At 64.1% G+C, this 46,567-nt stretch carries 43 protein-coding genes; 26 read left to right on the plus strand and 17 right to left on the minus strand.

Annotated features, from left to right (window positions below):
• Nucleotides 1-210 precede the first annotated feature (210 nt).
• The 5 genes from B7G52_RS17055 to B7G52_RS17075 all read right to left on the minus strand — a co-directional run bounded on the left by B7G52_RS17055 (nt 211) and on the right by B7G52_RS17075 (nt 7,243).
• Entirely contained in the window at nt 211-1,392 is a 1,182-nt protein-coding gene (locus tag B7G52_RS17055) for an FAD-dependent monooxygenase (protein ID WP_096698743.1), read from the minus strand.
• A 70-nt stretch (nt 1,393-1,462) separates the two neighbouring features.
• Entirely contained in the window at nt 1,463-4,336 is a 2,874-nt protein-coding gene (locus tag B7G52_RS17060) for an aconitate hydratase (RefSeq protein ID WP_096698780.1), read from the minus strand.
• A 69-nt stretch (nt 4,337-4,405) separates the two neighbouring features.
• On the minus strand, nt 4,406-5,644 hold the full coding sequence (locus B7G52_RS17065) for a phosphoglycerate dehydrogenase (protein ID WP_096698744.1): 1,239 nt from the start codon (nt 5,642-5,644) through the stop codon (nt 4,406-4,408).
• On the minus strand, nt 5,637-6,719 hold the full coding sequence (gene serC / locus B7G52_RS17070) for a 3-phosphoserine/phosphohydroxythreonine transaminase (RefSeq protein WP_096698745.1): 1,083 nt from the start codon (nt 6,717-6,719) through the stop codon (nt 5,637-5,639). Before serC ends, B7G52_RS17065 begins: the two co-directional genes overlap by 8 nt.
• Before the next feature lie 98 nt (nt 6,720-6,817).
• Nucleotides 6,818-7,243 carry a hypothetical protein gene (locus B7G52_RS17075; RefSeq protein WP_096698746.1) on the minus strand — a complete coding sequence of 142 codons (426 nt, stop codon included), beginning with the start codon at nt 7,241-7,243 and terminating at the stop codon, nt 6,818-6,820.
• Between the two features lie 181 nt (nt 7,244-7,424).
• Here B7G52_RS17075 and B7G52_RS17080 point away from each other — a divergent pair, with 181 nt between their 5' ends.
• Together B7G52_RS17080 and B7G52_RS17085 are read left to right on the plus strand one after the other, a co-directional pair.
• Nucleotides 7,425-8,258: a helix-turn-helix domain-containing protein gene (locus tag B7G52_RS17080; RefSeq protein WP_096698781.1), complete on the plus strand. Its 834-nt coding sequence runs from the start codon at nt 7,425-7,427 to the stop codon at nt 8,256-8,258.
• 46 nt (nt 8,259-8,304) lie between these two features.
• Nucleotides 8,305-10,521, plus strand: a complete 2,217-nt coding sequence (locus B7G52_RS17085) for a molybdopterin oxidoreductase family protein (RefSeq protein WP_096698747.1) — start codon at nt 8,305-8,307, stop codon at nt 10,519-10,521.
• A 123-nt stretch (nt 10,522-10,644) separates the two neighbouring features.
• On the opposite strand, the gene B7G52_RS17090 is transcribed toward B7G52_RS17085, so the two are convergent.
• Together B7G52_RS17090 and B7G52_RS17095 are read right to left on the minus strand one after the other, a co-directional pair.
• Entirely contained in the window at nt 10,645-11,007 is a 363-nt protein-coding gene (locus B7G52_RS17090; protein WP_096698748.1) for a DUF1428 domain-containing protein, read from the minus strand.
• A gap of 28 nt (nt 11,008-11,035) precedes the next feature.
• A complete protein-coding gene (locus B7G52_RS17095) occupies nt 11,036-12,505 on the minus strand; it encodes a DHA2 family efflux MFS transporter permease subunit (RefSeq protein ID WP_096698749.1) in 1,470 nt (489 codons plus the stop codon).
• 443 nt (nt 12,506-12,948) lie between these two features.
• Here B7G52_RS17095 and B7G52_RS17100 point away from each other — a divergent pair, with 443 nt between their 5' ends.
• Entirely contained in the window at nt 12,949-13,449 is a 501-nt protein-coding gene (locus tag B7G52_RS17100) for a pyridoxamine 5'-phosphate oxidase family protein (RefSeq protein WP_096698750.1), read from the plus strand.
• 17 nt (nt 13,450-13,466) lie between these two features.
• A complete protein-coding gene (locus B7G52_RS17105) occupies nt 13,467-13,850 on the plus strand; it encodes a hypothetical protein (protein ID WP_141397485.1) in 384 nt (127 codons plus the stop codon).
• Between the two features lie 105 nt (nt 13,851-13,955).
• Here the strand turns inward: B7G52_RS17105 and B7G52_RS17110 are convergent, their stop codons facing one another.
• The 5 genes from B7G52_RS17110 to B7G52_RS17130 form a co-directional block, all read right to left on the minus strand.
• The gene (locus B7G52_RS17110; protein WP_096698752.1) at nt 13,956-14,273 is read right to left on the minus strand and encodes a hypothetical protein; all 318 of its coding nucleotides are present in this window, start codon (nt 14,271-14,273) and stop codon (nt 13,956-13,958) included.
• A 168-nt stretch (nt 14,274-14,441) separates the two neighbouring features.
• Nucleotides 14,442-17,057 carry a bifunctional aconitate hydratase 2/2-methylisocitrate dehydratase gene (locus B7G52_RS17115; RefSeq protein WP_096698753.1) on the minus strand — a complete coding sequence of 872 codons (2,616 nt, stop codon included), beginning with the start codon at nt 17,055-17,057 and terminating at the stop codon, nt 14,442-14,444.
• A gap of 60 nt (nt 17,058-17,117) precedes the next feature.
• Nucleotides 17,118-17,759 carry a hypothetical protein gene (locus tag B7G52_RS17120; RefSeq protein WP_096669444.1) on the minus strand — a complete coding sequence of 214 codons (642 nt, stop codon included), beginning with the start codon at nt 17,757-17,759 and terminating at the stop codon, nt 17,118-17,120.
• Nucleotides 17,760-17,798: 39 nt separating this feature from the next.
• Nucleotides 17,799-18,797: a CoA ester lyase gene (locus B7G52_RS17125; RefSeq protein ID WP_371329033.1), complete on the minus strand. Its 999-nt coding sequence runs from the start codon at nt 18,795-18,797 to the stop codon at nt 17,799-17,801.
• An 85-nt stretch (nt 18,798-18,882) separates the two neighbouring features.
• Nucleotides 18,883-19,869, minus strand: a complete 987-nt coding sequence (locus B7G52_RS17130) for a malate dehydrogenase (protein ID WP_096698755.1) — start codon at nt 19,867-19,869, stop codon at nt 18,883-18,885.
• A 216-nt stretch (nt 19,870-20,085) separates the two neighbouring features.
• Between B7G52_RS17130 and B7G52_RS17135 the strand changes: the two genes are divergently transcribed.
• The 22 genes from B7G52_RS17135 (at nt 20,086) to lysS (ending at nt 43,020) form a co-directional block, all read left to right on the plus strand.
• A complete protein-coding gene (locus B7G52_RS17135; RefSeq protein WP_096698756.1) occupies nt 20,086-20,856 on the plus strand; it encodes a GntR family transcriptional regulator in 771 nt (256 codons plus the stop codon).
• Between the two features lie 295 nt (nt 20,857-21,151).
• Entirely contained in the window at nt 21,152-21,595 is a 444-nt protein-coding gene (gene sdhC / locus B7G52_RS17140) for a succinate dehydrogenase, cytochrome b556 subunit (protein WP_096698757.1), read from the plus strand.
• A gap of 16 nt (nt 21,596-21,611) precedes the next feature.
• Nucleotides 21,612-21,977, plus strand: a complete 366-nt coding sequence (gene sdhD / locus B7G52_RS17145) for a succinate dehydrogenase, hydrophobic membrane anchor protein (protein ID WP_096698758.1) — start codon at nt 21,612-21,614, stop codon at nt 21,975-21,977.
• 51 nt (nt 21,978-22,028) lie between these two features.
• Complete coding sequence (gene sdhA, locus B7G52_RS17150) at nt 22,029-23,822, plus strand: succinate dehydrogenase flavoprotein subunit (protein WP_096698759.1); 1,794 nt, start codon at nt 22,029-22,031, stop codon at nt 23,820-23,822.
• Between the two features lie 31 nt (nt 23,823-23,853).
• The gene (locus B7G52_RS17155; protein WP_096698760.1) at nt 23,854-24,558 is read left to right on the plus strand and encodes a succinate dehydrogenase iron-sulfur subunit; all 705 of its coding nucleotides are present in this window, start codon (nt 23,854-23,856) and stop codon (nt 24,556-24,558) included.
• A gap of 55 nt (nt 24,559-24,613) precedes the next feature.
• Nucleotides 24,614-24,922 carry a succinate dehydrogenase assembly factor 2 gene (locus B7G52_RS17160; RefSeq protein ID WP_096698761.1) on the plus strand — a complete coding sequence of 103 codons (309 nt, stop codon included), beginning with the start codon at nt 24,614-24,616 and terminating at the stop codon, nt 24,920-24,922.
• 36 nt (nt 24,923-24,958) lie between these two features.
• Complete coding sequence (gltA, locus tag B7G52_RS17165) at nt 24,959-26,269, plus strand: citrate synthase (protein ID WP_096698762.1); 1,311 nt, start codon at nt 24,959-24,961, stop codon at nt 26,267-26,269.
• An 83-nt stretch (nt 26,270-26,352) separates the two neighbouring features.
• The gene (locus B7G52_RS17170; protein WP_096698763.1) at nt 26,353-26,733 is read left to right on the plus strand and encodes a hypothetical protein; all 381 of its coding nucleotides are present in this window, start codon (nt 26,353-26,355) and stop codon (nt 26,731-26,733) included.
• A gap of 194 nt (nt 26,734-26,927) precedes the next feature.
• Nucleotides 26,928-27,872: a LysR family transcriptional regulator gene (locus tag B7G52_RS17175; protein WP_096698764.1), complete on the plus strand. Its 945-nt coding sequence runs from the start codon at nt 26,928-26,930 to the stop codon at nt 27,870-27,872.
• Nucleotides 27,873-27,899: 27 nt separating this feature from the next.
• Nucleotides 27,900-29,321 (plus strand): 3-isopropylmalate dehydratase large subunit, encoded by a 1,422-nt coding sequence (leuC, locus tag B7G52_RS17180; RefSeq protein WP_096698765.1) that lies wholly within the window; start codon nt 27,900-27,902, stop codon nt 29,319-29,321.
• Between the two features lie 21 nt (nt 29,322-29,342).
• On the plus strand, nt 29,343-29,480 hold the full coding sequence (locus B7G52_RS17185; protein WP_096669418.1) for an entericidin A/B family lipoprotein: 138 nt from the start codon (nt 29,343-29,345) through the stop codon (nt 29,478-29,480).
• Nucleotides 29,480-30,130, plus strand: a complete 651-nt coding sequence (gene leuD, locus B7G52_RS17190) for a 3-isopropylmalate dehydratase small subunit (RefSeq protein WP_096698766.1) — start codon at nt 29,480-29,482, stop codon at nt 30,128-30,130. The genes B7G52_RS17185 and leuD overlap by 1 nt, the downstream gene beginning before the upstream one ends.
• 79 nt (nt 30,131-30,209) lie before the next feature.
• Nucleotides 30,210-31,286, plus strand: coding sequence for a 3-isopropylmalate dehydrogenase (leuB, locus tag B7G52_RS17195; RefSeq protein ID WP_096698767.1), 1,077 nt, complete (start codon nt 30,210-30,212; stop codon nt 31,284-31,286).
• Between the two features lie 284 nt (nt 31,287-31,570).
• Nucleotides 31,571-32,710, plus strand: a complete 1,140-nt coding sequence (gene asd, locus B7G52_RS17200; RefSeq protein ID WP_096698768.1) for an aspartate-semialdehyde dehydrogenase — start codon at nt 31,571-31,573, stop codon at nt 32,708-32,710.
• Nucleotides 32,711-32,961: 251 nt separating this feature from the next.
• Nucleotides 32,962-35,637, plus strand: a complete 2,676-nt coding sequence (locus B7G52_RS17205) for a FimV/HubP family polar landmark protein (RefSeq protein WP_096698769.1) — start codon at nt 32,962-32,964, stop codon at nt 35,635-35,637.
• A gap of 30 nt (nt 35,638-35,667) precedes the next feature.
• Nucleotides 35,668-36,450: a tRNA pseudouridine(38-40) synthase TruA gene (truA, locus tag B7G52_RS17210; protein WP_096698770.1), complete on the plus strand. Its 783-nt coding sequence runs from the start codon at nt 35,668-35,670 to the stop codon at nt 36,448-36,450.
• Nucleotides 36,451-36,652: 202 nt separating this feature from the next.
• The gene (locus B7G52_RS17215; RefSeq protein ID WP_240523506.1) at nt 36,653-37,408 is read left to right on the plus strand and encodes a phosphoribosylanthranilate isomerase; all 756 of its coding nucleotides are present in this window, start codon (nt 36,653-36,655) and stop codon (nt 37,406-37,408) included.
• Nucleotides 37,386-38,642 (plus strand): tryptophan synthase subunit beta, encoded by a 1,257-nt coding sequence (gene trpB, locus B7G52_RS17220; RefSeq protein WP_096698771.1) that lies wholly within the window; start codon nt 37,386-37,388, stop codon nt 38,640-38,642. The genes B7G52_RS17215 and trpB overlap by 23 nt, the downstream gene beginning before the upstream one ends.
• Nucleotides 38,639-39,472 (plus strand): tryptophan synthase subunit alpha, encoded by an 834-nt coding sequence (trpA, locus tag B7G52_RS17225; protein WP_096698772.1) that lies wholly within the window; start codon nt 38,639-38,641, stop codon nt 39,470-39,472. The genes trpB and trpA overlap by 4 nt, the downstream gene beginning before the upstream one ends.
• 82 nt (nt 39,473-39,554) lie before the next feature.
• A complete protein-coding gene (gene accD, locus B7G52_RS17230) occupies nt 39,555-40,427 on the plus strand; it encodes an acetyl-CoA carboxylase, carboxyltransferase subunit beta (protein WP_096669400.1) in 873 nt (290 codons plus the stop codon).
• A 248-nt stretch (nt 40,428-40,675) separates the two neighbouring features.
• Nucleotides 40,676-41,332 (plus strand): LON peptidase substrate-binding domain-containing protein, encoded by a 657-nt coding sequence (locus B7G52_RS17235; RefSeq protein WP_096698773.1) that lies wholly within the window; start codon nt 40,676-40,678, stop codon nt 41,330-41,332.
• 134 nt (nt 41,333-41,466) lie between these two features.
• Entirely contained in the window at nt 41,467-43,020 is a 1,554-nt protein-coding gene (lysS, locus tag B7G52_RS17240; protein ID WP_096698774.1) for a lysine--tRNA ligase, read from the plus strand.
• A 65-nt stretch (nt 43,021-43,085) separates the two neighbouring features.
• On the opposite strand, the gene B7G52_RS17245 is transcribed toward lysS, so the two are convergent.
• From B7G52_RS17245 to B7G52_RS17265, 5 genes are all read right to left on the minus strand, one after another.
• Nucleotides 43,086-43,553 (minus strand): hypothetical protein, encoded by a 468-nt coding sequence (locus B7G52_RS17245; protein WP_096698775.1) that lies wholly within the window; start codon nt 43,551-43,553, stop codon nt 43,086-43,088.
• Between the two features lie 99 nt (nt 43,554-43,652).
• Nucleotides 43,653-44,195, minus strand: a complete 543-nt coding sequence (locus tag B7G52_RS17250; RefSeq protein WP_096698776.1) for a hypothetical protein — start codon at nt 44,193-44,195, stop codon at nt 43,653-43,655.
• Between the two features lie 265 nt (nt 44,196-44,460).
• Complete coding sequence (locus B7G52_RS17255; protein ID WP_096698777.1) at nt 44,461-44,808, minus strand: helix-turn-helix domain-containing protein; 348 nt, start codon at nt 44,806-44,808, stop codon at nt 44,461-44,463.
• Nucleotides 44,795-45,127, minus strand: coding sequence for a type II toxin-antitoxin system RelE/ParE family toxin (locus B7G52_RS17260; RefSeq protein WP_096698778.1), 333 nt, complete (start codon nt 45,125-45,127; stop codon nt 44,795-44,797). Before B7G52_RS17260 ends, B7G52_RS17255 begins: the two co-directional genes overlap by 14 nt.
• A 157-nt stretch (nt 45,128-45,284) precedes the next feature.
• The gene (locus tag B7G52_RS17265) at nt 45,285-46,505 is read right to left on the minus strand and encodes a patatin-like phospholipase family protein (RefSeq protein ID WP_096698779.1); all 1,221 of its coding nucleotides are present in this window, start codon (nt 46,503-46,505) and stop codon (nt 45,285-45,287) included.
• Nucleotides 46,506-46,567: the final 62 nt, after the last annotated feature.

Below are 46,567 nucleotides of genomic sequence, written 5' to 3' on the forward strand. Positions count from 1 at the left end.
GCGCCAGCATGAGGTCGATGATGCGGTGTACCGGCTCAACCACAGACCCCGCAAGTGCCTGGGTTACCTCACCCCGCACGAGGTCTTCTATGGCTTGAAGATGCAGCCGATTACACTGCCTTCTGTTGCGCTTTGTACTTGAATCCGCCTATCAAATAGGCCTGCAGCCCAAGTACAGACTGCACAAGCAGCTACAAATTCAGTAGCATTTCAAGGCCTGCCATACAACCAGGGCAGATCCAGCAGGCGCTCGCCCAGCAGCTTCATCGACGCATCCCGCCCCAGCCGCACCACCCCGCTCGCATGAAAAATCTGCCCATTGCGGATGGCGCGTGCCTGCACCCGGGCATTGCGTTGCCAGCGGTTCAGCGCGTAGCGGCCCAGCAGCGTCGGCACGTCGAAAGCCGGGTCCAGCGCCTGCGCCAACACGCGCCCGAGTTCGGCGGCGTCTTCGATGGCCATGCCCGCGCCTTGGGCCAGGTAGGGGCGCATGGGGTGCGCCGCGTCGCCAAGCAGGGCGACGCGGCCCAGCGCGTGCTGGTACGCACCCTGCATGGGCGGGCGGTCGCACAGCGCCCAGAGCCGCCAGGCGGGAATGGCCCCCACCAGGTCTTGCAGCGGCGCGCAGCTGCCGGCCAGCGCAGCGTGCAGGCCGGCGCCGTCGGTGCCCTGGTCCCAGTTGTCCAGGTCGCCTCCGGCATGACCCTCAACAATGCCGACCACGTTGAGCGACTTGCCGCCGCACACCGGGTACTGCACCACATGCAGCTTCGGTCCCAGCCAGGCCGTGACCTGGTTGGAGCGCAGGGTTTCGGGTAGCTCGGCCTGCGGCAGCAGCGCGCGGTAGGCCACATGGCCGGTGACACGCGGCGGTCCGTCGCCCAGCAGCCACTGGCGCACCGGGCTCCACAAACCGTCGGCGCCGACCAGCACCTCACCCTCCACGGGCGGGTCGTCTCCGCTTTGCACGGTCACGGCTTCCAGGTTCTGCGTGAACCGGTTCAAGGTCCGGTTGAGCTTGAGCGTCACACCGGCCTGCTGCACCGCGTCCAGCAACAGGCCGTGCAGGTCGGCGCGGTGCACCGTGGCGTAGGGCGCGCCGTAGCGCTGCGCCATCACGGAACCGAGCCGCAGCACACCCAGGGTTTCGCCGGTCAGCGCGCTGCGCACTTCCAGGCGTTCAGGAAAAGCCGCCACGCCGGCCAGCGCATCGGCCAGGCCCCAGCCATGCAACACCTTGACGACATTCGGGCCGAGCTGGATGCCGGCACCCACCTCGCTGAACTCCGGGGCGCGCTCGTACAGGCGCACGTCCCAGCCGGCGCGCGACACCGCGAGCGCCGCCGCCAGTCCGCCTATGCCGCCGCCGGCAATCAGGGCCTGCCGGAGCATCACGCCAGCCGCTGCCCGGGCACCTCGGCACGCAGGGGCGAGGCAATCACCGGGAATCTGCCCCCGGCACTCATGCAGCCAGCAGTTGCCGCAGCACAAAAGGCAGGATGCCGCCGTGCCGGTAGTAGTCGACCTCGATCGGCGTGTCGATGCGCAGGATGACTTCGAGTTCCTCGCGCGATCCGTCTTCGCGCGTGACCACCAGCCGGGCCCGGCTTTGCGGCTTGAGCTCGGGATCGGGCAACACGTCAATCACTTCCCGGCCGTTCAGGCGCAGGGTCTGCCACGAATCGCCGGGCAGAAACTGCAGCGGCAACACCCCCATGCCGACCAGGTTGCTGCGGTGGATGCGCTCGAAACTGCGCGCCACCACCGCCTTGATGCCCAGCAGCTGCGTGCCCTTGGCGGCCCAGTCGCGCGAGGAGCCGGTGCCGTACTCCTCGCCCGCAAAAACCACCGTGGGCGTGCCCTGGTCCATGTACTTCATCGCCGCGTCGTAGATGGCCATCTTCTCGCCGTCCGGCTGGAACAGCGTAACGCCGCCCTCCTCGCGCGAGCCGTCGGCGCCGGCCGGAATCATCAGGTTCTTGATGCGCACATTGGCAAAGGTGCCGCGCATCATCACCTCGTGGTTGCCGCGGCGCGCGCCGTAGCTGTTGAAGTCGGCCTTCTGCACCCCGTGCGCCAGCAGCCACTGGCCGGCCGGCGAACTGCCCTTGATGGCGCCGGCCGGCGAGATGTGGTCAGTGGTGATGGAGTCGCCGAACAGCGCCATGATGCGTGCGCCTGTCACCGACACGGCCTCTTTCCGGCCAGCCGCCGCGGGGTCCATGGCGAAGCCCGCAAAAAACGGCGGCTCGGCGATGTAGGTGCTGACGGGCCAGGTGTAGGCGGTTCCGGTCACCCCCTTGATTTTTTCCCACAGCTTGCCGGGCTCGGTCTTGACCTTGGCGTAGTTCTCGCGGAAGGCCTTGCCGTTCATCGCGAACTTCATGAGTTTGTAGATCTCGTCGCTGGTCGGCCAGATGTCGCCGAGGTAGACATCCTTGCCGCCCCTGCCCTTGCCGACCGGCTCGGTCATCAGGTCGCGCATCACCGTGCCGGCAATCGCATAAGCGACCACCAGCGGCGGGCTGGCCAGGAAGTTGGCCTTCAGGTTGGGGTGGATGCGCGCCTCGAAGTTGCGGTTGCCCGACAGCACGGCCGCGCACACCAGGTCGCTCTTGTTGATCGCGTCGTTGATCTCGGGCGTCAGGTCGCCGGCGTTGCCGATGCAGGTCGTGCAGCCGTAACCGGCCAGGGCGAAACCGAGCTTTTCAAGATAGGGCAGCAAGCCGGTGTTGGTCAGGTACTCGGTGACGATGCGCGAGCCCGGCGCCAGCGAGGTCTTGATGTGCGGCTGCACCTTCAGGCCGGCTCCCACCGCCTTTTTGGCGAGCAGGCCGGCCGCCAGCAGGACGCTGGGGTTGGAGGTGTTGGTGCAGCTGGTGATGGCGGCAATCAGCACGTCGCCGTTGCCGATGGTGATGCCCCCGGCCTTGGGCGCGGGCGCGGGCGCCGGCGCGGAAAGGTCAGCGTGGGCGGTCGCCAGCGTGGGACGGTTGGCTTCCATTTCGACCATCATGCGCGGCGCGCCTGCCGGTGTCGGCGGCGCGCCCGGGGAAATGTCGGTCTGGACCGCGCCCGCCTGTTGCAGCAGATGGCGCGTGGCCAGCATGGCGGCCGGCTGGTTGAAACCGTTCTCGGCAATCGGCTTGCTGAACAACGAAGCGAACTGGGTCGCCACCTGGCCCAGTTCGATCCGGTCCTGCGGGCGCTTGGGGCCGGCCAGGCTGGGCGTCACATCGCCGAGGTCGAGCTTGACCACCTGCGAGAAATCGATCTGGCCGGGCAGCGGCACGCCGAACAGGCCCTGCGCGCGGAAGTAGGCCTCGAAGGCTTCGATCTCCGCCTTGGTGCGGCCGGTGCCGGTGAAATACGCGATGGTTTTTTCATCGACCGGGAAAAAGCCCATGGTCGCGCCGTATTCGGGCGCCATGTTGGCAATCGTCGCGCGGTCGGGCAGCGCCAGCGTGCGTGTGCCTTCGCCGAAAAATTCGACAAACTTGCCGACCACCTTTTCCTTGCGCAAGGCCTCGGTCACACGCAGCACCAGGTCGGTGGCGGTGACACCTTCGCGCAGCCGGCCCGTCAGCTCGAAGCCGACCACGTCGGGTGTCAGCATGTAGACCGGCTGGCCCAGCATGGCGGCCTCGGCCTCGATGCCGCCCACACCCCAGCCGACGACACCGATGCCGTTGATCATGGTGGTGTGGCTATCGGTGCCGACCAGCGTGTCGGGGTAATAAACGCCGTCGGCACCTTGGTGCACGCCACGGGCTAAATACTCCAGGTTCACCTGGTGGACAATTCCGAAGCCCGGCGGCACGACGCCGAAGGTGTCAAAGGCCTGCATGCCCCATTTCATGAACTGGTAACGCTCGTTGTTGCGCTGGAACTCCAGCTTCATGTTCAGGTCCAGCGAGTTTTTCTTGCCGTAGTGGTCCACCATGATGGAGTGGTCCACCACCAGGTCCACCGGCACCAGCGGCTCGATCGCCTTCGGGTTCTTGCCGAGCTTGATCGCCACGCTGCGCATGGCCGCCAGGTCGGCCAGCAGCGGCACGCCGGTGAAGTCCTGCAGCACCACGCGCGAGACGACAAAGGGAATTTCCTCGGTGCGGTCGGCATTCGGGAACCAGTTGGCCAGCTGGCGCACATGTTCGGCCGTGACTTTTTTGCCGTCGCAGTTGCGCAGCACCGACTCCAGCACGATGCGCATGGACACCGGCAGGCGCAAGATCTTGGGATACAGTTTGGCCAGCGCGGGCAAGGAGTAAAACCTGCCGGTCTTGCCTGACGCGGTGGTGAAGGTTTTCAGGGTCTTGGCGAACTCGTGGGCCATGGCGAACTCCTTGGTGAGTGGTTTTTCGCTATTGTCGCCCCGCCAGGTTTCACGCAACAACCGCAGGGCTTAGCCGCCGGCCAGACCGTCCGCAGGAAGTTGCCGGTCCGGGTCGGGCAGGTAACGCACCGCCAGCACGCCCACTATCGCCCGCAGGTGGTCCAGCACCGCGTCGCTGACGGGGCTGTCCACATCCACCAGCGTGTAAGCCATGTCGCCGCGCGACTTGTTGACCATGTTGTGGATGTTCAGGCCGGCCTGCGCCATGGCGGTGGAAATCTGCCCCAGCATGTTGGGCACATTGGCGTTGGCAATCGCCACACGGTAGGCCGACTCGCGCGCCATGACCACGGCCGGGAAGTTGACCGCATTGACCACGTTGCCGTGCTCGAGGTAGTCGCGCAGCTGGTCGGCCACCATGATGGCGCAGTTTTCCTCGGCTTCACGGGTGGACGCGCCCAAGTGCGGCAGTGCCACGACCTGGGGGTGGTGGTTGAGCGTTGCGGAGGGGAAGTCGCAGACATAGGCGCACAGCTGCTTCGCGTCGAGCGCGGCCAGCACCGCGGTCTCGCTGACCACCCCCTCGCGCGAGAAATTGAGCAGCACCGCGCCCGGCCGCATGAGCCGGATGTTGTCGGCGTTGACCAGGTCGCGCGTGGCGGCCACCAGCGGCACGTGCAAGGTCACAAAATCCGAATTTTTCAGCACCTCGGCCACGCTGCCCGCCTTTTTGACCTGCGCCGGCAGGCTCCAGGCGGCATCCACCGTGATGTCGGGGTCATAGCCGAGCACCTGCATGCCGAGCTTGATGGCCGCGTCGGCCACCAGGCAGCCGACCTTGCCCAGGCCCACAATGCCCAGCGTGTGGCCAGCCAGCTCGAAGCCGGCGAAGTGTTTCTTGCCCTCTTCGACGGCCTTGTCCATGTCCGCCATGCTGGTGTCCAGGCCGGCGACAAAACGCAGCGCCGGCGCGATGTTGCGCGCTGCCAGCAGCATGCCGGTCAGCACCAGTTCCTTCACCGCATTGGCATTGGCGCCCGGCGCATTGAACACCGGCACGCCGCGCGCACTCATGGCCTGGACCGGGATGTTGTTGGTGCCGGCGCCGGCGCGGGCAATCGCCTGCACACTGTCGGGAAGGGTCATGCCATGCATGTCGGCCGAGCGCACCAGAACGGCATCGGGCCGCACCACGTCCTTGCCCGCGCTGTAGCGTTCTGCCGGCAGGCGTTTCAGGCCATTGGCCGAAATCTGGTTGAGCACCAGAATCCCGAAACGCCTTGCCGGCAGGGCCGCCGCCTCAGCCATGGCTGGCCTCGAACTCCTTCATGTAGGCCACCAGCGCCTGCACGCCTTCGATCGGCATGGCGTTGTAGATCGAGGCACGCATGCCGCCGACCGAGCGGTGGCCCTTGAGCTGCACCATGCCGCGTGCCTGCGCCCCCTTGAGGAAAGCCTCGTCGAGCGACTCGTCCTTGAGTTTGAAGGGCACGTTCATCAGCGAGCGGTCTTCGCGCGCCACCGGGTTGCTGTAGAAAGGGGTGGCATCCAGGTAGTCGTACAGCAGGGCCGCCTTGCGGCGGTTGTGCGCCTCCACGGCGGTCAGGCCGCCCAGCGCCTTGAGGTGCTTGAACACCAGGCCGGCAATGTAAATTGCATAGGTGGGCGGCGTGTTGTACATCGAGTCGTTGTCGGCCTGCTGCTTGTAGTCGAACACGGAAGGCGTGTGGGGAATCGCCTGGCCGATCAGGTCCTCGCGGACAATCACGATGGTCAGACCCGAGGGGCCGATGTTCTTCTGCGCGCCGGCATAAATCAGGCCGTAGCGGCTGACCTCGATGGGACGCGACAGCAGGTTGGACGACATGTCGGCCACCAGCGGCACCTTGCCGGTGTCGGGCGTCCAGTGGTACTCCACACCACCGATCGTTTCGTTCGAGCAGATGTGCACATAGGCCGCCTCGGGGTCCAGCTTCCAGGTGTCGAATTTCGGCACGCTGGTAAAACCTGTGGCCTCGGCGCTGGCGGCGACGTTGACCTTGCAGAAGTTCTTCGCTTCCTTGATGGATTTTTTCATCCACTCGCCGGTGTTGATGAAATCCGCACCGGCATGGCCGCGCAGCAGGTTCATCGGCACGATGGCGTTCTGCGCCAGGCCCCCCCCCTGCAGGAACAGCACCTTGTAGTTGGTCGGGATCGCCAGCAGTTCGCGCAGGTCGACCTCGGCCTGGGCATGGATGGAGATGAACTCCTTGCCGCGGTGGCTCATCTCCATCACCGACATGCCGGAACCGTTCCAGTCCAGCATTTCGGCGGCGGCCTGGCGCAGCACGGTTTCAGGAAGGGTGGCCGGGCCGGCACTGAAGTTCAGGACGCGTGTCATGGAGAGGGCTTTCTAGGAGGGAAGGAAGTCGGTCGGACGACCCGGTCGGATCGCCAGAACGCACAGCATACAAGAAAGTCCCGCGCCAGCCGGGCCCTTCACCAGCCGGGCTGCGCCGCGGCCTTGCGCAGCCCGACCCATTGCAATTCGGCCAGCAGGCCCACGGCCACCGCCTGGATGGCGATAAAGGCCTTGCCCGCCAGCGTGGGCATCACCAGGTCGCCGAGCAGCAGCGCCAGGCAGCCCAGCACCCAGAGCAGGTTGGCGCCTATCAGCAGCCAGACCCCTGCCAGGGACACGAACTGCCGCGTCGCGATGAAGCCGATGCCCGCCACATAGGCGAACATCACCCAGCCCGACACCACCAGCAGGGTCTCGGGCAGGCCGAGCAGGCCGGCCAGGAAACCGGCCAGCAGCAGTTGCAAGCCGCCTGTGGCCGCGCCGGTGGCGGCGTCCAGCCACAACACGCGGCGCAGAAAGTAGGGAGAGGCTGCCAGGGAGGAGAAGGAAGCAACAGCAGACATGAAAACTCCTTGGGTAATAAAGTTGAAAGGGTTGAAACACAAGGGACAGCGGCCTGATCCGGTCGCCGCAGCCGGCTGTCCATCTGCTGCGGTCCTGACGCCATGATTCCCGCCCGGGTGCAGCACGTCTATGACCTCGCAGGTAATGGCCTGCGCGCCGCGCCGGCCTTACGATGGCGCCATGACTGCCAGCCTTCACCCCACTGCCCGGCCTCACCGTTCCACCCCGCTGCCCTTTGGCGAGCACCTGCGCCACTGGCGCCAGCACCGGCGACTGAGCCAGCTGGACCTCGCCAGCGAAGCCGCCATCTCGACCCGGCACCTGAGTTTTGTCGAAACCGGCCGCGCCGTGCCCAGCCGCGAGATGGTGCTGCGCCTGTCCGAGCGCCTGGCCATTCCGCTGCGCGAGCGCAACACGCTGCTGGTGGCGGCCGGGTATGCGCCCATGTACCGCGAACGCCCGCTGGACGACCCGGCGCTCGCCTCGGCCCGGCAGGCGGTGGAGCTGATCCTCAAAAGCCATGAACCCTTCCCGGCGCTGGCGCTGGACCGGCACTGGAACCTGCTCGCCGCCAACGCCGCCCTGCCGCATCTGCTGGCCGGTGCCGACCCCGAGCTGCTGCAGGGCCCCATCAACGTGCTGCGCCTGAGCCTGCACCCGCGCGGCCTGGCCAGCAAGATCGTCAACCTCGCGCAATGGCGCAACCACCTGTTCGAGCGGCTGCGCCAGCAGATCGCCGCCACCGCCGACCCGGTGCTGGCGGAGCTGCTGGCCGAGCTGCAGGCCTACCCCCTGCCCGAAGGCGCCGACGACACCCACCTTGAAGGCGAACACCTGGGCGTGGTCATGCCCTTCCAGTTCCGCACTGCCTACGGCGTGCTGAGTTTCATCAGCACCGTCACGATTTTCGGCACCCCGGTGGACGTGACGCTGCAGGAGCTGATGCTGGAGACTTTTTTTCCGGCCGACGCGCTGACCGGCGAGGTTTTGCGCAAGCTGCTGTCGCCCGCGTGATCGCGCGGCGGCAAGGCTTCGCGCACCATGCAGCCAGGAGACAACCATGAGCGACACCATCCACCACCGAATCTGCCCGCTGTGCGAGGCCTGCTGCGGCCTGGAACTCAAGGTCCGGGACGGCAAGGTCATCAGCATCCGCGGCCATGACAGCGACGTTTTCAGCGCCGGCTACATCTGTCCCAAAGGCGTGGCGCTGAAAGACCTGCACGAAGACCCGGACCGGCTGCGCACGCCGCTGATCAAGCGCAACGGGGAGTTCGTTCCGGCCAGTTGGGACGAGGCCTTTGCCGAAATCGAACGCCGCCTGCCACCGATTCTTGCGCAGCACGGCCGCCAGGCCGGCGCCATCAGCGTGGGCAACCCGTCGGCGCACAAGATCGGCCTGCTGCTTTATTTCTCGCGCCTGGCCAAGGCCCTGGGTTCGCGCAATGTGTTCTCCGCATCCACGCTGGACCAGATGCCCAAGCAGCTCTCCAGCGGGCTGATGTTCGGCCACTGGCTCAGCATTGCCGTGCCCGACATCACGCGCTGTGATTTCCTGCTGGTGCTGGGTGCCAATCCGCTGGCCAGCAACGGCAGCCTGTGGACCGTGCCCGACTTCAAGGGCAAGGCCAAAGCCATGCAGGCGCGCGGCGGCAAGCTGGTGGTGATCGACCCGCGCCGCACCGAAACCGCCGCCATGGCGGACGCCCACCATTTCATCCGGCCCGGCGCCGATGTGTTTTTGCTGCTGGGCCTGGTGCACACACTGTTCGAGGAAAAACGGGTGCGGCTGGGACGTATCGCGCCCCTGGTCAACGGTGTCGATGCGCTTGAAGCGGTGGTACAGGGCTTCAGCGCCGACCTGGTCGCGCCGCGCTGCGGCATCGAAGCCGACACCATTCGCGCCCTGGCGCGCCAACTGGCGAACACGCCACGCGCCGCGGTGTATGGCCGCATCGGCACCTGCACGCAGGAATACGGCACGCTGGCGAGCTGGCTGGTCGATGTGCTCAATGTGCTGACCGGCCATCTCGACGAGCCCGGTGGCGCGATGTTCCCGAAAGCCGCGGCCTTCGCGCACAACACCGCCGGCCAGCCGGGCAGCGGCCGCGGCATCTCGACCGGGCGGCATACCAGCCGGGTCAGCGGCGCACCCGAGGTTTTCGGCGAACTGCCCATGACCTGCCTGGCCGAGGAAATCGAGACACCGGGCCCCGGCCAGGTGCGCGCGCTGATCACCGTGGCCAGCAACCCGGTGCTCTCGTCACCCAACGGCGCGCGGCTGGCGCAGGCACTCGACAGCCTGGACTTCATGGTCAGCCTGGACATCTATGTCAACGAAACCTCGCGCCATGCCGACGTGATCCTGCCCGGGCCGTCGCCGCTGGAGGACATGCATTACGACGTGGCGTTCCCGCAGTTTTCCTGGCGCAACCATGCGCGTTACAGCGCGCCGGTGTTCGCTGCGCCGCAGGGCCAGCCGGCGGAGTGGGAAACCCTGCTCAGGCTGGCGGCCATCATGCAGGGCGAAGGCGCGGGCGCCGATGCCGGCCAACTCGACGACCGCCAGTTTGCCGAGGATGCCAAAAAAAGGTTCGGCGAGCAGGCCGCGGCCGTGATCGAAGCCACGCAAGGCCTGCGCGGCCCGAACCGCCTGCTCGAACTCGCGCTGCGCACCGGCCCCTACGGCGACCAGTTTGGCCGCGAGCCGGGAGGCCTGACCCTGGCCAAGGTGCGGGCGGCACCCGACGGCATTGACCTGGGGGAACTGCAGCCGCGCATGCCCGAGGTGCTGCGCACGCCGTCCGGCAAGATTGAACTGGCGCCGCCCATGCTGCTGCAGGACCTGCAACGCGCCGTGCAGGCCATCACACAGCCGGTGCCGGCCATGGTGATCGTCGGCCGGCGCGACGTGCGCTCCAACAACAGCTGGATGCACAACCTGCCCATCCTCGCCAAGGGACCGATGCGCTGCACGGCGCTGGTCCACCCGGCCGACGCCGAGCGCCTGGGTCTGGCCGACGGCGCGCTGGCCCGCATCAGCAACCAGGGACGCAGCATCGAGGCGCAGGTGCAGGTCAGCGACGAGATGATGCCCGGCGTCGTGAGCCTGCCGCACGGCTGGGGCCATGGCCTGCCCGGCACCCGCATGGCACTGGCCGCAGAACGCCCCGGCGCCAACCTCAACGCGCTGCTCGACGAGGACTGGCGCGATCCGCTCTCGGGCAACGCCGTGCTCAGCGGCGTGCCGGTGGTGCTGGAACCGGCTGGCGCCTGATTCTTGAGAAAAATCAGGCGCCAGCCCTTTCAGGTATTGCACAAGTTGCTATTTAATCAATAGCATCTGCAGACTCCCGGCCGGGACCTGATCGGGTGCCTCCGGGAGTTTTTTCTTTGGCGTTTACAGTTCCACCAGCGTCTTGAAGCCGCCCCAGAACATGCGTTTGCCATCGAAGGGCATGGCCTTGGGGTCCATCATGGCGGCCATGCGCGGATCACTCATCACCCTGGCGTTGACGCTGTCACGCTGCTTGCGGGAGGTGTAGACAATCCATGAGAACACCACGGTCTCGCCGGGCTTGAGCTTGACGCTTTGCGGAAACGAGGTGAGCTTGCCGGGCTTCACATCGTCGGCCACACACTCGATGTATTCGAGCGCACCGTGTTCGCGCCAGATCTTGCCGGCCTTGCGCGCGATGCGGCGGTAGGCATCGAGTTGGTCCGTGGGAACAGGAACCACAAATCCATCCACATAACGGCTCATCTGCAATCTCCCCGGCTGGTTAAACGATCTAAAAAGTGCGGCGGCCTATTCGGCGCCCTGCCCGGTGGCCGCCGGCTGGTCTGCGCTGCCCGAAGGCGCGGGTGCGCATCAGCACCGCGCCCAGTACCGCCGCCGTGGCGGCAAACACCGCGCCGAGCAAAAAGGCCAGCTGGTAACCGCCATTGAGCGCCGCCAGCGGCTGCGCACCGGCGCTCACCAGGTGGCTGGTGCGTGCGGCGGCCGCGCTGGCCAGCACCGCCAGCCCCAGCGCCCCGCCCATCATGAAAGCGGTGTTGACCACGCCCGACGCAATGCCCGACTCGCTGGGCGCCACATCGCTCATGGCGGCCAGCAACACGGGGTTGAAGGCCATGCCTGCACCCAGGCCCAGCAGCAGCATGCCCGGCAACACATCCATCACAAACTGGCCGCCCACCGGAGCGCGCGCAAACAGCGCCAGACCCAGCGCCGCCAGCAGCAGGCCCGCCGCCAATGGCAACCGGATGCCGAAACGCATGACGATGCGGGCCGACAGGCCCAGCGAAAACGCGGCCATGATCAGGTTGGCCGGCAGAAAGCCCAGACCGACCTGCAGCGCGCTGTAGCCCAGCACCAGCTGCATGTAGAGCGCTGAAATGAAGAACCAGGCAAACATGGCGGCCGCCCACAACACGCCGACGATGTTGGCGACGGCCACATTGCGCAGGCGAAACAGGCCCAGGGGCACCAGCGGCGTGGGAACGCGCGATTCGATGGCCAGGAAAATCGCCATCAGCACAGCGGCAGCGGCCAGCAACCCCAGCGTGGGCGCCGAGGTCCAGCCGGCCTCGTTGCCGTTGACGATGGCATACACCGCCAGCATCAGCGCCGTGGTCACGGTGACCGCCCCGCCGACGTCCAGGCGCGCCCCGGCGGCCTGCCCGCGCCCGTCGGGCAGCAGCACCAGGCACAGGGCAAACACCGCCACCCCGATCGGTAGGTTGACGAGAAAGATCCAGTGCCAGTTGAAGGCATCCGTCAGCACGCCACCCAGCAACACGCCTATGCTGCCGCCGCCGGCGCAGACAAAACCGTAGACGCCCATGGCCTTGGCACGCTCTGCCGGTTCGGTAAACAGGTTCATGATCAGCGACAGCGAAATGGCAGAAACCACCGCACCGCCCAGGCCCTGCATCGCCCGCGCCACAATCAGCAACCATTGCGAATTGGCCAGCCCGCAGGCCAATGAAGCCAGCGTGAACAGCACCAGCCCCAGCAGGAACAGACGGCGCTGGCCATACAGGTCGCCCAGCCGCCCGCCCAGCAGCAAAAAGCCGCCGAAGGTCAGCATGTAGGCATTGACCACCCAGACCAGCGAGGTTTCGGTGAAAGCCAGGTCGGTACGTATCGACGGCAGGGCCACGTTCACGATGGTGGTGTCGAGCACGATCATCAGCACACCGAGGCAAAGCACAGTGAGTGCCCACCAGCGTTTGCGGCTATCCATCGCGGCACTCATGCCCACCTCCCGGGACGGCAGGACACGGGCAACGCGGTGACGGGAAAACACAAGTTCGGCAGTTCCATGGTTCTGCTTTCAAGACAAATGGGCCAAAAGCGGGCCGGCACTGGACGCTGCTCTGTTTATTGTGTACGGCGTACACAAAAGCATACCAGAGATCATGAACAGCGTCCACATCACGGCGCCCCGCCCAAGATGATGGCTGGATCTGCACTCGATTGCTCCATTATTGATAGCTAACCTCGACGGCGGGTAAAGGGCGACAAGCACTTTTTTTCATTCATTCGCCAACAACGGCCAGCGCCCGCGCCGGCACAGCTGTCGGCATGCACTGACAGCCAGCGGGGACCGCGACTGATGAGGGCAGGTGCCGCCGGCGCCTAAGGTGGTTGGTGAATCCATCCAGCCCGCTTACCCATTTACCCACTTACGGAGTCCGCATGAGCACCAACACTTCCGACCAACACACCCTGTGGGGCCTGATCAAGGACATCAAATTCGGCATGCTGACGCACCGCCACAGTGACGGCATGCTGCACAGCCACCCGCTGACCACCCAGAACCAGTCCGCCGACGAAGGCTCGCGCCTGTATTTCTTCGTTTCGCGCAACAGTGAAATCGCCCGCCGCCTGCAACAGGACAGGAACGTCAACGTGTCGTACGCCGACCCTGACAAGGACAGCTACGTGTCCCTGTCGGGCCAGGGCGCGGTCGTGGACGACGGCGCCAAAAAGGCAGCCCTCTGGTCGCCGATGGCCAAGGCCTGGTTTCAGGGCCCCACCGATCCGGATCTCGCGCTGCTGGAAGTGAGCATCCGCCACGCCGAATACTGGGATGTGAAGGAAAGCAAGATGGTGCAATTGGCCAAGATGGCCAAAGCTGCGCTGACCGGCGAACCGCCAAAAAACCTGGGCGAGCACAAAGAGCTGACGCTGTCCTGAAGCACCGGTTGCACAACATGCCACTTCTCTGCTTCAACAAGGCGACAGACCCTGCCGCACCCGACGACCTGCGGATCAACCCGGCCGCCGTGCTCTACGTCGAAGCGTCACGGCCGGACCTGATCGGCCAGACCACCATCCACCTGCTGGGTCAGGGCACCAGCGTCAACGCGGTCACACAGTCCCTGGCCACCGTGGTCAGCGCCATCGGCAGCCTGATCGGCGCCACGCGCCACTACCTCGCGCCGCCGCCCGACGACGGGGCCAGCACGGTGTATCTCGCGCCGGCCAACATCAGCCATGTGCGGCCCAACCTGCCCGCCTCGCCGGACTTCTGGTATGTGCGTTTCGTGGATGGTTCGGAGTTGCGGATCGTCGATCCGCTGCCGGCCGGGCTGTAAACGAAAAAGCCCTGCAGCCAGGCTGCAGGGCTTGGGCGCACCGCCGCGGCCGGCGGTGCGTGGTGGTGATGGGGTCAGGCCGTGTGCAACCGGGCCTGCCGGGACTCAGTTGCCCCAGTCGGAATGTTTTTCGCAGATCTTGTTGGTCGACTTGCCCTTGGCGGTTTCGGCGAACTTGGCCAGGCTGCCCTTGAAGTCTTCAGGCGTCTCATTCCACATGCAGGTGCAAAACGCCTGCGCCTTGGATTGGCCCTTCACCGGGCTCTTGTCGTTGCCGCCTTCGTAATTCTTGTTGGAATAGCTGATGCACGCGGCATATTGCTTGTCGCCCGCCGGAGGGGCGTTGTAGTCGTCCACAGCCAGGGCGGCGGTGCCAGCGCACAGCAGCGTGGCCGACACCAGAAATTTGAGACTGTTTTTCATTGTTTAATCCGTTGAGGGCAAAAAGAGTTTTGCGTTTTTATTGTAACTATTGAAACAATTTACAACACTCTCACCACCGGACTTTTGGCATTTCATCACTGAATAAAAAAAGCCCCGGGACCGAAGTCACGGGGCTCGCCGCACAGTCAGTCAGCGCAGCGGAGGGAATCAGGCCGGCACGCTGTCTTTCACCGTATCGGCCATGTCCGTGTAGTCCTTGACTTGGTCGAAGTTGAGGTACTGGTAGACCTCGGCGCTGGCGGCGGTCAGCACACCCATGTCGGCCATGTACTCGGCCTTGGTCGGAATGCGGCCCAGCTTGGAGCAGATCGCCGCCAGCTCGGCAGAGCCCAGGTACACGTTGGAGTTCTTGCCCAGGCGGTTCGGGAAGTTGCGCGTCGAGGTCGAGAACACGGTTGCGCCTTCCTTGACCTGCGCCTGGTTGCCCATGCACAGGCTGCAGCCCGGCATTTCCATGCGCGCGCCGGCCGAACCCAGCACACCGTAGTGGCCTTCTTCGGTCAGCTGCTTGGCATCCATCTTGGTGGGCGGTGCCATCCAGAGCTTGACCGGGATATCGCGCTTGTTCTCTAACAGCTTGGAGGCCGCGCGGAAATGGCCGATGTTGGTCATGCAGCTGCCGATGAACACTTCATCGATCTTGCTGCCGGCCACTTCGCTGAGGGTCTTCACGTCGTCCGGATCGTTCGGGCAGGCCACGATGGGTTCGTGGATGTCGGCCAGGTCGATCTCGATCACAGCGGTGTATTCGGCGTCGGCGTCGGCCTTGAGCAGCTGCGGGTCGGCCAGCCAGGCTTCCATGGCGGCGATGCGGCGCTTGATGGTGCGCACGTCCGAGTAGCCCGAGGCAATCATCCACTTGAGCATGGTGATGTTGCTGGTGATGTACTCGATGATCGGTTCCTTGTTCAGGTGCACCGTGCAGCCGCCGGCGGAACGCTCGGCCGAGGCGTCGGAGAGCTCAAACGCCTGCTCGACCTTCAGGTCTGGCAAGCCTTCGATTTCAAGGATGCGGCCCGAGAAGATGTTCTTTTTGCCCTGCTTGGCGACCGTCAGCAGGCCGGCCTTGATCGCGTACAGCGGAATCGCATTGACCAGGTCACGCAAGGTGATGCCGGGCTGCATCTGGCCCTTGAAACGCACCAGCACCGACTCGGGCATGTCCAGCGGCATGACGCCGGTGGCGGCGCCGAAAGCGACCAGGCCGGAGCCCGCGGGGAAGCTGATACCGATGGGGAAACGCGTGTGGCTGTCGCCGCCGGTGCCGACGGTGTCGGGCAGCAGCATGCGGTTGAGCCAGCTGTGGATGATGCCGTCGCCCGGGCGCAGCGGAATGCCACCGCGGTCGCTCATGAACTCGGGCAGTTCGTGGTGCATCTTCACGTCAACCGGCTTGGGATAAGCCGCGGTGTGGCAGAAGGACTGCATCACCAGGTCGGCAGAAAAGCCCAGGCAGGCCAGGTCTTTGAGTTCGTCGCGCGTCATCGGGCCGGTGGTGTCCTGGGAACCCACGGACGTCATCTTCGGCTCGCAATAGGTGCCGGGGCGGACGCCCTGGCCTTCGGGCAGGCCGACCGCGCGGCCGACCATTTTTTGCGCCAGCGTGAAACCGCGCTCGCTGACGACGGGCGCCTGCGGCAGACGGAACTGGGTCGAGACCGGCAGGCCCAGCGCCCAGCGGGCCTTGGCCGTCAGGCCGCGGCCGACGATCAACGGGATACGGCCGCCGGCGCGCACTTCGTCAAACAGCACCTCGCTCTTGAGCTTGAACTCGGCGATCACCTTGCCGTCTTTCAGCGCCTTGCCGTCGTAGGGACGCAGCTCGATCACGTCGCCCATGGCCATCTGGCTCACGTCGAGTTCAATCGGCAGCGCGCCGGAATCTTCCATGGTGTTGTAGAAAATCGGGGCGATTTTGCTGCCTAGGCAGACGCCGCCAAAACGCTTGTTCGGCACGTACGGGATGTCCTGGCCGGTGAACCAGAGCACCGAGTTGGTCGCGGACTTGCGCGAAGAACCAGTACCCACCACGTCGCCAACGTAGGCCACGAGGTTGCCCTTGGCCTTGAGTTCGTCAATGAACTTGACCGGGCCGCGCTTGCCGTCTTCCTCGGGCGTGACGCCAGGACGCGCGTTTTTGTGCATGGCCAGCGCATGCAGCGGAATGTCGGGACGGCTCCAGGCGTCGGGTGCGGGCGACAGGTCGTCGGTGTTGATCTCGCCGGCCACCTTGAACACGGTCAGCTTGATCGACTCCGGCACTTCGGGGCGGCTGGTGAACCACTCGGCCTCGGCCCAGCTCTGCAGCACGGCCTTGGCGTATTTGTTGCCCTTGTCGGCCTTTTCCTTGACGTCGTGGAACTGGTCGAACATCAGCAAGGTGTTTTTCAGGCCGCTGGCGGCCTGGGTGGCGACGCTGTCTTCGGCGTCGTCGAGCAGATCGATCATCGGGCTGATGTTGTAGCCGCCCAGCATGGTGCCCAGCAACTGCGTGGCTTTTTCACGCGAGATCAAGGAGCATTTTTCGGTGCCATGCGCCACGGCAGCCAGGTAGCTGGCCTTGACCTTGGCCGCGTCATCGACACCGGCCGGCACGCGGTGCGTGATCAGTTCGACCAGGAAGCCCTCTTCGCCCTTGGGCGGGTTTTTCAGCAGCTCGATGACTTCGCCCGTCTGTTTGGCAGACAGGGGCAGCGGCGGAATGCCGAGTGCGGCGCGCTCGGCCACGTGGTTGCGATAGGTTTGTATGAACTCGGGCATCATGGGTTTCTTCTCCTGTACTCAAAAATTTTCAAAGCAGCGCGCGCCGGTGCCAGCCTGGTGTTATTCGGCTTTGGCGGGCGGCAGGGCCGGTTGAGCAGAACCCGTGCCAGCCAGCGCGGGAGCCGGCTTGGCTGCAGGCAGGGGCTCCAGAATGCTCACCGGGGGGTTCTTCTTCATCTCGTCAGCAAAGGTCAGCTGCGCCGGGCTCATGCACTCGTCGGCCAGGCGCTGGCCCTGCTTCTGGCTCATCAGCATGGACTTGTTGCCCAGTTGCAGCCACATCGCGCCGGCACGGCCGTCCTCCAGGCGAACGGCGCCGGTGCGGCTTCCGACAGGGTGCATGCGGAAACGCGTCTTGCCTGTCTGCACCAGGAAAAAGCCCGGACGCTTTTCGCTCGGCGTGATGGTGACGGAAGCGCCCAGCTCACAGGGGATCGTGCCCACGTACACCTTTTTGGCGACTTCCAGGTCTTCCGGCGTCAGCGTGACATTCGGGTCATCGTCGATGGGCGTCATTTCCTCGACCACCTTGGCAGCCGAGCGTTTGATGGGCGCGCGTTTGGCGGCCTGGGCAGGCTGTGCGGTGGAGGAAGCTGCGGCAGCTTTGGCCGCGGGTTTGGACGCAGGTTTAGGCGCGGCTGTCTGTGCCAGCAACAGGGCGGGGGCGGCAAGCACCAAAGCAGAAAGAACAATGCGTTTCATGGGGTTTCCTTTGGAAAAGGTCGGCAATCAATCAAGCAACTAATGAAGCGCGGCAGGAAAATAAGCCTGCGCCTCTTGCGGTAAAACGCGGCCGGTCCGGTGCGCCCGCTCCAACACCTGCCAGAAAAAGCGGTAACTGGCCCTGTCGTGCAGTTGTCCTTCAAAACTGATGGGCGCCCAATCAGTTCGGGCGCCAGCAGCTATTATTTTTGTAGCGCCTTCGATCTCGCCTTCGCTGGGCGCAAACGCCTCCAGGATGGGGCGGATCTGGGCCGGGTGAATGCTCCACATGCGGGTGTAGCCAAATTCGCGGGCGGCTTTTTGTGCAGCCGTCTTCATGGCCGCAGTGTCACTGAATTCCGTGACAACGCAGTGCGAAGGGACTTTGCCATGGGCATGGCAGGCCGAAGCTATTTCCAGCTTGGCGCGCACCACCAGCGGATGCGTGAACTGCCCCCGGCTACCCATGGCTTCGCCCGGAATGGCGCCGCCATGGGTGGAAACAAAATCCATCAACCCGAAGCTGATCGACTGCACGCGCGGATGCGCGGCAATCTCGAATGCCCGGTGCACCGCGGCAGGCGACTCGAGCAGCACATGCAGGGGAACGCCGGTCTGCGCCACTGCGGCCAGCGCGGCGACTGCACGCTCGACGTCATCCACAGACTCGACTTTTGGCACCATGATGTGGCTCAGGCGGTGGCCAACCTTGCCGGCGATGGTCGCCATGTCCATCTCGAACGCCGGGTGATCCACCGCATGGACCCGGACGGCAACCCGCGCCTTGTTACCGGCCAGCGCCACCAGTGCCACCACCAGCGCGGCATGGTCTGCCTCGCCGCCCACGGGGGCACCGTCTTCGCAGTCGAGCGTGACGTCAAAAACGCAGGTGCCGAACTCCTCGGTCATCTCCGCCTGCAATTGCAGGCTTTTGCGCATCCGCGCCTCGACGCCGCTGTAGTGGTCGCAGACCGGCAGAAAACCGGTTTGCGCCTGGGCACCAAGCAGCACGTCGCGGGGATGTTGGCGCGCCCCCACGCTTGTCACTTCGTGTACTGCGCTGCCCCCCGAGGGGGCCGTGCTTGCTTGGGGCGGCCCTGCGCGGCGCACAATGCTCATCGAATCAGAGCAGGTGCTTGACGCCGTCCTGCTCGCCCTTCAGCTCGTCCAGGGTCTTGTTGATGCGTTCCTGGCTGAAGGCGTCAATCTCCAGGCCCTCGACCAGCTTGTACTCGCCGCCTTCGCAGGTGACGGGGAAGCCGAACATGATGTCCTTCGGAATGCCGTATTGGCCGTCAGAAGGAACGCCCATGGTGACCCATTTGCCGTTGGTGCCCAGCGCCCAGTCGCGCATGTGGTCAATGGCAGCGTTGGCGGCCGATGCAGCCGACGATGAACCGCGCGCCTCGATGATGGCGGCGCCGCGCTTGCCGACGGTCGGCAGGAACACGTTGGCATTCCAGTCCTGGTCGTTGATCATCTTGGCCACGCTTTCGCCCTTGATGGTGGCAAAGCGGTAGTCGGCATACATGGTGGGCGAGTGGTTGCCCCAGACGGTGAGTTTTTCGATGTCGGCCACGGCCTTGCCGGTTTTGGCAGCGAGCTGGCTGGCAGCGCGGTTGTGGTCCAGGCGCAGCATGGCGGTGAAGTTCTTGCGCGGCAGGTCGGGCGCGCTTTTCATCGCGATGTAGGCATTGGTGTTGGCCGGGTTGCCGACCACCAGCACCTTGACGTTGCGGCTGGCTACGGCGTTCAGTGCCTTGCCCTGGGCCGTGAAGATAGCGCCATTGACGGCCAGCAGTTCGGCACGCTCCATGCCCGGGCCGCGTGGACGCGAGCCGACCAGCAGCGCGTAGTCGGCATCCTTGAAGGCCTTCATCGGATCGTCATAGGCTTCCATGCCCACCAGCAGCGGGAAGGCGCAGTCGTCAAGCTCCATCATCACGCCCTTGAGCGCCTTTTGCGGGCCTTCCACCGGCACTTCCAGCAGCTGCAGGATCACCGGCTGGTCCTTGCCCAGCATTTCGCCGGAAGCGATGCGGAACAGCAGTGCGTAACCGATTTGACCAGCGGCCCCTGTAACGGCAACACGGACGGGTTTTTTGCTCATGATGGAGAACTCCAGGAAGGTTGTAAATCGGTTGAAGGGGGTAACAATGAAGTGTTTTGCGCAGCCTGGGGTGCCCCGGATGCATGTGAAATACATCACACGGGGCAAAGCATCGCGATCGACTCAGCCAAAGATTTTACGCTGGAAAACTCGCAGGCGTCAATTTGTCTTATGTCTTATATAAGATATGATTAGCGCGATCCACACACCCCTTCCATGGCCGCCATCCCTCCCCCGTCCACCGATGATTTTGCAGGTGCCACGCCGGCTTTCAGCCCGCTGTACCAGCAGATCAAGGGCCTGATCCTGCAAAGCCTGCAGTCGGGCGAATGGAAGCCGGGTGAAGCCATCCCCTCCGAGATGGACCTGGCCGCCCGCTACCGTGTGAGCCAGGGCACGGTGCGCAAGGCCATCGACGAACTCGCGGCCGACAACCTGGTGGTAAGGCGCCAGGGCAAGGGCACGTTTGTGGCCACCCATGCCGAGCAGCATGTGCAGTTCCGTTTCCTCAAACTCGTGCCCGACAGCGGCACACCGGGCAGCGAAGGCCCGGCCCAGCGCGACATCATCGGCTGCCGCCGCGTGCGCGCCAGCGCCGACATTGCCCGCGCACTGGCGCTGCGCACCGGCGACGCCGTGCTGCAGGCCCGCCGCGTGCTCAGTTTTGCCGGAACACCGACCATTCTGGAAGACCTCTGGCTGCCTGCCGCCCCGTTCAAGGGCCTGACCGCCGAGCGGCTGGCCGACTACCACGGCCCGATGTATGCGCTGTTCGAGACCGAGTTCAATGTGCGCATGGTTCGCGCTGAAGAAAAAATACGCGCCGAGGCAGCCACCGACGGGCGCGAGCTGCTCCTGAAAGTGGCGCATGGCACGCCGCTGCTGAGCGTGGAGCGCATCGCCTACACCTACAACGATGTGCCGATGGAATTGCGGCGCGGTTATTACCGCACCGACACCCATTACTACCGCAACACCCTGAGCTGAGGCCGTATTTCCATGGCCTTCCAAGGCAACCAGCCGGCGCTTCCGTGCCAACCCTGCAGACTGACCAGGACCGCCTGTCATGTTCATGTCAGCGTGCACCACTCCACTTGCGCCGGAGGAAAATTACTGGTTTCCCCTCTCGCTTTTCCGACAAAAAACGGGCAACCACGTTCCGGACGGGCCGGATGGATGCTGCATTGCAATAGAATCCGGATGTTTTTAGTTGTAATTGCGTCGCGCTTGCCTGGCAGTTACCAAGCAGTTACAAGACCTCTCTCCCCACGAAAGCCCACCCATGACAGAGCTGGCATCCAAACAGCGTGCAAAGCGGCCCGAGTTCCGCAACATCAACGCCTTCAAAGACCTGACCACCTACCGCATGACACCGGCGGCCTGGGTGTCCATCCTCCACCGCGCCAGCGGCGCCATCATGTTCCTCCTGATGCCCTTCATCATCTGGATGTTCGACACCTCGATTTCTTCCGAAATTTCATTCGAGAAATTCAAGGCCGCCTTCAACATCGGCATGCTGGGTCTGCCCGGCTTCATCTGGAAGCTGGTGGCCCTCGCCCTGATCTGGGCCTACCTGCACCACTTCATCGCCGGCCTGCGCCATCTCTACATGGACGTCACCCACAGGCTCAGCAACGAATTCGGCAAAAGCACGGCGCTCATCACGCTGGCCCTGAGCATCCTGCTGACGCTGGTGCTGGGCGCCAAGCTGTTCGGCCTCTACTGATCCAAGGAGCAACCCCATGTCTGTGAACTACGGCTCCAAACGCCTCGTTGTCGGCGCGCACTACGGCACCCGTGACTGGCTGGCCCAGCGCGTCACCGCTGCCCTGATGGCCCTTTTTACCGTCCTGCTGCTGGCCCAGGTGATCTTCACCAAGGGCACCCTCGGTTATGACCGCTGGGCCGGCATTTTTTCGTCGCAGTGGATGAAGGTGCTGACTTTTGTCGTGATCCTCGCACTGCTTTACCACGTGTGGGTCGGCATGCGCGACATCTGGATGGACTACGTCAAGCCGGTGTGGCTCAAGCTGTCCCTCGACGTGTTCACGATCGTGTGGCTGGTGGCATGCGCCGGCTGGGGCATCCAGGTGCTGTGGCGGCTTTGAGCCCCGGAACCGAGCGCCCACTTTTGACGACCGACTTTTGAAAAAGCAATCATGACTGCATCCTCCAAGCTTCCCAAACGCAAATTTGACGTGGTGATCGTCGGGGCCGGCGGCTCCGGCATGCGCGCCTCGCTGCAGCTGGCGCGTGCCGGCCTGAACGTGGCCGTGCTCTCCAAGGTGTTCCCGACGCGTTCGCACACGGTGGCGGCCCAGGGCGGCATCGGTGCCTCGCTCGGCAACATGTCCGAGGACAACTGGCACTACCACTTCTACGACACCGTCAAGGGTTCCGACTGGCTCGGCGACCAGGATGCCATTGAATACATGTGCCGCGAAGCGCCCAAGGTCGTGTACGACCTCGAACACATGGGCATGCCCTTCGACCGCAACCCCGACGGCACGATTTACCAGCGCCCCTTCGGCGGCCACACCGCCAACTACGGCGAAAAGCCGGTGCAGCGCGCCTGCGCCGCGGCCGACCGCACCGGCCACGCCATGCTGCACACGCTGTACCAGCAGAACGTCAAGGAAAAAACCAGCTTCTTCGTCGAATGGCTGGCCATGGACCTGATCCGCGATGCCGCCGGCGACGTCGTCGGCGTGACCGCCATCGAGATGGAAACCGGCGACGTGCACATCTTCGAAGCCAAGACCACACTGCTGGCCACCGGCGGCGCCGGCCGCATCTTTGCCGCATCGACCAATGCCTTCATCAACACCGGCGACGGCCTGGGCATGGCGGCGCGCGCCGGCATCCCGCTTGAAGACATGGAGTTCTGGCAGTTTCACCCGACCGGCGTGCATGGCGCCGGCGTGTTGCTGACCGAAGGCTGCCGCGGCGAGGGCGCCATTTTGCGCAACAGCAATGGCGAGCGCTTCATGGAGCGTTATGCACCGGCCTACAAGGACCTGGCACCACGCGACTACGTGTCGCGCTGCATGGACCAGGAAATCAAGGAAGGCCGCGGCTGTGGTCCGAACAAGGACTACATCAACCTCGACATGACCCACCTGGGCGCCGAGACCATCATGAAGCGCCTGCCCTCGGTGTTCGAGATCGGCCACAACTTCGCCAACGTCGACATCACCAAGGAGCCGATTCCCGTGGTGCCCACCATCCATTACCAGATGGGCGGTATCCCGACCAACATCCACGGCCAGGTCGTCACGCAAAACGCCGACAACAGAAGTGAAGTCGTCAACGGCCTGTACGCCGTGGGCGAATGCGCCTGTGTCAGCGTGCACGGTGCCAACCGCCTGGGCACCAACTCGCTGCTGGACCTGCTGGTGTTCGGCCGCGCCGCCGGCAACCACATCGTCGAGTTCAACAAGACCACCACCCACAAGAGCCTGCCTGCCGACGCCGCCGACGCCACGCTGGCGCGCATCGCCCGCCTGGACAACGCGACGGACGGCGAATACGCCCAGGACGTGGCCAACGACATCCGCGCCGCCATGCAGCAACACGCCGGCGTGTTCCGTACCCAGGCCATCATGGACGCCGGTGTCGCCAAAATCGCCGAGCTGCGCAAGCGCGTGAGCAACATCGGCCTGAAAGACAAATCGAAGATCTTCAACACGGCCCGTATCGAGGCGCTGGAAGTCGAGAACCTGATCGAGGCGGCACAGGCCACCATCGTTTCGGCCGCGGCCCGCCACGAAAGCCGCGGCGCGCATTCGGTGGACGATTACGGCGACACGCCGGAACACCCGAACGGCCGCAACGACACCGACTGGCACAAGCACACCCTGTGGTACAGCGAAGGCAGCCGCCTGGCCTACAAACCGGTGCAGATGAAGCCGCTGACGGTCGACTCCGTGCCGCTCACCGTGCGCAGCTTCTAAGCCCAAGCCAACCAGATCAGCGAGAACCTCCATGTCCAAACGCACTTTCCAGATTTACCGCTACGACCCCGACACCGACGCCAAGCCCTACATGCAGACCATCGAGGTCGAGCTCGACGGCAGCGAACGCATGCTGCTGGACGCGCTGATGAAACTCAAGGCGCAGGACCCGACCATCTCCTTCCGCCGCTCCTGCCGCGAAGGTGTCTGCGGCTCGGACGCGATGAACATCAACGGCAAGAACGGCCTGGCCTGCCTGACCAACATGCGCACGCTGCCTGGGACGATCGTGCTCAAGCCGCTGCCCGGCCTGCCGGTGGTGCGCGACCTGATCGTCGACATGACGGACTTCTTCAAGCAGTACAACTCGATCAAGCCTTACCTGATCAACGACAACGTGCCGCCTGAAAAAGAGCGCCTGCAAAGCCCTGAAGAGCGGGATGAGCTCAACGGCCTGTACGAGTGCATCCTGTGCGCGAGCTGCTCGACGTCCTGCCCCAGCTTCTGGTGGAACCCGGACAAGTTTGTCGGCCCGGCCGGCCTGCTGCAGGCCTACCGCTTCATCGCCGACAGCCGCGATGAGGCCACCGCCGACCGCCTGGACAACCTCGAAGACCCGTATCGCCTGTTCCGCTGCCACACCATCATGAACTGCGTCGATGTCTGCCCCAAGGGTCTGAACCCCAGCAAGGCCATCGGCAAGATCAAGGAAATGATGGTCCTGCGGACTGTCTAAAAGTATGGCCACCTCGCTTGTCGCTTCGCTCGGCGACGAAACCTCCATCTGAACCATGCAAGCAACAGATGAACTGCTTGGCGAACGGGCCCTGAGCAAGCTCAAATGGCGGTGCCGCCGGGGTTTGCTGGAAAACGATCTGCTGATCGAAAAGTTTTTCAGGCGCCACGAAGCCACCCTGACCGTCAGCCAGGCTAAAGGCCTGAATGATTTAATGGATTTGTCTGACAACGATTTGCTGGACCTTCTGCTAAAACGTCGGGAGCCCAGCCAGCTTTCAGAAGCGGACGCGCAGGTAAGTGCATCTACTTACGAGGCCTTGCAGGTCTTAAACTTGATTCGCGCCGCAGCCACAGCCCCGTGACCGACCCCATTTGATTTGACAAGAAAGACGCAAGAAATGAAGCTAGCTGACAACAAAGCCACCATGTCCTTCAGCAACGGCAGCCCCAGTGTTGATTTGCCGGTGTACCACGGCACCGTGGGCCCCGACGTCGTGGACATCCGCAAGCTGTATGCACAGACCGGCATGTTCACCTACGATCCGGGCTTCCTGTCCACGGCGTCCTGCCAGTCGGCCATCACCTACATCGACGGCGACAAGGGTGAGCTGCTGTACCGCGGCTACCCGATCGAGCAGTTGGCCACCAATTGCGACTACCTCGAAACCTGCCACCTGCTGCTCTACGGCGAACTGCCCAAGGCCGACCAGAAACGGGATTTCGTCAGCCGCGTGACCAACCACACCATGGTCAACGAGCAGATGCAGTTTTTCCTGCGCGGCTTCCGCCGTGACGCGCATCCGATGGCCATCATGACCGGCCTGGTCGGCGCCCTGTCGGCCTTCTACCATGACAGCACCGACATCAACAACCCCGAGCACCGCGAAATTGCCGCGATCCGCCTGATCGCCAAGATGCCGACCCTGGTCGCCATGGCCTACAAGTACACCGTGGGCCAGCCCTACATGTACCCCAAGAACGACCTGAGCTACGCCGGCAACTTCCTGCACATGATGTTTGCCACGCCGTGTGAAGAGTACAAGGTCAACCCGGTGCTCGAACGCGCGCTGGATCGCATCTTCATCCTGCATGCCGACCACGAGCAGAACGCCTCGACCTCCACAGTCCGCCTGTGCGGCTCGTCCGGCACCAACCCGTTTGCAGCGATTGCAGCCGGTGTGGCCTGCCTCTGGGGCCCTGCGCACGGCGGCGCCAACGAAGCAGCCCTCAACATGCTCGGTGACATCCAGAAAAACGGCGGCATCGAGAACATCGGCGAATTCATCAAGCAGGTCAAGGACAAGAACTCCGGCGTCAAGCTGATGGGTTTCGGTCACCGCGTCTACAAGAACTACGATCCGCGCGCCAAGTTGATGCAGGAAACCTGCAAGGAAGTGCTGCAGGAAATGGGTCTGGAAAACGATCCACTGTTCAAGCTGGCCATGGCGCTGGAAAAAATTGCACTCGAAGACGACTACTTCGTCTCCCGCAAGCTCTACCCCAACGTCGACTTCTACTCCGGCATCGTGCAGCGCGCCATCGGCATCCCCGTGCCGCTGTTCACCGCAATCTTCGCGCTCGCCCGCACGGTCGGCTGGATCGCCCAGCTCAACGAGATGATTGGCGACCCCGAATACAAGATCGGCCGTCCGCGCCAGCTGTTCAACGGCTCCGTCCAGCGCGACGTCAAGCCGATCAACGCACGCTGATCCGCCTGCATGCCTGAATCCGGCCCGCCCGTGGCAACATGGGCGGGCTTTTTTGCGGCCCTGGCCGCTTGAGGAGTTCACCCTTGACATTCATCCAGACTGCCGCCGAGCTGCGTTCGGCCATCGCCCGCCCCGCCGCGCCCCGCGCCTGCGATTGCGCGCTGGGCGCCTGCGCCGGCTGGGAGAGCCTGGCCGAGTACCGCTGGGAGGCCGGGCAGATGACCCGGGTCGCCACCTTGCGCGACCCTGCCGTGGACGAACCCACCCTGGAAGAAAAACACCCCCAGGGCACACGTTACGACTCGCCCGAGGCCCCGGTGGCTGTCGGCTTTTTCCCCTACAACCGCTGCGAGGTCTGGCACTGCGGCCGCTGCGCGCGGCACCTGCTGCGTTACACCGAGTTCGGCGGCTACAACGTGGACCACCGGGTGCGGGCGCTCGAGCCCGGCAAGATCATCGACTGAATGCTATCAATTCAGTAGCAATCTTCGCACGTCCCCTCTGGGCTGGAGGCCAAAAACACCCACAACTCCGCGCGGGAGGCGAGGCAGGCCCAGCCAGCGGGCAAGCCAGTCATCGCATTTCGCGATGACCAGGTCAGAATAAAGCGGTCAAAATATGCATACATCGTGAACCACGATGACTTTGACCCCTTTTGATGCTTAACTCAGAACGCAACTTCGCCCGCCGCATGGACCTCACGTCGCTGCAATTGTTTGTGGCCGTGTGTGAGCTGGGCAGCATCGGCAAGGCGGCGGAGCGGGAATTCATTGCCGCCTCGGCCGTCAGCAAACGCCTCTCCGACCTCGAAGCCGCGCTCGACACGCCCCTGCTCTATCGCCACACACGCGGCGTGGACCTGACGCCGGCCGGCCAGAGCCTGCTGCACCATGCCCGTTCAGTGCTGTTCAGCCTCGAGAAAATGCAGGGCGAGCTCAGTGAATACGCGGCCGGCGTGCGTGGCCATGTGCGCGTGCACGCCAGCATCTCGGCCATCGTGCAATTCCTGCCGGAAGACCTGGGCACCTTCATCAGCCAGCATCCGGAGGTCAAGATCGACCTCGAGGAACACCTGAGCACGGAAGTCGTGCGCGCGGTGCAGGAAGGCGCGGCCGATCTGGGCATCTGCAACACGGCCGACGGCATTGGCAAGCTGCAGACCCTGCCCTACCGCCAGGACCGCCTGGTGATGATCGTGCCGCGCGGGCATGTGCTGGGCACGCGTGACAGCATCGCTTTTGCCGACAGCCTCGATTTCGACCACGTCGGCCTGCATTCAAACAGCTCGATCTACCTGGCGATGCGCGATGCCGCCGCCTCGGCCGGGCGCACGATCAAGCTGCGCATCCACGTGACCGGGCTGGACGCGATGTGCCGCATGATCCACAACGGCCTGGGCGTCGGCGTGATGCCGCAGCGGGCGTTCGAGCTGATGCACGGCGTCGGCGAACTCGAATCGGTCGCACTGACCGATGCCTGGGCGTCCCGCCAGATAGCACTGGTGGCACGCGATTTTTCCAGCCTGCCCGTCACCGCCCGCCTGCTGGTCGACCACCTCACTGCGCGCGCGGTGACCCCGGACAACACACCCCGACCCACTTAAAATCGACAGACCACGAAGGAAAACACCATGGGACGCACCCTTTACGACAAGATCTGGGACGAACACGTCGTCCACACCGAGGAAGACGGCACGGCCATCCTCTACATCGACCGGCACCTGGTGCATGAAGTGACCAGCCCGCAGGCGTTCGAGGGCCTGCGCGAGGCCGGCCGCAAGGTCTGGCGCATCAGCTCCATCGTCGCCACCGCCGACCACAACACGCCGACCACCGGCTGGGAACTCGGCTACGACGGCATCACCGACCTGGTCAGCAAGGAGCAGATCACCACGCTGGACAGCAACATCGCCGAGTTCGGCGCGGCCGCCTACTTCCCCTTCCTGTCCAAACGCCAGGGCATCGTGCATGTGATCGGTCCCGAGACCGGCGCCACCCTGCCCGGCATGACCGTGGTCTGCGGCGACTCGCATACCTCGACCCACGGCGCGTTTGGCGCACTGGCGCACGGCATTGGCACCAGCGAGGTCGAACACGTGATGGCCACGCAAACCCTGCTCGCCAAAAAAGCCAAAAACATGCTGGTCCGGGTGGACGGCATGCTGGCACCGGGCCTGACCGGCAAGGACATCGTGCTGGCCATCATCGGCAAGATAGGCACCGCCGGGGGCACCGGCTACACGATTGAATTCGGCGGCCCGGCGATACGCGCGCTGAGCATGGAAGGCCGCATGACGGTCTGCAACATGGCCATCGAAGCCGGCGCCCGTGCCGGCCTGGTGGCGGTGGACGCCAAGACCATCGCCTACGTCAAGGGCAAGCCGCTGGCCCCCACCGGCGTGGAGTGGGACCAGGCGGTGCAGTACTGGAGCACGCTGCAGTCCGATGCCGATGCCGTTTTCGACACCGTGGTGCAGCTCGACGCGAGCCAGATCCGCCCGCAGGTCACCTGGGGCACCTCGCCCGAGATGGTGCTGTCCATCGACGACCGCGTGCCCGATCCGGACAAGGAAAAAGACGCGAACAAGCGCGACGCGATCGAACGCGCGCTGACCTACATGGGCCTGCAGCCCGGCAAGGCGATCAACGACATCCTTATCGACAAGGTCTTCATCGGCTCGTGCACCAACAGCCGCATCGAGGACATGCGCGAGGCGGCAGCCATGGTCCAGAAGATCGGCCAGAAGGTCGCCGGCAACGTCAAGCTCGCGCTGGTCGTGCCCGGCTCCGGCCTGGTCAAGGAGCAAGCCGAGCGTGAAGGCCTGGACAAGATTTTTGTCGCCGCAGGGTTCGAGTGGCGCGAACCCGGCTGCTCGATGTGCCTGGCGATGAACGCCGACCGGCTCGAGCCGGGCGAGCGTTGCGCCTCCACCAGCAACCGCAACTTCGAAGGCCGGCAGGGCGCCGGCGGCCGCACCCACCTGGTGAGTCCGGCCATGGCCGCGGCCGCGGCGGTGCACGGTCACTTTGTCGATATCCGCAAGTTTTCCTAGCCCCATCTCAGGAGAGTCATCATGAAAAAGACCACCGCGCTGCTCGCACTGTCACTGGCCGCTGCTGCGTTTGTACTGGCTGGCTGCAACACCGCCAGGGGATTCGGCCAGGACCTGCAAAAAGTCGGCGAGAAAATTGAAGACAAGGCGAAAAAATAATGAAACCTTTCACCGTGCACAAAGGCCTCGTGGCCCCGATGGACCGCGAGAACGTCGACACCGACGCCATCATCCCCAAGCAGTTCCTCAAGTCCATCCGCAAGACCGGCTTCGGCCCCAACCTGTTCGACGCCTGGCGTTACCTGGACCCCGGCTTTCCCGGCCAGGACCCGGCCACACGCAAGCCCAACCCGGACTTCGTGCTGAACCAGCCGCGTTACCAGGGCGCCTCCATCCTGCTGGCGCGCAAGAACTTCGGTTGCGGCTCCTCGCGCGAGCACGCGCCCTGGGCACTGGACCAGTACGGCTTTCGCGCCATCATTGCGCCGAGTTACGCCGACATCTTTTTCAACAACAGCTTCAAGAACGGCCTGCTGCCCATCGTGCTCAGCGAAGCGCAGGTCAGCCAGCTGTTCGACGAGGCCCTGGCCTTCCCCGGCTACCAGCTCACCATCGACCTGGAGCGCCAGGTGGTGATCAAGCCGCAGGGTGAAGAGCTTCCCTTCGAGGTTCAGGCCTTCAAGAAGTTCTGCCTGCTCGGCGGTTATGACGACATTGGCCTGACCCTGCGCCAGAGCGACAAGATCAAGGCCTTTGAAGCCGAACGCCTGGCGAAAAAGCCCTGGCTGGCGCATACCCTGATCGCCTGATCACCCGTTGTTTTACACATAAAAAGTGCCTTCATCCCTTATGGGACGGTCGCCCACAGCTATCAATAAAAGAGCATCCATGAAAATCGCAATTCTTCCCGGTGACGGCATCGGCACCGAAATCGTCGCCGAGGCCGTCAAGGTCCTCCAGGTCCTGGACCTGAAACTCGAGATGGACACCGCGCTGGTCGGCGGCGCCGCTTACGAAGCGCATGGCCATCCGCTGCCCGACGCCACCCTGAAACTCGCGCAGGCCTCGGACGCGGTGTTGTTCGGCGCCGTCGGCGACTGGAAATACGACAAGCTGGACCGCCCCCTGCGCCCCGAGCAGGCCATCCTGGGCCTGCGCAAGCACATGGGCCTGTTCGCCAACTTCCGGCCCGCCATCTGCTACCCGCAGCTGGTGGATGCTTCCAGCCTGAAACGCGAGCTGGTGTCCGGCCTGGACATCCTGATCATTCGCGAGCTGACCGGCGACATCTACTTTGGCCAGCCGCGCGGACGGCGCACCGCCACCGACGGCCACTTCCCCGGCAGCGAGGAAGCGTTCGATACCATGCGTTATTCGCGCCCCGAGATCGAACGCATCGCCCATGTCGCCTTCCAGGCGGCACGCAAACGCGGCAAACGCGTGACCAGCGTGGACAAGGCCAATGTGCTGGAGACCTTCCAGTTCTGGAAAGACATCGTCACTGAAGTCGGTCTGCAATACCCCGATGTCGCGCTGGACCACATGTACGTGGACAACGCCGCCATGCAGCTGGTCAAGGCGCCCAAGAAGTTCGACGTGGTGGTCACCGGCAACATGTTCGGCGACATCCTCAGCGACGCGGCCGCCATGCTGACTGGCTCGATCGGCATGTTGCCCTCGGCCAGCCTGAACACGAAAAACCAGGGCCTGTACGAACCCAGCCATGGCAGCGCACCGGACATCGCCGGCAAGGGCGTGGCCAATCCGCTGGCAACGATTTTGAGCGCAGCCATGATGCTGCGTTTCAGCCTGAACCAGCCGGAGGCCGCCGCGCGCATCGAAAAAGCCGTGGACGCGGTGTTGACGCAAGGCCTGCGCACACCCGACATCTACAGCGAAGGCACGACGCGGGTCGGTACCGTCGAGATGGGCAATGCGGTGGTGAAAGCCCTCAGCCAGTCCTGAAAACGCTGCCGACGCTTCGGCGTTGGCTGGCTGCCACAGGCCAAACCGGCAAATGGCGCCTTGCGGCGACGCGCCGGCCGGCCGTGATTACAATAGCTCCATGCGCAAAAACCCCGCTTTCACCCGCCTTGTCGCCGCTTCGCGCGCGATCAGCGCTGCGCCGGTTTTTGCCCAGACCACCAAAACGACCACCATTAAAGGCTAGCAAGCCTGGTTCGTCGTGCCCTGCCGGCTCGATGAGCCGGGCCGAAAAGCTTCATTTTTGACTTTTTGAAGGGCGCATCATGAAACTCAAGGGCAATCTCACGGGACTCGTCGGCTGGCGCGGCATGGTCGGCTCGGTGCTGATCGACCGCATGCAGGCCGAAGGCGACTTCGACCTGATCGAACCGGTCTTCTTTTCGACCTCCAATGCCGGCGGCAAAGCCCCGGCGCAGGCCAGGAACGAGACCACGCTGAAAGATGCGTTCGACATTGACGCCCTGAAGAAGTGTGAGGTCATCATCACCGCCCAGGGCGGTGACTACACCTCCGAGGTCTACCCCAAGCTGCGCGCCGCCGGCTGGACCGGCCACTGGATTGATGCCGCTTCTACCCTGCGCATGAACGACGACGCCATCATCGTGCTGGACCCGGTCAACCTGCCGGTGATCCAGAACGCGCTGGCCAAGGGCGGCAGGAACTGGATTGGCGGCAACTGCACCGTGAGTTGCATGCTGATGGGTGTGGGCGCGCTGTACAAGGCCGGCCTGGTCGAGTGGATGACCAGCATGACCTACCAGGCCGCCTCCGGCGGTGGCGCCCAGCACATGCGCGAGTTGTTGACGCAGTACGGCACACTCAACGCTGAAGTACGTGCGCTGCTGGACGACCCGAAATCGGCCATTCTTGAAATCGACCGCCGCGTGTTGGCCAAGCAGCAGTCGCTGTCATCCGCCGAGACCGCGAACTTCGGCGTGCCGCTGGGCGGCAGCCTGATCCCCTGGATCGACAAGGACCTGGGCAACGGGATGAGCAAGGAAGAGTGGAAGGGCGGGGCCGAAACCAACAAGATCCTGGGCCAGGGCGCCAGCTTCGGCACCGCCGAAACGCCAGTGGACGGCTTCTGTGTGCGCATAGGCGCGATGCGTTGCCACAGCCAGGCGTTGACCTTCAAGCTCAAGAAAGACGTGCCGCTGGCCGACATCGAGGCCATGATTGCGGCCGACAATGCGTGGGTCAAGGTGGTGCCGAACACGCGTGAAGCCAGCATCATCGACCTGACGCCCGTGGCCGTGACCGGCACCATGGGCATCCCGGTCGGCCGCCTGCGCAAGCTCGCCATGGGACCGGACTACCTGGGCGCTTTCACGGTGGGTGACCAGCTCCTCTGGGGTGCAGCAGAGCCGCTGCGCCGCATGTTGCGTATCCTGCTGCAGGCCTGAAATCACGAGGGCGTGGCCGATGATGCCCCGGCCACCACCCGTAACCACTTGTGACAGCCCGTTGTCGTCAGGCAACATCTGGAAGTTGTAAGTTGATGCTAACCCGGGGTGTCAAAACTTAAGTGCTGTCTTAGCTTGTCAGCCTAATGCCTTGATGTTAATGTTGTTTTGTCGAAATTAGCGCTGAGGTTTTTGTGCGGACCAGCAGAATAAAATTTAATGCAACCCGGGCCCCGGAGGCTCCAAATCCCATGATTCAACCCGTCCGTTGGCGCATGGGAGCCGTGGCGGCTGCCATGGCTGTTTTGGGCAGCATCGCCACTTTGCCGGCTCATGCTCTGGGCCTGGGCCGGGTCACCGTCCAATCCGCCTTGGGCGAACCCCTGCGGGCAGAAATCGAAATCGTCGAAATCAGCGCCGATGAAGCAGCCTCCCTGCGGGCCAGCGTCGCCAATGCCGATGCCTTCAAGGCCGCCGGCCTGGAATACACAGCAGCCGTGGCCAATGTCCAGATCAGCCTGCAGCGCCGCACCGATGGCCGGTCTTTCCTGCGCCTGAGCAGCGACAGGCCCGTCAGTGAACCTTTTGTCGACCTGATTCTCGAGGCCCGCTGGGCCTCCGGGCGCATCGTGCGTGACTACACGATGCTGTTTGACCCACCGAACCTGCGTCAGGCCGCCGCGCCGGCCATGCCGGCCCCAACCGCACCTGTCATTTCGCGGCCTGCCGCCCCGCCTCCTGTGGCCGCCTTGCCGGCTCCACCGCGGCCGGCCGTCGCGCCAGTACCTTATTCCCTTCCGAGTCCGCCACCTTCCAGGCCGGCCCCGGTGGCCAAGGCGCCCGCGCCGCAGCCAGCACCCGCCGAACGGCCAGCCTCCGCGGAGGGCCAGAAAATTGTCGTCAAACCTGGCGACACCGCCGGAAAAATTGCGGCGCAGGCCAAGCCGGCCAGCGTGTCGCTGGACCAGATGCTGGTCGCGCTGCTGCGCAGCAACCCCGATGCCTTCATAGGCGGCAACGTCAACCGGCTCAAGTCCGGCGCCGTCCTGGAAGTCCCGACGGGCGACCAGGCGGAATACATCCCTGCCGCCGAGGCCACCAGGACCATTGTTGCGCAGAGCAAGGACTTCAACGAATTCCGCCGCAAGCTGGCCGAAGGCGCCCCGACGACCCAGGTCGCCGGAGCAGACCGCAAGGCCGCAGGTCAGGTCCAGGCCAAGGTCGAGGACAAGGCACCTGCTGCCGCCACGCCTGACAAGCTGACCCTCTCCAAAGGTGCGGTCCAGAGCAAGGCAGCGGCCGAAGAAAAAATCGCGCAGGAGCGCCAGGCCAAGGAAGCGGCCGCCCGCGTGGCCGAGCTGTCGAAAAATATCAGCGACCTGAACAAGCTGACCAGTGCGCCCGCCACAGCGCCCGTAACAGCACCAGCCACTCCGGCAACGACCCCTGCCACACTCCCCGCAACGCCAGGGCTGACCGTGCCAACACCGGCGGCCGCATCCGCTGCGCCCGGCGCATTGCCAGCTGCAGCTCCTGCGGCGTCCGCCCCTGTCGCCATGCCCGCGGCGAATCCGGCCAGCGAGGCCGTAGCACCCACAGCAGCTGCCAGCGCACCCGCAGCGGTGGCTGCAGCAGCCCCGGCAGCAAGCGCCCCGGCGCCAGTGAAAAAGCCGGTCGTGATTCCTCCTCCGCCTCCAGAACCCAGCCTGATCGACGAACTGCTCGAGAACCCGCTGATGCTGGCCGGCGGCGCTGCCTTGCTGGTGCTGCTGGCAGCCTTCGGCGTGTACCGCTCCCGCCAGCGCAAAAATGCCGTCTCGGTCGACAGCTCCTTCCTCGAGAGCCGCCTGCAGCCCGATTCCTTCTTCGGCGCCAGCGGCGGCCAGCGCATAGACACCAATGAGGCCAATGTCACAGGCTCGTCAATGGTGTATTCACCGAGCCAGCTCGATGCCGCCGGCGATGTGGATCCCGTGGCTGAAGCCGATGTTTACCTGGCGTACGGGCGTGACCTCCAAGCCGAGGAAATTCTCAAGGAAGCCATCCGTGTGAGTCCCACCCGCGTGGCCATCCATGCGAAGCTGATGGAGATTTATGCCAAACGCCGCGACACCAAGGCGTTTGAAATGGTGGCGAACGAAGCGTTCAACCTGACCCGGGGCCAGGGCGTTGAGTGGGCGCACATGGCTGAAATGGGCCGTGAGCTCGACCCCGCCAACCCCATGTACCAGCCCGGTGGACAACCGGTGTCTGCCGCCGCAAGCAGCAGCATGGCTGTTGCCGGTGCCAGCGCCGCCGGATTGGCCGCTGGACAAACCCTGGCCCAGGCTGCCAGCCCGGCGCCAGAGCCGGCGGCTGCGGCCGTGGATTTCGACCTGGACCTGGATTTCTCGCTGGGCGACGAACCCGCCGCGCCAGTGGCCGTAGCGGCGCCGGCCCCAGTGGCGCCGGTTCAACCCGTCCTGGCCATGCCGGCTGCTGCGGCCGCGCCGGCCGACGACAACAGCCTGGACTTCAGTTCCGCGACGTTCGATATGCCTGTTGCGGCACCGGCTCCGGCGAAAGCCGCTGCCCCCGTTGCCTCGCCCGCAGCAGGCAACAGCCTGAACTTCGCCACCGAACCGGCCACCCTGAGCACGGGTGCCGCAGATCTGGACACCTCTGGCGGCATGCTTGAATTTGATATGGGCGCCCTGTCCCTCGATCTTGATGGCCCGTCGACGGAAAGCCAGAAAATCACCGCAGCCGGCGCGCTGGCGCCGTCGGAGGACAGCGACGGTCCGCTGGAAACCAAGTTTGCGCTGGCCGAAGAGTTCCGCGCGATTGGCGATGTCGAAGGCGCTCGCTCGCTGGCCGAGGAAGTACTGGCGCAATCCAGCGGCTCCCTCAAGAGCAAGGCCCAGGCATTTCTTAACGCCTTGGCCTGACCCCTTGCACCTTTCCCCTGAGGGCTGCCCGTGAGGATCGCTCTGGGACTGAGCTACAGCGGCACCGCCTACGAAGGCTGGCAAAGCCAGCTTTCGGGCAACACGGTGCAGGACCGGCTGGAAAAAGCGCTGGGCAAGTTCGCCGCCCAGCCTTTGCGCACCCTGTGCGCCGGACGTACCGATGCCGGGGTTCACGCCCTGATGCAGGTGGTTCACTTCGACACGCCCTTGCAGCGCGAGCTGTCCTCCTGGGTGCGCGGCACCAACGCTTTTTTGCCCCGCGACATCGCCGTGCAATGGGCGCGTGAGGTACCCGCCGGGTTTCATTGCCGCGGCAGCGCCACAAGCCGCCGCTACGCCTACGTGCTGCTGGAGTCACCGGTGCGCCCCAGTGTCGAGGCCGGCCGCGTCGGCTGGGTCTACCGGCCGATGGACGCGGCAGCCATCCGCGCAGCCATCACCCATCTGCTGGGTGAACACGACTTCAGCTCCTTCCGCGCGGCACAGTGCCAGGCGAAGTCGCCGGTCAAAACCATCAGCCGCATCGAGATTTCGCAACGGGCGAACTACTGGCGCTTCGAGTTTGAAGCCAATGCCTTCCTGCACCACATGATCCGCAACATCATGGGTTGCCTGGTGGCGGTCGGCCAGGGCCAGCACCCTCCCGACTGGCTCGCCGAGGTGCTGGCCGCGCGCCGCCGGGACGTGGCCGCCCCCACGTTTTCGCCCGACGGCCTGTATTTTCTGGGTCCGCGTTATGAGGCCCGCTACGGCCTGCCCGAGTGCACCGCGGCTTATGATTGGTTGCCATGACACATGTAGCCCCCACGCTCCCCGCTTCGCGTGGTTCGCGAGGCTTTGCAAGCCGCCGCTCGCCAGAGGCTTCGCTTCTGTCGCCTGCCCAAACCTGCGCAGGCAGGTTTGGAGCCGCAGGCTCCAGCCCCTCTGGGGCCGCTGCGCCTGCGGCCCGGCGAAGCGGGTTGCGCGGCCCCGGCTGGAAAAAAGAGCGCCTGTGCTGTACTCCACCCGAGGCTGGCCTGTGACCGCTTTTCCCTATACGCGCACCCGCATCAAGATCTGCGGCCTCACCCGCGAAGAGGACGTGGACGCCGCCGTGGCTGCCGGTGCCGATGCCGTGGGTTTTGTCATGTACGCGCCCAGCCCGCGCAGTGTCAGCGCTGAACGCGCCGCCGAACTGGCCCGCCGCCTGCCGCCCTTTGTCACACCGGTCCTGCTTTTCGTCAACGCAGATGCTCCTGAAATCATAGCTGCCTACGCCCGTTTACCAACGGCCCTGCTTCAATTTCATGGTGATGAAACGCCCGAGGCCTGCCTGCGGGCGGGGCGGCCCTTCCTGCGCGCGGCACGCATCCCGCTGGATGAAAAACCCGCCGATGGCGCCGCCGCTTTTGATCTCGTAAAATACGCCCAGGACTTCAAGGCTGCCCAGGCCATCCTGCTCGACGCCCATGTCGACGGATTCGGGGGCGGCGGAAAAACATTCAATTGGTCACTTCTTCCTCCAAGCGTCAACGCTCACCTCGTTTTGTCTGGTGGACTCACACCTGCAAATGTGACCGATGGCATTTTGCAAGTGCGGCCGCGTTGTAAGACGCTGGCCGTCGATGTCAGTTCGGGCGTCGAGATTTCCAGCGGAGGGACCACCCTCAAGGGAATCAAAAGCGCCGACAAGATCCATCAGTTCGTCGCAGCCGTTCGTGCCGCCGACGACTTACTTGCAAAAAACCATGTACACCTACCAGCAACCTGACCCGACGGGCCACTTCGGGATTTACGGCGGCAGTTTTGTTTCCGAAACGCTGACCCATGCAATCAACGAGCTCAAGGCCGCTTACGCGAAATACCAGCACGACCCGGCCTTCCTTGCGGAATTCCACTACGAGCTCAAGCATTTCGTCGGTCGCCCCTCCCCGATCTACCACGCCGCCCGCATGAGCCGCGAGCAGGGCGGCGCACAGATTTACCTCAAGCGCGAAGACCTCAACCACACTGGCGCGCACAAGATCAACAACACCATCGGCCAGGCCATGCTGGCCCGGCGCATGGGCAAGCCGCGCATCATCGCCGAAACCGGCGCCGGCCAGCACGGCGTGGCCACGGCCACCATCTGCGCGCGTTATGGCCTCGAATGTGTGGTCTACATGGGCAGTGAGGACGTCAAGCGCCAGAGCCCCAACGTCTACCGCATGAAACTGCTGGGCGCCACCGTGGTGCCGGTCGAGTCCGGCAGCCGCACGCTGAAGGACGCGCTCAACGAGGCCATGCGCGACTGGGTCGCCAACGTCGACAACACCTTCTACATCATCGGCACCGTGGCCGGCCCGCACCCCTACCCGATGATGGTGCGCGATTTCCAGAGCGTGATCGGCGAAGAGTGCCTGACGCAGATGCCGGAAATGACGAGCGGCAAACAGCCTGACGCGGTGATTGCCTGCGTCGGCGGCGGCAGCAATGCCATGGGCATTTTTCACCCCTATATTTCGCATGAGAAAACGCGCCTGATCGGCGTCGAGGCGGCCGGTGAAGGCATCGACAGCGGCAAACACTCGGCCTCCCTGCAGCGCGGCAGCCCGGGCGTGCTGCATGGCAACCGCACCTATGTGCTGCAAAACGAAGACGGCCAGGTCACCGAGACGCACAGCATCAGCGCCGGCCTGGACTACCCCGGTGTCGGGCCCGAACATGCCTTCCTGAAAGACATCGGCCGCGCCGAATATGTCGGCATCACCGACAAGGAAGCGCTGTCGGCCTTCCACTACCTGTGCCGCACCGAAGGCATCATTCCGGCGCTGGAGTCCAGCCACGCCGTGGCCTACGCGATGAAACTGGCCAGCACCATGCGCAGCGATCAATCCATCCTGGTCAACCTCTCGGGTCGCGGCGACAAGGACATTGGCACCGTGGCCGACCTGTCGGGCGCGGATTTTTATGACCGGCCCTCGATGCGCGGCCATACCGTCAAGGGAAGCGGAACACCATCATGAGCCGCATTGCTGCTACTTTTGCCGCGCTGAAAGCCCAAAACCGCAAGGCGTTGATTCCCTACGTCACGGCCGGCTTCCCCTATGCCGACATCACGCCCGAGCTCATGCACGGCATGGTGGCCGGCGGCGCCGACGTGATCGAGCTCGGCGTGCCCTTTTCCGACCCGAGTGCCGACGGCCCGGTGATCCAGAAAGCCGGCGACCAGGCCTTGGCCATGGGCATTGGCCTGGCGCAGGTGCTGGAGATGGTGCGCGTGTTCCGCCTGCAGGACGACAAGACGCCGGTGGTGCTGATGGGTTACGCCAACCCGATCGAAGCCTATGACCTCAAGCGCGGCAAAAACGCGTTTGTGCGCGATGCGGCCGCGGCCGGCGTGGACGGCGTGCTGGTGGTTGACTACCCGCCCGAGGAATGTGTGGCCTTTGCCGCCACCTTGCGCAGCCACGGCATGGACCTGATCTTCCTGCTGGCGCCGACCAGTACCGATGAACGCATGGCGCAGATCGCCGGCGTGGCCAGCGGTTATGTTTACTACGTCTCGCTCAAGGGCGTGACCGGTGCTGGCACGCTGGACCTGGGCGCCGTGGAGGCCATGCTGCCACGCATACGCCAACACGTCAGCATCCCGGTGGGGGTGGGCTTCGGCATCCGCGACGCCGCCACCGCCAAAGCCATCAGCCGGGTCGCCGACGCGGTGGTCATCGGAAGCCGCATCATCCAGCTGATCACCGACCAGCCGCGCGCGGAAGTTGTGCCCCTGGTGCGTGATTTTCTGGCCGGTGTCCGGCAGGCGCTGGACGCCCCGGCCGGGCCCGGAGACAGCGCATAATCCCCTTTCTTTTCCGGTTTGACCCCTGCGAGCGGCTTGCGCCGTCCGGGGGCACCACCCCACAAGGACATAAGGACCCATCATGTCTTGGCTAGAAAAACTCCTCCCGCCGAAAATCAGCCCGACCAACCCGACCGAGCGCCGCAGCGTGCCCGAAGGCCTGTGGGTCAAGTGCCCCAGCTGCGAAGCCGTGCTCTACAAGACCGACCTGGAAAAAAACCAGAACGTCTGCCCGCAGTGCAGCCACCACCACCGCATGGACGCGCGGGCCCGGCTGGACTCGTTTCTGGACCCCGAGGGCCGTTACGAGTTGGGGCAGGAAGTGCTGCCGGTGGACCCGCTCAAGTTCAAGGACAGCCGCAAATACCCCGAGCGCCTGAAAGAAGCGCTGGAAAACACCGGCGAGACCGACGCGCTCATCGTCATGGGCGGCGCGGTGCACAGCATTGGCGTGGTCGTGGCCTGCTTTGAGTTCGACTTCATGGGCGGCAGCATGGGCAGCGTGGTCGGCGAGCGCTTCGTGCGCGGCGTGCATGCCGCGATCGAGCAGAAAGTGCCTTTCATCTGCTTTACCGCGACCGGCGGTGCGCGCATGCAGGAGGGCCTGCTGAGCCTGATGCAGATGGCCAAGACCAATGCCTCCCTGACCCGCCTGGCCAAAAAAGGCCTGCCCTACATCAGCGTGCTGACCGACCCGACCATGGGCGGCGTGAGCGCCGGTTTTGCGTTTGTCGGCGACATCGTGATTGCCGAACCGAAAGCGCTGATCGGTTTTGCCGGCCCGCGTGTCATCGAGTCCACCGTGCGCGTGACCCTGCCCGAAGGCTTCCAGCGCGCCGAATTCCTGCAGACCAAGGGCGCGGTGGACTTCATCTGCGACCGGCGCGAGCTACGCAAGACCGTGGCGAATTCGCTGGCCATGCTGCTGCGCCAGCCGGCGGACGCCGTCGCCTGAGGCCACGGCGGACACGGCCACGGGCGCCGGCTCAACCGGACCTCACTCTCAAATTGATAGCTGCCGGCGCCCTTCCTGAAAGGGCTGGAGCCTGTTTTCATGCATAACAGCGGGCCCAACCGGTCCGGGGCCTTTCTGCCCGCCGGTGAACCGTCTGGCACGAATAGCCCGGCGGGCACCAAAGCCCGCACATGGGGAAACAGGATCGTGGGAAGATAGCGCTACACAGAAATTTCCCCGCCTGATCGATGTCTGACGTGCTCACCCTCTCCTCGCTGCCGCTTTTCCCGCTGGGCACGGTGCTCTACCCCGGCGGCCTGCTGCCGCTGCGGATTTTCGAGGTGCGTTACCTCGACATGATCGGCAAATGCCACAAGACCGGCGCGCCCTTCGGCGTGGTGGCGCTGACGCAGGGCTCCGAGGTGCGCAAGCCCGAAGACGGGCCCAGCGGCGACGGTTTTGCCAGCGAGACCTTTTACAACGTCGGTACCCTGGCCACCATCACCAGCTTTTCGGTGCCGCAGCCGGGCCTGATGGTGATTCGCTGCAGCGGCACCCAGCGTTTCGAGATTTCCAGCCGCGAGAAGCTCAAGCACGGCCTGTGGATCGCCGACGTCACGCGGCTGGACGACGACCAGACCATCCCGGTTCCCGAGGACTTGCGCGGCACGGCCAATGCATTGGGCAAGCTGATCCGCACCCTGCAGGAGCGCGGCGTGCCGGCGGACCAGATGCCGCTGGAGCCGCCCTACCGGCTCGACGACTGCGGCTGGGTGGCCAACCGCTGGTGCGAACTGCTGCCCATGCCGCTGGAGCTCAAGCAGCGGCTGATGGAGCTGGACAACCCGCTGGTCCGGCTGGAACTGGTCAGCGACATCCTCGAAAAAACCGGCATCGCGATGTAGCGACCCGACCGCTCCGACTGGAGCGGCAACGCAGCCTAAAATCAGGGGTTTGGCACTTTGCCCGGTCCCGCCGGTTTTTCCGGCCCGCCGCCCTGTGCGGCCCGGCCTGCCCTCTTTCTTCGAGAACCTTTTTCATGTCCAACACCATCACCAGCCCCGCCACCGCGCCCGCGCATGACGAGAACCAGCTCATGGCCGAGCGCCGCGAAAAGCTCAAGGTCCTGCGCCAGCACCAGGCCGACGGCAAGGGCGTGGCCTTTCCGAACGACGTCAAACCGGAACACCGGGCCGAAGCCCTGTTTGCGCAGTACGACGACAAGACCAAGGAAGAACTGGTGCCGCTGGCCGTCAACGTCAGCGTGGCCGGCCGCATGATGCTCAAGCGCGTGATGGGCAAGGCCAGTTTTGCCACGCTGCAGGACGCGTCGTTCGGCCCTTCCGGCGGGCGCATCCAGGTGTACATCAACAACGAAGGCGTGGGTGAAGAGGTTCACAACGCCTTCAAGCACTGGGACCTCGGCGACATCGTGGCCGCGACCGGCACGCTGTTCAAGACCAAGACCGGCGAGCTGTCGATTCATGCCACCAGCATCCGCCTGATCACCAAAAGCCTGCGGCCGCTGCCCGACAAGTTTCACGGCGTGGCAGATCAAGAGGTCAAGTACCGCCAGCGTTATGTGGACCTGATCACCGACGAAGCCGCGCGCAAGCGTTTTGCCGCCCGCAGCAAGGCGGTCTCGGCGATGCGCAACTTCATGGTCGACAACGACTTCCTGGAAGTCGAAACCCCCATGCTGCACCCGATTCCGGGCGGCGCCAATGCCAAGCCGTTTGTGACCCACCACAACGCGCTCGACCAGCAGATGTTTTTGCGCATTGCGCCCGAGCTCTACCTGAAGCGCCTGATCGTCGGCGGCTTCGAGCGTGTGTTCGAGATCAACCGCAGCTTTCGCAACGAAGGCATCAGCGTGCGGCACAACCCCGAGTTCACGATGATGGAGTTCTACGCCGCCTGGTGGAACTACGAAGACCTGATGAGCTTCACCGAAGACCTGATCCGCCATGTCGCCACCCGGGTGACCGGCGGCACACAGCTGAGCTACCAGGGCCGGCCGGTGGACCTGGGCCAGCCGTTTGAACGCCTGACGATTCGCGAAGCCATCCTCAAACACACCGACGCCGGCGCCCATGTGGACGACGCCGCCTGGTTGCTGGCCGCGCTGAAGAAGCTCGGCAAGTTCAGCGCCAAGGACAGGCTCGATGCCCGCTCGCTGCCCAGCCTGCAGGTGACCTATTTTGAAGAGCTGGTCGAGGACAAACTCTGGCAGCCCACCTTCATCATGGAGCACCCGACCGAGATCTCGCCGCTGGCTAGAGCCAACGACGCACGGCCCGAGGTGACAGAGCGCTTTGAGCTCTACATCACCGGCCGCGAGTTCGGCAACGGCTTCAGCGAGCTCAACGACGCCGAAGACCAGGCCGCGCGTTTTCTTGCCCAGTCAGACGCCAAGGACGGCGGCGACGAGGAAGCCATGCATTACGACGCCGACTACGTGCGCGCCCTCGAATACGGCATGCCCCCCGCCGGCGGCTGCGGCATCGGCATCGACCGCCTGATGATGCTGCTGACCGACAGCGCCAGCATCCGCGACGTCATTCTGTTCCCGGCGCTGCGGCACGAGGCTTGAGGTTTGGGCGGGGCTGGGCTGGCACCCCACGCCGAAACACCCGTTGCCCACCTCTGCTTCCCTGTTTAACCGTTGAATTCAACAGCTGCCCCAGGCAGGCCGCTGGGCTGGGCGATGCGTTCCTGGCGATGCGTCTGGGCGCTGAGTGCACGAGCCTGAATCTCAAAATGGTTGTCCCAGTACGCGCTGCGGCCCCGGATGAGCTGCCAGATGCTTGACGCGCCATACGCGAAGAAGAACAGCGGCCCCCAACGCCCGTACTGCTGAACATGAACACGCTCATGCGGACCGATAATTCGCAGCTCCTCACGCGTCACGGCAAGGATGACATGGCCGAAGACGATGCCGCGAAACGGAAGCTTGCGCGCCAGTTTGCCGCAACTCGCCTGGCTTTCGCGGTAGGTAACTTCCAGCGCTCCCGATGACCACTTGGCTCGACCACCCGCCAGCAAGGGAATGCAAGCAAGCACGATACCGACGGCAAAGCAGGGTGAAGCCCACAACAACCTCACGATTTCAAGCCAGTGCTTCATGACGACGCCTGACGTTTGACACGAGAGGCGGCGCAAGGGCGCAGCCCTTGTAACGTCCTCTCGATAGAAGGCTTCTAACGTCGTTAAGCATCTGCTCGCTCAGAGCCACACATTCAAAGGCAGCTTGGCGCGAAGTACTTCGGATTTTGCGTCGATCTCCCTATCGATCTTGTCGATCATGCGGGCCAACGCCCGAATGGCGGGGAGCCTCATGGGCTGCCGGGTCGCACGAAGAATGCCACCATCGCCACCGTCATACAACTGAATAACCAACTCGAGTATGTCTGCATCGGAGTGTGCAACTTCCTTGTTCCGCATTTCAAGGACGGCCTGATGGAACTCCCTTTCCTGCGACGTGAGCACGCGGAGAAGCGAACCGGGTACTGCACGCTCTGCCACCGAGGTGCCACGTGAGCCCACGAACGGACGCGCGTAGGCAACAACAAGGGCAGTATTCAACCCAAGCAGAAGCCCAGACGGCAGATTTGAACGGGGCAGCGGAATCTTGCGTTCAAGCAGTTCGCCAGCGACGCTCTTTGCTTCTTGCAGGTCTATGCGCGCCAGCCACAGCCTGCGGTACAGACGGAGGTCTTGCTCAAGTTCTGGAGTGACACTCTTCCGCTGAAGTGATGGCTTGGCCAAGCTAATGCCTAACGAGGCTGTAACAAAAGCCGTTTTCCGACGGTGTGGTGCCATGCGATAGCGCCGGTGTGGCAACAAGTTCTGGATTTGGCATGCATGCACCCAGTTTGCCCGAGCCGGCGGTGTTCATGCAAGCCTGCGATCAGTTTTCCAGCTACCCTGCGGCCACGGCGAGACAGTCTCGCCTATTTCCGCTGCGCATAGCCGTCATGTCCCAGCTTCGCGATGTTGTGAACCAGACAATATAAATGCCACTGCGTAAACGTCAGAGTTCAGCAGCGCGCCAAGTGCGGCTGCTGGAACGCCCAGTTAGATTCGTCGCAGACCCCGCTTTTCGAACCAACTTCACCTCCAACTTGCATCCCAACGCCTCCGCGTACCTGGAGAGGGTTGCCAGCGAAGGGGAGTGCTTTCCACTGCCTGATTCCATCCGCGCCACCGCAGACTGCGTGGTGCCGATTTTCTGTGCCACCTGCGCTTGGGTGAGCCCTTGCGCCGCGCGGGCTTTCAGGAATTCCTCCAGGAGCGCAAATTCGTCGCTCAGTTTTTCATATTCGGCTTTGACATCGGCGTTGCCGAGCGCCTTGGTTCGCAGTTGTTTATGTGTCAGCATCTTTCCACTCCTTCATGCGCTTGCGCGCGAGGACCAATTCTTTGGGCGGCGTCTTGTCTGTCTTTTTCACAAACTGATGGAGCATGACAATTTTTCGCCCCACCAGCGTGCAGTAAAACACCCGCCCAATGCCTTCACGTGATTTCAAGCGCAACTCAAACAAGCCTGCGCTCATCGCTCGCGTGTGGGGCATCCCCAAATCAGGACCAAACTCCAACATTCGATCGGTGCAATGAAAGTACCGTGCCAAAATTCCTGCTGGCAATGCGAGTACCTCCGCCTGCAACTTTTCATCGTGGTACTTGATTTCCCAATTCATGTTTGAAATATAGCATATTTGCGATAAAAAAGGCTTGCCGAGCAGGCTTCAGGTGAGATTCAAAAAAATCGGCATTCAAGCATAAAATCGGCGGTTTCCCCAAGCAGGTCGGGTGCTACCAGCTATCAAAATGATAGTACCCATGCTTATTACAACTTTACAGCAGCCCGGCCCCGGGCAGAAAAACCGGCGGCGGTTCGGGTGGCTGTGGCTCGATCTGTACCGGCTCGGCTTTTTCCACCGGCATGCGCAGGTCATCGAGGTAATCGCGCGCGATGTTGACGGTGCTTTTCACGCCGAGTGCGTCGAAGCGTTTGGCCAGCCACTCTTTGCCGCAGGCCATTCCCAGGTCGCGCAGCGAATGAATCAGGCTCTTGTCCGTCGATGACTTGCTGGCGGCGGTGAATTTTTCCAGCGCCTGGCCGCCGTCGATGCGGTGCATCAGCACGTCCTTGTAATGCGCGGGGTCCAGCTTGCCTTCGGCAAGCAGGCGCTTGACGAAATCGACCGCGCGCATCTCGGCAATCAGCGCGGCGTTGAAGGTGATCTCGGTCATGCGGTCCATGATCTCGCCGGGTTTGGTCGGTAGCTCGGTGCGCTGGATCGGGTTGATCTGCACCAGCACGATGTCGCGGCTCTCGCAGCGGTAGATCAGCGGGTGAATCGCCGGGTTGCCCGAATAACCGCCGTCCCAGAAGTGGTCGCCGTCAATTTCCACGGCCTGAAACACCATGGGCAGGCAGGCCGACGCCATCACCGCGCTGGCGGTCAGCCGCTTGCCGCAGAACACCTCGGCCTTGCCGCTGCTGACCCGCGTGGCCACCACAAACACCTGGGGGGTGTCCGGGCTGGCCGTCGCCGCCAGGCGTTCAAAGTCCACCTGCTTTTCCAGGAAGTCTTTCAGCGGGTTGATGTCGAAGGGGTTGCGCTGGTAGGGCGAGAGCGCATTCGACCAGTAACGTGTCATGGCGTCGGTCCACAGCTTGCTGGACCAGTTGCCGCCGCCCATCAGGCCAAACAGGATGCCGAACGGCGCCTGCTGTATCTTGCTGACTGATTGCGAGAGCGAGGACGACAAGGCCCCCATCTCGACAATGCCGTTCCAGAAGCTGTCCAGCGCTTCGCGCGCCGCGTCGTGCCGCGCAGCCCGGGGTTGGCCTTCGGACCGGGCAAAGCCGTGGGCCAGCGCCACGGCGTTCATGGCGCCGGCGCTGGTGCCGCTGATGCCTTCGAAGTCGATGCGCCCGTCGTCCAGCAGGGCGTCAAGCACGCCCCAGGTGAAGGCGCCGTGCGAGCCGCCGCCCTGCAGCGCCAGGTTGATGCGCGGCGTCCCGCTGTCGGGCAGCTGGGCAGGGTCCGGGGCGGCGGGCAGGTTCATGCCGCAAGCTTAGCAAGAATCGGACGCGGGACTAAAATCGACCATTGCCTCCGCCCTCCGCC

This window comes from Polaromonas sp. AER18D-145 (assembly GCF_002379095.1).
GTDB lineage: Bacteria > Pseudomonadota > Gammaproteobacteria > Burkholderiales > Burkholderiaceae_C > Polaromonas.

Bases quoted from the DNA above. Each gene is read 5' to 3' on its own strand.
- B7G52_RS17155 (WP_096698760.1), top strand. From the start codon at position 23,854: ATGTCCAAACGCACTTTCCAGATTTACCGCTACGACCCCGACACCGAC.
- B7G52_RS17110 (WP_096698752.1), bottom strand. From the start codon at position 14,273: ATGAAAAACAGTCTCAAATTTCTGGTGTCGGCCACGCTGCTGTGCGCT.
- B7G52_RS17080 (WP_096698781.1), top strand. From the start codon at position 7,425: ATGACTGCCAGCCTTCACCCCACTGCCCGGCCTCACCGTTCCACCCCG.
- B7G52_RS17245 (WP_096698775.1), bottom strand. From the start codon at position 43,553: ATGAAGCACTGGCTTGAAATCGTGAGGTTGTTGTGGGCTTCACCCTGC.
- B7G52_RS17100 (WP_096698750.1), top strand. From the start codon at position 12,949: ATGAGCACCAACACTTCCGACCAACACACCCTGTGGGGCCTGATCAAG.
- B7G52_RS17105 (WP_141397485.1), top strand. From the start codon at position 13,467: ATGCCACTTCTCTGCTTCAACAAGGCGACAGACCCTGCCGCACCCGAC.
- leuC (WP_096698765.1), top strand. From the start codon at position 27,900: ATGGGACGCACCCTTTACGACAAGATCTGGGACGAACACGTCGTCCAC.
- sdhA (WP_096698759.1), top strand. From the start codon at position 22,029: ATGACTGCATCCTCCAAGCTTCCCAAACGCAAATTTGACGTGGTGATC.
- trpA (WP_096698772.1), top strand. From the start codon at position 38,639: ATGAGCCGCATTGCTGCTACTTTTGCCGCGCTGAAAGCCCAAAACCGC.
- B7G52_RS17130 (WP_096698755.1), bottom strand. From the start codon at position 19,869: ATGAGCAAAAAACCCGTCCGTGTTGCCGTTACAGGGGCCGCTGGTCAA.
- accD (WP_096669400.1), top strand. From the start codon at position 39,555: ATGTCTTGGCTAGAAAAACTCCTCCCGCCGAAAATCAGCCCGACCAAC.
- lysS (WP_096698774.1), top strand. From the start codon at position 41,467: ATGTCCAACACCATCACCAGCCCCGCCACCGCGCCCGCGCATGACGAG.
- B7G52_RS17060 (WP_096698780.1), bottom strand. From the start codon at position 4,336: ATGGCCCACGAGTTCGCCAAGACCCTGAAAACCTTCACCACCGCGTCA.
- B7G52_RS17175 (WP_096698764.1), top strand. From the start codon at position 26,928: ATGCTTAACTCAGAACGCAACTTCGCCCGCCGCATGGACCTCACGTCG.
- B7G52_RS17255 (WP_096698777.1), bottom strand. From the start codon at position 44,808: ATGCTGACACATAAACAACTGCGAACCAAGGCGCTCGGCAACGCCGAT.
- B7G52_RS17160 (WP_096698761.1), top strand. From the start codon at position 24,614: ATGCAAGCAACAGATGAACTGCTTGGCGAACGGGCCCTGAGCAAGCTC.
- serC (WP_096698745.1), bottom strand. From the start codon at position 6,719: ATGACACGCGTCCTGAACTTCAGTGCCGGCCCGGCCACCCTTCCTGAA.
- B7G52_RS17095 (WP_096698749.1), bottom strand. From the start codon at position 12,505: ATGAGTGCCGCGATGGATAGCCGCAAACGCTGGTGGGCACTCACTGTG.
- B7G52_RS17055 (WP_096698743.1), bottom strand. From the start codon at position 1,392: ATGCTCCGGCAGGCCCTGATTGCCGGCGGCGGCATAGGCGGACTGGCG.
- B7G52_RS17260 (WP_096698778.1), bottom strand. From the start codon at position 45,127: ATGAATTGGGAAATCAAGTACCACGATGAAAAGTTGCAGGCGGAGGTA.
- sdhC (WP_096698757.1), top strand. From the start codon at position 21,152: ATGACAGAGCTGGCATCCAAACAGCGTGCAAAGCGGCCCGAGTTCCGC.
- B7G52_RS17185 (WP_096669418.1), top strand. From the start codon at position 29,343: ATGAAAAAGACCACCGCGCTGCTCGCACTGTCACTGGCCGCTGCTGCG.
- B7G52_RS17120 (WP_096669444.1), bottom strand. From the start codon at position 17,759: ATGAAACGCATTGTTCTTTCTGCTTTGGTGCTTGCCGCCCCCGCCCTG.
- B7G52_RS17085 (WP_096698747.1), top strand. From the start codon at position 8,305: ATGAGCGACACCATCCACCACCGAATCTGCCCGCTGTGCGAGGCCTGC.
- B7G52_RS17205 (WP_096698769.1), top strand. From the start codon at position 32,962: ATGATTCAACCCGTCCGTTGGCGCATGGGAGCCGTGGCGGCTGCCATG.
- leuB (WP_096698767.1), top strand. From the start codon at position 30,210: ATGAAAATCGCAATTCTTCCCGGTGACGGCATCGGCACCGAAATCGTC.
- leuD (WP_096698766.1), top strand. From the start codon at position 29,480: ATGAAACCTTTCACCGTGCACAAAGGCCTCGTGGCCCCGATGGACCGC.
- trpB (WP_096698771.1), top strand. From the start codon at position 37,386: ATGTACACCTACCAGCAACCTGACCCGACGGGCCACTTCGGGATTTAC.
- sdhD (WP_096698758.1), top strand. From the start codon at position 21,612: ATGTCTGTGAACTACGGCTCCAAACGCCTCGTTGTCGGCGCGCACTAC.
- B7G52_RS17135 (WP_096698756.1), top strand. From the start codon at position 20,086: ATGGCCGCCATCCCTCCCCCGTCCACCGATGATTTTGCAGGTGCCACG.
- B7G52_RS17265 (WP_096698779.1), bottom strand. From the start codon at position 46,505: ATGAACCTGCCCGCCGCCCCGGACCCTGCCCAGCTGCCCGACAGCGGG.
- B7G52_RS17235 (WP_096698773.1), top strand. From the start codon at position 40,676: ATGTCTGACGTGCTCACCCTCTCCTCGCTGCCGCTTTTCCCGCTGGGC.
- B7G52_RS17065 (WP_096698744.1), bottom strand. From the start codon at position 5,644: ATGGCTGAGGCGGCGGCCCTGCCGGCAAGGCGTTTCGGGATTCTGGTG.
- B7G52_RS17115 (WP_096698753.1), bottom strand. From the start codon at position 17,057: ATGATGCCCGAGTTCATACAAACCTATCGCAACCACGTGGCCGAGCGC.
- asd (WP_096698768.1), top strand. From the start codon at position 31,571: ATGAAACTCAAGGGCAATCTCACGGGACTCGTCGGCTGGCGCGGCATG.
- B7G52_RS17090 (WP_096698748.1), bottom strand. From the start codon at position 11,007: ATGAGCCGTTATGTGGATGGATTTGTGGTTCCTGTTCCCACGGACCAA.
- B7G52_RS17075 (WP_096698746.1), bottom strand. From the start codon at position 7,243: ATGTCTGCTGTTGCTTCCTTCTCCTCCCTGGCAGCCTCTCCCTACTTT.
- gltA (WP_096698762.1), top strand. From the start codon at position 24,959: ATGAAGCTAGCTGACAACAAAGCCACCATGTCCTTCAGCAACGGCAGC.